Below are 56231 nucleotides of genomic sequence, written 5' to 3'. Positions count from 1 at the left end.
TTCTCCACGTCACCCGGGGTGACCGCCGAGGCGGAGTGCCACTTGCCCTTGATCTCCATCGAGGACGCCTGCTGCGGGGAGACGGCGCCGACGCCCTCGGCCTTCTCGATCGCGTCGAGCGCCGACTTGTCCAGCGCGCCGCCGCCGGCCATCGAGACCATGTAGTCGGCCCTGATGTTGTCCGTGGTCATCTGGTCGACGGCGCGGCCCATCGTGGCGCCGAGCACCGAGATCCCGGTGACCAGGGTGAGACCGATCGCCAGCGCGGAGGCGGTGGCGCCCGTACGGCGCGGGTTGCGCACCGCGTTCTGCCCGGCGAGCTTGCCCGACACCCCGAACAGACGGTGCAGCAGCGGCCGCACCAGCGCGATCACCGGGCGGGACAGCAGCGGGATCAGGACGATGATGCCGACCAGCGCCAGGAAGGCGCCGCCGCCGATGATCATCCGGCCGTCGGAGCCGGCCGCCGCACCGGCGACGATCGCGGTCGCGCCGAGCAGGGTGAGCACACCACCGATGGTGTTCCGCAGCACCAGCGACTTGGTGGTCGCCACCGCGTGCACGCTGCTCATCGCCGCCACCGGCGGGATCTTCGCGGCCCGGCGGGCGGGCAGCCATGCCGCCAGCACCGTGATCAGCACACCGACGCCCAGGGCGGCGGCCACCGCGGTGGGCGAGACGACCAGCGGTCCCGCGGGCACCTTGGCGCCGAAGGTGCTCATCGCCGACCGCAGACCGGTCGCAAGGCCGAGGCCCAGCACGAAGCCGACCACCGAGGCGACGGCCCCGACGACCAGCGCCTCGAGGATCACCGAGCGCTTGACCTGCCGGCGGGAGGCGCCGACGGCACGCAGCAGCGCCAGCTCCTTGGTGCGCTGGGCGACCAGCATGGTGAAGGTGTTGGCGATCAGGAAGACGCCGACGAACAGGGCGATGGCCGCGAACGCGAGCAGCATCGTGTTCATGTTCGACAGACCGCTCTCGATCTGCTTCGCCTGCTCGTCGGCCAGCTCCTTGCCGGTCTGCGCCTCGGAGTCCTCGGGCAGCAGCGGCTTCACGGCCGCGAGGATCTCGGTGTCGGAGGCGCCGGCCTCGGAGGTCACGGTGACGTCCGAGAAGTACCCGGGCCGAAGGTAGAGCTGCTGGGCCACGGCGGTGTCGAAGAGGACCAGGCTGCCGCCCGCGTTGACCGCGCCGTCCTCGGTGGTGAAGACACCGGCGAGGGTGTACTCCTTCACCGGGCCGTTGGTGGCCACCCGTACGGTGTCGCCGACCTGGTACCCGCCCTTGGCGGCGGAGTCCTTGTCGAGGGCGATCTCGCCGTCCTCGCGCGGCCCCTCACCGGTGGTGAAGGTGTACGCGGCGTCCTTGCCGTCCTTGCCGGGGGCGAAGTTCGCGCCGGTGTTGGACCAGCCGTTGCCGATGAGCTTGCCGTCCTGGTCGGCGACGCCGGCGAAGCCGGAGACCCGGCCGGAGGCGGAGGCGACGCCGTCGACGCCCCGGATCTTCTCCAGGGTCTTCTCGTCGATGCCGGCGTCCTTCGTGGCCTCGCTCGGATCGATGTAGGTCGTCACGGCGACCGCGACCTTGTCGTAGCTCTTGGCGGACTGGTTGCGGTAGGCGTTGCCGAGGGTGTCGGTGAAGACCAGGGTGCCGGAGACGAAGGCCACGCCGAGCATCACGGCGAGCACGGTCATCAGCAGCCTGGCCTTGTGCGCGAGCACATTGCGCAGGGCGGTACGGAACATGTGGGTGTCCTGGGAACGGGCACCGGCGTCCTCGCGGGCGGCCCGGCGGGGGCCGGCCGTGGGCCGGGCGGTGACAGGTGAGGTCTTGAGGGGGCGCGCGGGGCAGGGGCGCGTGGCGCGCGGCCGCGGGGGCGTGCCGCGGGAGCGCCCGGGGCGGGCGCGCCGGCCCTGGGCGGGGACGGGCCGGGAGCGGCCCGGAGACGTCAGCTCGTGCGGCCCTTGGCGTCGAAGGCCTTCATCCGGTCGAGGACGCCGTCCGCGGACGGGCTGTGCATCTCGTCGACGATCGCGCCGTCCGCCAGGAAGATCACCCGGTCGGCGTAGGAGGCGGCCACCGGGTCGTGCGTCACCATGACCACGGTCTGGCCGAGCTCGCGCACCGAGTTGCGCAGGAAGCCGAGCACCTCGGCGCCGGACCGCGAGTCGAGGTTTCCGGTCGGCTCGTCACCGAAGATGATCTCCGGCCGGGAGGCGAGGGCGCGGGCGACGGCGACGCGCTGCTGCTGGCCGCCCGAGAGCTGGGTCGGCCGGTGACCGAGCCTGTCACGCAGGCCCACCATGTCGATGACCCGCTCCAGCCACTCCCGGTCGGGCTTACGGCCCGCGATGTCCATGGGCAGCGTGATGTTCTCCATCGCGGTCAGCGTCGGCAGCAGGTTGAACGCCTGGAAGATGAAGCCGATCTTGTCGCGGCGCAGCTGCGTCAGCTGCTTGTCCTTCAGGCTGCCGAGCTCGGTCTCGCCGATGCGCACGGAGCCGGAGCTGAAGGAGTCCAGACCGGCGACGCAGTGCATCAGCGTCGACTTGCCGGAGCCGGACGGGCCCATGATCGCGGTGAACTCGGCCTGCCGGAAGTCGACGCTCACATGGTTCAGCGCGACCACCTGGGTCTCGCCCTGTCCGTACACCTTGGACAGGTCCGTGGCGCGGGCGGCCACTGCGGTGGCGCGGTGAGCGATGGGGGTGGTGGTCACGAGGGGAGCTCCTGTCGGGGGTGTGCCGTGCTGACTCCACCATCCTGTCCGCGCCGGCGCCGGGAATCGTCAGTCCCGGTGCCCGTTCCCGGGGCCCTCTCCGGTCGGACCGGGCGGCCCGCTCCTCCTCCTTGGGTATGACGGCGCCCCTGAGAGAAGAGGGGGGCCACGGAGGGCGCTTTTACGTCATTCCCGGGGGCCCGGGGCAGCGGCCGCAGGCGGTACGAGGGGGGTGGGAACGCACCCCGACCTGGCCTGACGCTCCCTCAGGAGTCAATGGAACAAGACAAGATCGGGCCATCGCCCCGATGGCGAGTCGATCTGCACCGATAGGCTCGGGTGCCAACGCGGAGCCCTCGCGCCACGCCCGGGTGGTGGAATGCAGACACGGCGAGCTTAAACCTCGCTGCCCCTCGGGGCGTGCCGGTTCAAGTCCGGCTCCGGGCACCTCGACGCCCCGTCGCCCGGCACACGGTCACCCTCCGCGGGAGCCCCGTGCCGTGCTCCACTGTCACGATCCCGGAAAGATCCTCCCCGAGCACTAGAGTGTTCGCTTTGCTTCCGCATTACTCTTGACTTCTAGGCCGCGCACGGTGGCCAAGGAGGAGTGAGATGAGGAGCAGCAACCCGGTCTTCTCGCGACGGGGGTTCAGCCGCGACAACGGCTACGCCGGCTTCAACGCGCAGCAGCAGCCGCAGGCCGGGGGCCCCGCCGTAGGAACCAACCCCTACGCACAGGGCGCCGGCAACCCTTACGCGACCAACCCCTACGCCCCGGCGGACACCCAGTACGGCGCCCCCGCGCCCGTCCGCACGGACGCCATGACGATGGACGACGTCGTCACGCGCACCGGCATGACGCTGGGCACCGTGGTCATCGGTGCGGTCCTCGCCTGGGCCGTCCTGCCGGTTTCCCCCAGCAGCTACGGCATCGCCATCGGCTCGGCCCTCGTGGCCTTCGTCCTGGCGATCGTCCAGTCCTTCAAGCGCACTCCGTCCCCCGCGCTGATCCTGAGCTACGCGGCCTTCGAGGGCATCTTCCTCGGCGTGATCAGCGAGATGTACAACAGCCGCTGGGACGGCGCGCCCTTCCAGGCGGTGCTCGGCACCATGGCCGTCACCGGCGCCATGCTGGTCGTGTACAAGCAGCGCTGGATCCGGGTCACCGCGCGGTACGCCCGCATCGGCATGACCATCGCGATCGCCTTCATCGCCGTGATGGCGGTGAACCTGCTGCTCGTGGTCTTCGGCGTCGCCGAGGACGGCGGTCTGCGCAGCTTCGGGCCGCTCGGCGCGATCGTGGGCATCCTGGCCATCCTGATCGGCTGCTTCTTCCTCACCCTGAACTTCAAGGAGATCGAGGACGGCATCACCTACGGCGCGCCGCGCCAGGAGTCCTGGCTGGCCGCCTTCGGCCTGACCGTGACGCTGGTGTGGATCTACCTGGAGATGCTGCGTCTGGTGGCGATCTTCAGCGGCGACGACTAGTCGGCGCGGCGGCCGGGGCCACCGGTCGCACGAAGGGCCCGCAGGCACTGCCTGCGGGCCCTTCCTCGTGTGCGGCACCTGAGGCCACTAGAGCAGCTTGCGCGCGGCCCGCCTCAGGTCGTACTCGTGGATGATCGCTTTCGCATGTCCGTACGCGAGGTTGTGCTCGCCCCGGAGCCAGCTGACCTTCTCCTCGAAATTGAAGAGAGACGGTCCTTCGTCGACGGTGCGGAGCCAGTCGGAGATGTCACGACCGGTGCACTCGGGGATTCGGGAGAGCAGATTTCGGTGGGTCTGTTCGGAGAAGACTTGGGACATCGGCGCCTCCGGACGCATTGCGCGTGTGCTCTTCACGCCACCGTGCCTGAGCGTGCGCGTATTGGCAACAGTCCCGGGAGGGCGCGTAGGGTCGCGGCGTGCTTGATACGACGGGATTCATCGCCGCGGCGGACCGCTTCGCGGACCGTCTGCGGGCCGCGCCGCAGAGCCGGCTCCAGCGGGGCGCGGCGGCGGAGGCACTGGCTCTGGCCAGGGAACTGGCGAAAAGGGCGCAGCGGATCGAGGAGCCCGGGCGGGAGCCGAGGATCATGCCCGACGCGGGGGTGTTCGCGGTCGCGGACCAGTTGATGGTGGCCGCTCACGATCTGGCCGAAGCGCTTCGGCCGGCGCCGGACGCGTCAAGGGAAATGGACGAGGCGACCGCGCTGGTGCGGTCCGCCGCCGACCGCTCGGGGCTGTAGCGACCGGGCGGCGCCCCCGGAACACGGGGGCGGGCAGGCGGGGCGGCCGGGCTCAGTGGGAGGCGATCACACGGTCGGCGAGGATGTACACGCTCTCGTCGCCGCAGGAGAACGTCAGGGCGTACGCGCCCGACACACCGGAACCGCCCAGCAGCACCGGCGCGGTGCCCGCGCGCAGCGCGTCAGCGAGGCGCTCCGCCGTCTCCCGGTGGCCCGGGGTCATGCACAGGGTCGTGCCGTCGGCGAAGACGTACACGTCCAGGGTGCCCAGCGGGCCGGGGCGGACGTCGGCCAGCTCGGTGCCGGTCTCCGCCAGCTCCTCGAGCTTCGACACGGTGCGCTCGTGGTCGGTGACGACAGGCGTCTGGACCGGCACGAAGTCGGGGTGGGAAGGGTGCCGGCGGCGGGCGGCGGCCAGCTCGGGGGAGTCCTCAGCGAACTCGGTGACCTCGGGGAGGTCGGCCATCTCGTCGAACCCGTCGACGCCGTCCAGATCCAGCGACTCCAGGTCCGTCGACTCGAGGCCCATGGACTCCAGGCCCACGAAGTCGGCCTGGCGCGGGACGTAGAACGGCGGGATCTCGTCGCCGATGCCCGACAGGCCGCCGAGCGCGGACGCCGACGCGGAGCCGGAACCGGAGCCGTCACCGGAGTAGCGGGCGGAGGCGTCCGCCGCGTCACGCGCCTCCTGCGCGGCCCAGAAGGCCCGCGCCTCGGCCAGCTCGCGCTCCCGCTCCTCGGCGAGCGCCTCCGCGACGGCCGCGCGTATCTCGGCGGCATCGCTGGTGCGGGCCTGGGGCACGGAGGCGGTACGGGCGGGCCCGGACGCCTCGGCGAGCTCGCTGCGCAGGGCGGCCACCTGCTGACGGAGCCCGTGGGCGGCGTGCAGGGCAGCGGCGCCCACGGCCGTGGCGGCGGCCGTGGTCAGCAGCAGGGCAAGAGACATGGCGCTCACTGACTTACTCCCGGTTTCAATCGGATCCCCCGACTTCTACATCAGCTTGCGATGAACCCGCGCACTCTGTCAGTGCATTACGTCACCAATTGGACAGGACTTTGGGCCCGGCGTTTACCGGCGGATCGGCCCTGACCTGCAAAAAGGGGTCTCCCCCAGGAGATAGGTCACATCCTGGGGGAGATTCAGTCACGAACTGAGATCCACGGTGGGCCCGAGCCCGTGCCCGGACCACCGCTGCGGGCAGGTGCCGCCCTCATACCTCGGGCTCAGTTCAGCCGCTCGCGTTGTCGGTCGCGTTCGCTTCGCCACCGCTGCGGGCAGGTGCCGCCCTCGTACCTCGGGCGACTCCTACCCTCCGCTACGGCTCAGCTCAGCCGCTCGATGACCATCGCCATGCCCTGGCCGCCGCCCACGCACATCGTCTCGAGGCCGAACTGCTTGTCGTGGAACTGGAGGCTGTTGATCAGCGTGCCCGTGATCCGCGCGCCGGTCATGCCGAAGGGGTGGCCGACCGCGATCGCGCCGCCGTTGACGTTGACCTTGTCGAGGTCGAAGCCGAGGTCGCGGTACGACGGGATGACCTGCGCGGCGAACGCCTCGTTGATCTCGACCAGGTCGATGTCCGAGGTGGTCAGGCCGGCGCGCCGCAGCGCCTGCTTCGACGCCTCGACCGGGCCGAGGCCCATGATCTCGGGGGAGAGGCCGGAGACGCCGGTGGAGACGATCCGGGCGAGCGGCGTGAGACCGAGCTCGCGGGCCTTGGTGTCGCTCATGATGACGAGCGCGGCGGCGCCGTCGTTCAGCGGGCAGCAGTTGGCGGCGGTGACCAGACCGTCGGGGCGGAAGACGGGCTTGAGGCCCTGGACGCCCTCGAGGGTGACTCCGGCACGCGGACCGTCGTCCTTGCTGACGACCGTGCCGTCGGGGGTGGTCACCGGGGTGATCTCGCGCTCCCAGAAGCCGTTCTTGATGGCTTCCTCCGCGAGGTTCTGCGAGCGGACGCCGAACTCGTCCATGTCCTCGCGGGTGATGCCCTTGAGGCGGGCGAGGTTCTCCGCGGTCTGCCCCATCGCGATGTACGCGTCCGGCACCAGGCCGTCCTCGCGCGGGTCGTGCCATGTCGAGCCCTCGGTCTCGGCGACGGCGGCCGTGCGGGCCTCAGCCTCGGCGAAGAACGGGTTGTGCGTGTCCGGCAGGCTGTCGGAGTTCCCCTTCACGAAGCGGGACACCATCTCGACACCCGCCGAGATGAAGACGTCGCCCTCGCCGGCCTTGATGGCGTGCAGCGCCATCCGGGAGGTCTGGAGCGAGGAGGAGCAGTAGCGGGTGACGGTGCAGCCGGGGAGGTGGTCCATCCCCATCTGCACGGCCACGATGCGGCCCAGGTTGTTGCCCTGCTCGCCGCCGGGGAGGCCGCAGCCGAGCATCAGGTCGTCGATGTCACGCGGGTCGAGCTCGGGCACCTTGGCGAGCGCGGCCTTGATGATCTCGGCGGTCAGGTCGTCGGGGCGGACGTCCTTGAGCGAGCCCTTGAAGGCCCGGCCGATCGGGGAACGGGCGGCAGAGACGATCACGGCTTCGGGCATCACGGCTCCATGAGGGGAAGACGGAAGGGCTGGTTGGGAAGTTACCCGTACGTACCGCGCGGGTCACTGCACGGATGGTGTGATGCGGGCCTCTTTTCTAAGCGGGCGCTTGCTTATGTCCCCTCCCGGCTTGCCCATCCCCACCCAGGGTGGTCCTGAAACCGATGCTTCGCCCTGATTCCGTCCCCGGCCTTCCCGCCCCGCCGGCCGGCCGTCGCCCAGCCCTGCCGGCAGGCGGCAAGCGCGTACGCCGGGACCTGCCGGCAGGCGCAAGCGCGCGTACCCCAGGACCTGCCGTACCTCGCTGAAGCAGCTCGCGTACGGCAGGTCCTGGTGGCGGCCGGGTCCCCTCAGTGCGTGGGGCCCGCGTGGCCCCTGGCGGGTTCCGCGTGGGTGGTGGCGGGGGACGCGGTCTCCGCGGCAGGAGGCAGGCGACGGCGACGGCGGTGCTTGAGCAGGGCCCAGGGCGCGCGGGCGCCCGTGACCTCCGTGCCCGCCTCGGACGCGGCCGTCGCGGCCGCCCGGGCCACCGGCAGCATGTCCTCGTCCCGGTCCGCGTCCAGCACGTCGGTCTCAGGCCACAGGCCGAGCACCGCGCACAGCGTCGGCAGCATCGCCATGGCCGCCGTCGCGTAGCCCTCGGCCGACGGGTGGTAGCTGTCCACGCCGAACATCTCCCGAGGGTTCGCCGCGAACTCGGGGCCGAGCAGATCGCCCAGCGAGACCGTCCGCCCGCCCTGTTCGACCACCACGATCGTCTGGGCCGCGGCCAGCTGCCGGCTCACACGGCGGGCCATCCAGCGCAGCGGCTGGTAGACCGGCTCGATCGTCCCGAGGTCGGGGCAGGTGCCGACGACCACCTCCGCGCCCGCCGTCCGCAGTCTGCGGACGGCGGCGGCCAGGTAGCGCACGGACTCCGTCGGCGGCATCCGGTGGGTGACGTCGTTGGCGCCGATCATGATCACGCACACGTCCGGGGTCCGTGACCGGTCCGCGAGCAGTTGCGTCACCTGCCGCTCGAGGTCGTCGGACCGTGCCCCCGGCAGCGCGATGTTGCGGACCTCCACCGGCCGCTCCGCCACCGCCGCCAGCCCGGACGCCAGCAGCGCTCCCGGGGTCTGGCCCGCCCTGCGCACACCCTGGCCGGCCGCGGTCGAGTCGCCGAGGACGCCGAGATGCAGCGGGTTCTCCCGGCCGAAGGCCAGCCCGTAGAGACCGTCGCCGCGCGGAGGGATGGGTGCCCGGCCCCCGCCGACCGTGCGTTTGGCCAGCTGGACCTCGGCCAGCACCAGGCCCACCGCCGCCGCCCCGAGCAGCCCGATGCTGCCCCCGCCGTATGCCGCGCCGGCCGCGATGCGCCGCGCCACCCTCGCTCTCGACACAGTCCGTGCCACCTCCTCGCAACCCACCGGGGCCGCAGCCTCGTGTGCTGCGGCCCTCGCAGGCGTCGTCGCCGTACATGAGCTAACTGCCCCGTAGCGACCGTCGCCCAATCCCGCGGCCGCCCGCTTACGCTGGGCGAACCATCACGGAGACCCCGGAGAACATTGTGCGTATCCACAATTCGATGATCAGCCTTGTCGGCGACACCCCGCTGGTGAAGCTGAACAGCGTGACCGCAGGCATTTCGGCGACCGTCCTGGCCAAGGTCGAGTACTTCAACCCCGGCGGGTCGGTGAAGGACCGCATCGCGCTGCGGATGATCGAGGCGGCGGAGGAGAGCGGCGCGCTCCAGCCCGGCGGCACGATCGTCGAGCCGACGAGCGGCAACACCGGCGTCGGACTTGCCATCGTGGCCCAGCAGAAGGGCTACAAGTGCATCTTCGTCTGCCCCGACAAGGTGTCCACGGACAAGATCAATGTGCTGCGCGCCTACGGTGCCGAGGTCGTCGTCTGCCCCACGGCCGTCGACCCCGAGCACCCGGACTCGTACTACAACGTCTCCGACCGGCTGGTGCGTGAGACGCCCGGCGCCTGGAAGCCGGACCAGTACTCCAACCCCAACAACCCGCGCTCCCACTACGAGACCACCGGGCCCGAGCTGTGGGACCAGACGGACGGGCGGATCACGCACTTCGTCGCGGGCGTCGGTACCGGCGGCACGATCTCCGGCACCGGGCGGTACCTGAAGGAGGTCAGCGACGGCAAGGTCAAGATCGTCGGCGCGGACCCCGAGGGTTCCGTCTACTCCGGCGGCTCGGGCCGTCCTTATCTCGTCGAGGGCGTCGGCGAGGACTTCTGGCCCTCCGCGTACGACCGGACCGTGACCGACGAGATCGTCGCCGTGTCCGACAAGGACTCCTTCCAGATGACGCGCCGCCTCGCCAAGGAGGAGGGCCTCCTGGTGGGCGGCTCCTGCGGCATGGCGGTCGTCGCCGCGCTGCGCGTCGCGGAGCGGCTCGGTCCGGACGATGTCGTCGTCGTCCTGCTGCCGGACAGCGGCCGCGGCTACCTGAGCAAGATCTTCAACGACGAGTGGATGGCCGATTACGGCTTCCTGGAGGGCGAGGGCGTCGCGAACGTCGGCGACGTCCTGCGCGACAAGGAGCACGGCGGCATCCCCAGCCTGGTGCACATGCACCCGGAGGAGACCGTCGGCCAGGCCATCGAGGTGCTGCGCGAGTACGGCGTCTCCCAGATGCCGATCGTCAAGCCGGGCGCGGGCCACCCGGACGTGATGGCCGCGGAGGTCATCGGGTCCGTCGTCGAACGTGAGCTGCTGGACGCCCTGTTCACCCAGCGCGCGTCGCTCGGCGACCCGCTGGAGAAGCACATGTCCGCACCGCTGCCGCAGGTCGGCTCCGGCGAACCGGTCGGCGACCTGATGTCGGTGCTCGGGACGGCGGACGCGGCGATCGTGCTGGTCGAGGGCAAGCCCACCGGCGTGGTGAGCCGTCAGGACCTGCTGGCGTTCCTCGCCAAGGGCGCCAAGTAGCAGGCCGGGAAAGGCCTTTGCGGACGACTGTCGCGCAATCGGTACGAGCGCGTCACGTACGCGCAGCACCCGCTTAACACGCGTACGGCACATTGGTGGATGTCGGCGGGGAGACCGGGCAGGTAACCCGGCCGGCACCACTGGCGGCGTCACAGGACTTCCGGAGCGGCTCCCGGACTCCCAGGACGCCCCGGACACGGAACCCGGTCCTGACCCGGCCCGTGTCCCTCGCGGGGACCGCCGTCGTCCCGCCCCCCGGCCCTCGGGCAGGGGGTGCGGCGGTCCCCGCGCACAGTCTTCGCGCCCCGTGCGCAGGCCGCCCGATCGCTGCGGTGCCGTGGCGGTGCCGTGGCGGTGACGGCCGCTCAGCCCTCCCAGTCGGAGCCGGTGCTCCGTGACCCGCGCTGCCACGGCCACCCGTGGGCGGCGTGGGCCACGTTCACCCCGACGATGCCGAGCCAGGTGACGACCAGACCGGGCAGGTCGGCGTTGGCGACGCCGATCGCGGAGAGCGGGATGGCGAGGACCATCGTGATGATGCCGAAGCCGAAACGCTCCCCGAAGCTGTCCGCGGAGCGCTGCCGGCCCGGGCTGCGGGCGGCGCTCGTCCGCTGCTCGGCCAGCTGCCGCCTGACACGGCGGTCGACCGTGGTGTCGAGCCGCTCCTCGACCTTCTCCAGGAAGGATTCGACGAGCGCGGAGTCGTACTCCTCGCCCAGTTCGCGCCGGGCGTGGAGGGTGGCGTCGAGCTCCTTCTTGAGCTCAGGGTCACGGGCTTCCATGGGACCGAAGCTACGGCCGGGCGGGCCACCGGGTCACTGGGGACAGCCCCCCTCTTCACCCCGGGGACAACGGGAGACGGCCGTCGCGCTGTGACACCATGTGCGGTCGGACTGCCGTCGGACGCAGGCCGGTTCGCAGGGGGAGACGACCATGAGCACAGAAAGCACCGCACCGGCCGCCGAGTACGCCCTCGGCGGGCTGCACCACGTCCAGCTGGCCGTCCCGCCGGGGTCGGAGGACCTCTGCCGCCGGTTCTGGGGTGACGTGCTGGGCATGACCGAGCTGGAGAAGCCCCCGGTGCTGGCCGCCCGCGGCGGCTGCTGGTTCCGCGGCGGCGGTCTCGAGGTCCACCTCGGTGTCGAACAGGACTTCGCACCCGCCCGCAAGGCGCACCCCGGCATCCTCGTCCGTTCGCTGCGTGCCCTCGCCGAGCGGCTCGAGGAGTGCGGACACGAGGTGACGTGGGACGGCGAATTCCCCGGACACGACCGCTTCTACGCCCACGACAACGTCGGCAACCGGCTGGAGTTCATGGAGCCGCGGGCCGCGTCCTGAACGGCTCCCGTGTGCCTCGCCTTGCCCGGCTTGCATATCGTCATGCAGAGTTCATGGTGAGTGAATAGGACGACCGATGAGCGGGCCGGACGAGGGGGATGGCATGAGCGACAGCCCTGCCGCACGACTGCAGCAGCTGTTCGAGGGGCACCGGCTCACCCCCACCCAGCGTCGCATCGCGCACTGCATGGTCCGCCGTGCCGCGGACGTGCCGTTCCTGTCGAGCGTGGAGCTCGCGGAGCTGGCCGGCGTCAGTCAGCCGTCCGTCACCCGGTTCGCCGTCGCGCTCGGTTTCGACGGGTATCCCGCGCTGAGAAGGCATCTGCGCGAGGTCGTCCCGCCGGAGACACCCGACGCCGGCGACGCGTACAACGAGTACCAGCAGGCCGTGCAGGCCGAGATAGAGAATCTGCGGCACCTGGCCGCCGTGCTCGCGGAGCCGGCGCCCGTGGAGCGGGCCGGCCGGCTGCTGGCGGCGTCGCGGCCGCTGCCGGTGCTGGGCCTGCGCGCCGCGTCGTCGCAGGCCAGGGGCTTCGCCTACTTCGCGGCCAAGGTGCACCCGGACGTAAGGCTCCTCGACGAGGGCGGTTCGATGCTCCTCGACCGGATCGACGCGGCGCGGCGGGCGGGCGCGAGCGCGCTGCTCTGCTTCGCCCTGCCGCGCCACCCCAAGGAGGTCGTGGAGGCACTGGCGTACGCCCGCTCCGCGGGTCTGACGGTGGTGACGGTCGCCGACTCGGCGTTCGCCCCGGTCGCCGCCCACAGCGACCTGCTGATCCCGGCCGCCGTAGGCACCGGACTGGCCTTCGACACCGCGTGTGCGCCGATGCTGCTCGGGAGGGTCCTGCTGGAGGCCATGTGCGACGGTCTGCCGGACGCGCAGGCGCGCCTGGAGGACTTCGACGTGCAGGCGGCGGAACGCAGTCTGTTCGCGGAGTGAGCCGTACCGGACCGCTTTCCGTCCCTGCCGGACCGCTTTCCGACGCTGTTTCTCAGACGACACTCATGTACGGCCGCTAGCCTCCGCGCCCACGGATCGGATCTGCTGGAGGGAGCACGGACGTGGGGCGCGGGACGCAGTCGCTGGCGCGGGTGGCGGTGGTCGTGAGAGCGGGGGCGGCGCCCCTGTGGTGGCTGGGGGTCCTGGCCGCCGGGACCGGGCTGCTGCTGCCCGGACTCACCGGACGCCGCATCGGGGTTCTGGCCGGGGCGGCGCTGTTCCTCGTCACCGCCGCCGTGGTCGCTCTCGTACGCCGCCGCCGGTACACGCATCTCGCGGACTGCGCGACCCGTGCCGGCCGGCACGACGTCCTCCAGGACCGCCGGGTGACGCTGCGGGTGGTGCGGCGGGCACGGCGCTGGTGGCTGCTGCTCGCCTTCGTGGCCGCCGTGGCGAGTTCCCTGGTGCTGCCCGGCGCGGGCGGTGCGGTGCTCGCCGGTGCGGGAGCCGGCCTGTGGCTCAAGGCCGTGTGGCTGGGGCGGCGCGAACGTGCGGCGGAGACGTTGCTGTGGCTCCGTACGGACCGGCTGGCCGACGGACCGGTCGGCAAGCACGCCAAGGGCTTCCGTACCACCGGCATCGCCGCCGGCGACGCCGCGCCCGGAGGGGCGCGGCGCCGGCGCTGAGGGACGGCTCAGACGTCCAGTTCGGCCTCGATCTTCTTCAGCTGGTGGCGGGCCATCGCCAGGTTCGCGCGGTCCTTGTCCAGCGCCAGGTAGAGGAAGAGACCGTTGGCGCCACGGCCCTTCATCAGGCGGATCAGGTGGTACTGCGTGCCGAGGGTGATGAGGATGTCCTCGATCTCGTCCTTGAGCCCGAGGTGCTCCATCGTGCGCACCTTGGAACGGACCACGTCCGTGTTCCCGGCGGCGGCGACGGTGAGGTCGAATTCCTTGCCGCCGCCGATGGTGCCCAGCGCCATGCCGCTGGTGTAGTCGACGAGTGCGGCGCCGATGGCGCCCTCGATGGTGATGGCTTCCTTCAGCGCTGTTTCGGTGTTGGCCATGGCAGGCGCACTTTCCTTCCGTCGGTTGGTTGTTCCCGCGGTGGTGCGGGTGGAACGGGTGGTGCGGGGGGCTCGTACGGGTGCCGGTTCTTCGGGGGTGGCGGCCATGTGTCAGACGTTCTCCGGTCGTTCGAGGGCGGCGTCCACCAGCGCCCCGATACGGGCGCCGGCACGACGGGCCTCGAGATGGAGCCGGCCCACGTTGATACGTGGCTCGGCCAGGACGGTGAGCACGGCCGACGAGCCGGCCGCGTAGGTGGCGACGTAGCCCGCGTCGCCCCGGACGAGCAGCTCCTTGAAGCCGCCCTGCCCGGTGGCCTCGGTCAGCCGCAGCGCGACACCGAGCGCGGCGGCGGTGAGCGCGGCGACGCTCTCCGCCTCCGCCGTGTCCGCCGCCAGCACCAGGCCGTCGACGCTCGCGGCGAGCCCGCCGGTCAGCTGCGGCACACGTGCGCGCAGCCTCTTGAGTTCACCGAGCACCTCGGTCTCGGCCGTCATGAGCTGTCTCCTCTCGGCGCGCAGCCTCAGGGCGCGCCTCATGACGGTGTGCGCAGGGCCCGGTGGGTCGTGCGGTATGTCACAGGCTTGCCTCCAGAGCGTCGCGGAGCCGGCGTAGCAGGGCGATGTCCGGGTCGACGGCGAAGTCGGCGACCCAGGCGGGCAACGGGGCCGGATCGGGTACCGCAGGGTCCGACGGTGTCTCGACGAGCCCCGCGGCGGCCATCCGCCGTACTTCGAGCAGGGTGTTGAAGGCGGGCCGCCCGACCGCCCGGGCGATCGCGGACGGGGTGCGCACACCGTCGGCGAGCTCCAGCAGCGCCCGCTGCCGGGGGGTGGCCGTCGCGCCGTGGCCGGACGGGCGGCACCGCAGGGGCGCGGTGTCCACCTCGGAGTGCGGCCACACGGAGTCGAGGAGCCCGCGCCGCCGGCGTGCCTCCCGGGCGACCGCCACGGCGGGCACGGGACGTACGGCGCCGATCCAGTGGGCGACGCCGTAGCGGAAGCGGGTCGGCCCGCTGCCGGGCGCCAGGGCGAAGAACGCCGCGTCGTGGAGGGCGCCGAGGTGGCAGATCTCCATCTCCCCGCCGGCGACCTGGCCGCTGTCGACGAGGAAGCGGGCCACCTCGCGGCGGGCGCCGGCCTTTGCCACGGCCTCCTGCCAGCCCTCGGGGGCCAGCCGGCCGCCGGCGGTCAGCAGCACCTCGACGCCGGGTGCGGCCGGGCTCTCCGCGTGCACGACCTGCCCGTCCGCGAGGTAGAGGGCGCCGTGGTCACGGACGAGGACGCCGGTGGCCCGCTCCTCCGCCAGCCTGAGGAGCATGGGGGAGGCGGCCGTGGGCGCTGCGGTCATCCGAGGACCAGCCGCTCTGCGAGGTCCGCGAGGCGCAGCCTGGCGAGCGCCAGGTTCCCGGTGTCCCGGTCGAGCCAGAGATGCAGGAACACACTGCTGTCGAACGTGGTCTCCACGAAGCGCACCACGTGGTACCCGGTGCGCGTGGTGACGATGAGGTCCTCGACGGGTAAGCCCTTGGCGCCGTCAGGTGCCGTTTCCTCCTCGGGCGCGAAGGTCGGGTACTCGGCGGCCATCCTGGCCAGTTCGGCGGTCTCCGCCGCGGTCGCCTCGTGGTCACCGCCGGGGGTCTCCCCGATGCTGCCGAGGGCCAGACCGCTGGTCCAGTCCACGATCGCGGCCCCCCGGGCCCCGGGCACCACCATGGCCTGCAGCAGACACTCGTCGATTCCGGGCACGCGGACTCCCCTCCCCGCCTCGGTGTGCCGCGCACGAACGCGGCAGTGACGGAGAGGTTACGCAACGTGACGCCTGTCGGGGTGACTTCTGGCATTTTCCAGCGGAACATGCGCGTGCCCGATAAAGTCCGCTCTCTCCCTGTCCGTCGCCGCACTGCGCGTCGTGCGAGGCGTTCCAGGACGCGGCGGGGGGCGTCATGACGGCCGGGCCGGTGAACGTCATGACGGTGAGGCGGCGGGCGGAATGTGCTGCCCCGTCAGCGGGCGCGGTGCTCCACCGCGGCGGCGACGTCGTCGAGATCCCTCGCGATCGCCTTGCGGACGGCCCTGGCGCCGAGCTTGCCGAAGACCTTGGCGAGCAGTCCCGTGAAGCCGCCGGACGGCTCGGCGCGGAACGTCAGCCGGACGGTCGTCGTCTCCGGGCCCGCGGTGAGCAGTCTGAACTCGGAGACGTAGTGCGTGCCTTGGGAGTCGGCCTCCACCACATAGCGCTCGGGCGGCTCGCTGGCCGTCACGTACATCTCCTCCGTGGCCTCCTTGCCCAGCATCCGCCGGGTCTCCCGCCACCGGGTGCCCACCCCGAAGTCGCCCTCGCTCAGCACCTCGATCCGCTCCACGCCGCTGAGCGTGGCCTCCCACCCCCGGATGTCGGTCAGGGCCTCCCACACGGGACCGGGCGGGGCGAGGATCAGACGTTCGACGACGACGCTGCTGGTAGCCATGGGTCCATGGAACCACCGGGGTCCGACAGCCGCCCCCGCTGCACGGTCATCGGCCGAGCAGCGCGTCCCGCTCCGCCCCGCCGGCCTCCGCGACGATGGATTCGACGGTCTGGGCGGTCCGCACGGTGGCGAACCGCACCTCACCGTCCGCTCCGGTGCTGAAGCCGTGCACGGCGGTCCTGGGCAGGCTGTTGTAGCCGTAGTGGCTGGAGAAGTAGTAGGCGCCCGTGTCCAGGGCCGCGATCACGTCGCCCGACTCCAGCAGCGGCAGGGCCCGCTTCTCGGCGAGCAGGTCCCCCGCGAAGCACGCCGGCCCCGCGATGTCCTGCTCGACACCGGGCCCCGCCTTGGGCAGCCCTTCGGCGTCGTACGCGGCGATCCGCAGCGGCCAGGACAGCGGGTCGTAGACGGTACGGGTGGCGACCTGGACGCCCGCGTGGGTGACGGCGATGGGCCGGGAACCGGCGGACTTGGCGTACTCGACCCGGGCGAGGACGGTGCCGTGCTTGGCGAGCAGGGAGCGGCCGAACTCGGTGACCAGGCCGTACCGGCCGTCGAGCAGCCCGGGGACGCGTTCCCGCAGCAGCGCGGTGTAGTCGGCGAAGGCGGGGGTGTGCTCCTCGGACGCGAAGTTGACCGGCAGGCCGCCGCCGACGTCGATGGTGTCGATCTGCCGCCGGCCGGCCGCCGCGTTGATCTCCTCGGCGAGCTCGTACACCGCGAGGACGCCCTCCGTCATCCGGGTCAGGGCCATGCCCTGGGAGCCGGAGTGGGTGTGCAGCCGGGTCAGCCAGGGCCGCTCGAGACAGGCGCGGACGACCCGCTCCCGCGCGCCCTCGTCGCGCAGGGTCACGCCGAACTTGGACGTCGGTGTCGCCGTCGACAGGGCGCCGATGGTGCCGCCGCCGACCTGCGCGTTCACCCGCAGGCCCACCGGCGAGGCGGTGGGCCCGGCGGCGACGAGCTCGTCGATGCGGGCCAGTTCCTGCCAGTTGTCGGCGTTGACGGCGATGCCCAGGCCGAGGGCCTCCCGCAGCTCCGCGACCGTCTTGGCCGGGGAGTCGAGCACGATCGAGCCGGCCGGCAGTCCGGCGGCCCGCGCCAGTGCCAGCTCGCCCGGGCTCGCCACCTCCGCGCCCATGCCCTCGGCGTGCAGCAGCGCGAGGACCGGCACCAGCGGAGCGGCCTTGACGGCGAAGGCGTGCAGCACCGGTGCGTCGGTGACGGCGGCGAAGGCGGCCCGCAGCGCCGCCACCGACGAGCGGATACCCGCCACGTCGATCAGAGCGGTCACGGGCTGGTCCTCGGTGAGAAGTCCCTGTTCCACGGCCGCTCGTACGGCCCGGTCCCGGCGGTCGACAGTCATGTGCGCCAGCCAATCACCCGGCGGTTGCCGCCGCAGCTGTTGACTACATCTATTCAGGAAGCGAGTATGTGAATAGAAAATCCACACATCTTCGCGAGGAGGCAACGCCATGTCAGGACCCCGCCCCGTACGGGCACCGCGCGGCAGTGAACTGAGCGCCCTGGGATGGCAGCAGGAAGCCGCGCTGCGGATGCTGCAGAACAACCTCGACCCCGAGGTCGCCGAGCACCCCGACAAGCTCGTCGTCTACGGCGGCACGGGGAAGGCCGCGCGTGACTGGCGTTCCTTCGACGCGATGGTCCGCACGCTGCGGACGCTGAAGCAGGACGAGACGATGCTCGTCCAGTCCGGCCGCCCGGTCGGCGTCATGCAGACCCACGAATGGGCGCCGCGCGTGCTCATCGCCAACTCCAACCTGGTCGGCGACTGGGCGAACTGGGAGGAGTTCCGGCGCCTCGAGCAGCTCGGCCTGACCATGTACGGCCAGATGACCGCCGGTTCCTGGATCTACATCGGCACCCAGGGCATCCTCCAGGGCACGTACGAGACGTTCGCGGCCGTCGCCGCGAAGAAGTTCGGCGGCACCCTCGCCGGGACGATCACGCTGACCGCCGGCCTCGGCGGCATGGGCGGCGCCCAGCCGCTCGCCGTCACCATGAACGACGGCGTCGCGATCTGTATCGACTGCGACCCGCGCGCCATCGAGCGGCGTATCGAGCACCGCTACCTGGACGTCAAGGCCGACTCCCTGGAGCACGCCCTCCAGCTCGCCGTCGAGGCCCGGGACGCCCGCCGCCCGCTGTCCATCGGCCTTCTCGGCAACGCCGCCGACCTGCTGCCGCGCATGCTCGCGGAGGGCGCGCCGATCGACATCGTCACCGACCAGACCTCCGCCCACGACCCGCTGTCCTACCTGCCCGTCGGCGTCGACTTCGACGACATGGCCTCGTACGCGGCGAAGGACCCGGCCGGCTTCACCACCCGTGCCCGGGAGTCGATGGCCACCCACGTCGAGGCCATGGTCGGCTTCATGGACGCGGGCGCCGAGGTCTTCGACTACGGCAACTCGATCAGGGGCGAGGCCCGGCTCGCCGGCTACGACCGGGCGTTCGCCTTCCCCGGCTTCGTGCCCGCGTACATCCGGCCGCTGTTCTGCGAGGGCAAGGGACCGTTCCGCTGGGCGGCGCTCTCCGGCGAGGCGTCCGACATCGCCAAGACCGACAAGGCGATCCTCGACCTGTTCCCCGAGAACGAGTCCCTGCACCGCTGGATCAAGATGGCCGGCGAGCGGGTCCACTTCCAGGGCCTGCCGGCACGCATCTGCTGGCTCGGCTACGGCGAGCGCGACCGGGCGGGCGAGCGGTTCAACGACATGGTCGCGAGCGGCGAGCTGGCCGCCCCGCTGGTGATCGGCCGGGACCACCTCGACTGTGGTTCCGTCGCCTCCCCGTACCGCGAGACCGAGGCGATGCTCGACGGTTCCGACGCGATCGCGGACTGGCCGCTGCTGAACGCGATGGTGAACGTCGCGTCGGGCGCGTCGTGGGTGTCCCTCCACCACGGCGGCGGGGTCGGCATGGGCCGTTCCATCCACGCCGGCCAGGTGTCGGTGGCGGACGGCACGAAGCTGGCGGGCGAGAAGATCCGCCGCGTGCTCACCAACGACCCGGGTATGGGCGTGATCCGCCACGTGGACGCGGGCTACGAGAGCGCCGAGTCGGTCGCCGACGCCAAGGGCGTCCGCGTGCCGATGCGGGAGGACTCGTGACGTCCGAGGACCGCCCCGTCGGTGCCGGGTCGGGCACCGGCACCGGGCCAGGCGCGGAGTCCGGAATCGGGTCCGGCACCGGGTCTGCCGCGGGCTCCGGCTCGGGCACCGGGTCTGCCGCAGGCTCCGGCTCGGGCACCAGGTCTGCCGCAGGCTCCGGCCCCGGGTCGGACGCAGGCATCGCCGCCGGGTCCGGCACCGGCGCCGCGGGGGCGTCGTTCCACGAGATGTGGCGCGAGCTGCGCCCCATCGGCCGCGACGCGTCCACCGGCGGGTATCGCAGGTACGCCTGGACCGGCGCCGACGCCGACTGCCGGTCGTGGTTCAGGGCGCAGGCCGAATCCCGCGGCCTCGCCTACGAGACCGACCGCAACGGCAACCAGTGGGCCTGGCTCGGCGACCCCGCCCAGGGCGACGCCGTCGTCACCGGTTCGCACCTCGACTCCGTACCGGACGGCGGAGCCTTCGACGGCCCCCTCGGCGTGGTGACCTCCTTCGCCGCTCTCGACGAACTCCGCCGCAGGGGAGTGGAGTTCACCCGGCCCCTCGCCGTCACCAACTTCGGTGACGAGGAGGGCGCCCGGTTCGGGCTCGCCTGCGTCGGGTCCCGGCTGAGTGCCGGGCAGCTGACACGGGAGAAGGCGTACGAACTCCGTGACGCGGACGGCATCAGCCTTCCGCGGGCCATGGAGGCGGCCGGGTACGACCCGTCCGCCATCGGCCCGGACCCCGAACGCCTCGCCCGGATCGGCGCGTTCGTGGAACTGCACGTCGAGCAGGGCCGTGCCCTGGACCTGTCCGGCGACGCCGTCGGCATCGCGTCCGCCATCTGGCCGCACGGCCGCTGGCGGTTCGACTTCGCCGGTGAGGCCAACCACGCCGGCACCACCCGGCTCGCCGACCGGCGCGACCCGATGCTGACGTACGCGCAGACCGTTCTCGCCGCGCGCCAGGAGGCGGAACTCGCGGGCGCGGTCGCCACGTTCGGCAAGATCTCCGTCGAGCCGAACGGCGTCAACGCCATCCCGTCCCTGGTGCGCGGCTGGCTGGACTCCCGCGCGCCCGACCAGGCCACCCTCGACACGGTCGTCGCCGCCGTCGAGCGGGCGGCGCAGGAGCGCGCCGAGCGCGACGGCGTGGACCTCACGGTCGTACAGGAGTCGTTCACGCCGGTGATCGAGTTCGAGCACGCCTTGCGCGACGAGCTGAACAAGATCCTCGGGGGCGCCGTCCCCGTGCTCGGCACAGGCGCGGGACACGACGCCGGGATCCTCTCCACGTCCGTCCCGACCGCCATGCTGTTCGTACGCAACCCCACCGGTGTCTCGCACTCCCCGGCCGAGTCGGCGGACGAGGACGACTGCGTGGCCGGGGTTCTCGCACTCGCCGACGTACTGGAGGGCCTGGCGTGCAGGTGACCACGTACTGGCTGGAACACGCCTGGCTCGGCGCCCACGCCGAGCCGGGCGTGGCCCTTGATGTGACGGACGGCCGGATCACCGCCGTACGGCAGGGGGTCGAGACGCCGCCGCCGGGTGCGGAGGTGCTGCGGGGCTTCACGCTTCCCGGTCTGGCGAACGCCCACTCGCACGCCTTCCACCGCGCGCTGCGCGGCACGGTGCAGGTCGGCTCCGGGACCTTCTGGACCTGGCGGGAGGTGATGTACGACGTGGCCGTCCGCCTCACCCCCGACTCGTACTTCACTCTGGCCCGCGCGGTCTACGCCGAGATGGCGCTGGCCGGCATCACCGCGGTCGGTGAGTTCCACTACCTGCACCACGCGCCGGGCGGTGTCCCGTACGCCGATCCCAACGCGATGGGCGAGGCGCTGATCGCGGCGGCCGGCGAGGCCGGGATCCGGATCACCCTGCTCGACACCGCCTACCTGTCCGCCGGTTTCGGGGAGCCCCCCACCAGCCACCAGTTGCGCTTCTCCGACGGCACGGCGGACGCGTGGGCCCAGCGGGCCGACTCGCTGAAGGACGGCGGACATGTACGGATCGGCGCCGCGATCCACTCGGTGCGGGCCGTGCCCGCCGAGCAGCTGCCGACGGTCGCCTCCTGGGCCGCCGCCCGCAACGCGCCCCTGCACGTCCACCTCTCCGAGCAGACGGCGGAGAACGACGCCTGCCTCGCCGCCCACGGCCGCACGCCGACCCGGCTGCTGGCCGACCACGGTGTGCTCGGCGCCCGCACCACCGGCGTCCACAACACCCACCTCACCGACGACGACATCGCGCTGCTCGGCGGCACGACGACCGGCACCTGCATGTGCCCGACGACGGAACGCGACCTCGCGGACGGCATCGGCCCCGCCCCCGCCCTCCAGGCGGCCGCCTCGCCCCTCTCCCTCGGCAGCGACAGCCACGCGGTGATCGACCTGTTCGAGGAGGCCCGTGCCATGGAGCTGAACGAGCGCCTGCGCTCGCGCACTCGGGGCCACTGGACGGCGGCGGCGCTGCTGCGGGCCGCCACCGCCGACGGACACGCCGCACTGGGCTGGCACGAGGCGGGCCGCCTCGAGCCGGGCGCGCTCGCGGACTTCACGACCGTCGCGCTGGACACCGTCAGGACAGCGGGGCCGCCACCGCGTCTGGCAGCTGAGACAGCGGTATTCGCCGCGTCGGCAGCGGATGTGCGCCATACGGTCGTGGGCGGCCGCCATGTCGTACGGGACGGGGTCCATGCCGCCGTCCCCGACGCGGCACGAGCTCTGACGGACGCGATCGCCGCACTGCACGGCTGAAGGAGGCACCCCGCACCATGAACAGCGGCCACGAGACCACGAACAACGCCCCGGCGACGCCCGCCCCCGCGACGACGAACAGCGCCGTCGCGGCGACGGCCACCGTCATCACCAACATCGCCAGCCTGGTCACCAACGACCCCTCCCTCGGTGACGGATCCCCCCTCGGACTGATCCAGGACGCGGCCGTCGTCATCGACGGCGACCGCATCGCCTGGATCGGTGAGAAGAGCAAAGCACCCGCCACTGACAACCGGCTCGACGCCGGCGGCCGGGCGGTCGTCCCCGGCTTCGTCGACTCGCACTCGCACCTGGTCTTCGCCGGTGACCGCACCGCCGAGTTCAACGCCCGGATGTCCGGGCAGGCGTACGCGGCGGGCGGCATCCGGACCACCGTCGCCGCGACCCGCGCGGCGAGTGACGCCCAGTTGGACGCCAACGTCGCCCGCTATCTCGCGGAGGCCCTCCGGCAGGGGACCACCGTCATGGAGACCAAGTCCGGCTACGGGCTCACCGTCGAGGACGAGGCGCGGGCCCTGCGGATCGCCGCCGCGCACACCGACGAGGTCACCTACCTCGGGGCGCACATCGTGTCACCGGACTACGCCGACGACCCGGCGGCCTACGTCGCCCTGGTGACCGGCGAGATGCTCGACGCCTGCGCGCCGTACGCCCGCTGGGTGGACGTCTTCTGCGAGAAGGGCGCGTTCGACGCGGACCAGGCGCGGGCCGTCCTCACCGCGGGCAAGGCCCGGGGACTGACGCCTCGTGTGCACGCCAACCAGCTCACCTACGGTCCCGGCGTCCAGCTCGCCGTCGAGCTGGACGCCGCGTCCGCCGACCACTGCACCCACCTCACCGACGCGGACGTGGACGCGCTGGCCAACAGCGCGACGGTCGCGACGTTGCTGCCCGGCGCCGAGTTCTCGACCCGAGCGGAGTGGCCGGACGCCCGCCGGCTCATCGACGCCGGCGCGACGGTCGCGCTGTCGACGGACTGCAATCCGGGCTCGTCGTTCACCTCGTCGATGGCGTTCTGCGTCGCGCTCGCCGTACGCGACATGGGGATGACGCCCGACGAGGCGCTCTGGTCGGCGACGGCCGGCGGTGCGGCGGCCCTGCGCCGCACGGACGTCGGGCGCCTCGGCGTCGGCGCCCGCGCCGATCTCGTGCTGCTGGACGCGCCGAGCCATGTGCACCTGGCGTACCGTCCGGGCGTTCCGCTGGTGACCGAGGTGTGGCGGGCCGGCCGTCGCGCCGTGTAGGCCGCCGCGACCGGACCGGCCCGCGCGATGCGCGGGCCGGTGCGGCCGGGGCCGGCCGGCTCAGGCTCCGCCGTTCCGGCCGCTCCTGCGGCGTCCTGGTCCGCGGCCCGACACGGACCGCCCGGGCACCGGGAAGGCGAGCGCCGTGGCCCTGCCGATCCTGAGCCTGGGGCCGGGCCGGCTCAGGCTGTCCCGGGCAGCAGGTGCCGCCAGCTGCCCGGGTGTGTCACCAGATAGTCGCGCAGCCCCTGTGCCGGGTGGCCCGTCAGCCGGGGCACCGCGTCGGAGACGGCGGCCATCTCGCCCCGTGCGATCGCCTCGTACGAGCTGACCCAGCCCGTCACCTCCCACTCCTCCGCGCCGTACCCGGCCCTGGAGGCGTACGCCTCGTCGCGGGACTCGAGGTGGTAGCGGACGGTACGGCCGGTGACCTCGCTCAGCGTCTTCGCCGCCTCCGCGAGGGTGAAGGCGTCGGGGCCGGTGAGGTCGTACACGACCCTGTCGTGCGTGCGCGTCCCGTCCAGCAGCACGGCCGCCGCCGCGTCGGCGATGTCGTCGTGGGCGACGGCGGCCACCCGGCCCTGGCCGCCCGGACCGCGCAGCACCCCGTCCGTGCCGGTCATCGCGGGGAACGCGGCCAGATAGAAGTCGTCCCGCAGGAAGGTGTGGCGCACCCCGCAGGAGCGGATGTACTGCTCGGTGTGCCAGTGGTCGCGGGCGAACGTGAACGTCGCGTCCGGCGCCGCGCCGACGAACGACACGTACACGATCCGCTCGACGCCCGCGGCGACCGCCGCGTCCACCGCCGTGCAGTGCGCCTTCACCCGGTCCGGAGCCTCGTGCGCGGAGACCAGGAACAGGGTCTGCGCCCCGTCGAGGGCGCGCCGCATCGCCTCGCCGTCGCCGTAGGAGGCGGGGCGTGCCACGGTCGCGCCCGGCAGTTCGGGCAGCCGGGTGGGATCGCGGCCGATCAGCCGCGTCGCGGCGTCCGCACCGGAGAGCCGGCGCGCCACCCGGCCGCCGACGCGGCCGCTCGCTCCGGTGACTGCGATGACTGGGACCATGACGGTGTCCTCTCCTGCTGGGTTGCGCGGTCCTCTCCTGCCGGGACGCGCGGTCCGGCCGGTGTGCGCACCAGTGTCGCGGGCGCCGGCGGCCCCGTGGTGCGCGACATGCGACAGTGGGCGGATGCGAACCATCGGGCTGATCGGCGGCATGAGCTGGGAATCCAGCGCGGAGTACTACCGGCTTCTCAACGAGCTCGTACGGGACCGGCTCGGCGGGCTCCACTCGGCGCGATGTGTGCTCCACTCCGTCGACTTCGCGGAGATCGAGCAGCTCCAGACGGCCGGTGAGTGGGAGCGTGCCGGGGAGATCCTCGCGGCGGCCGCCCGAGGTCTTGAGGCCGCCGGCGCCGACCTGCTGCTGATCTGCACCAACACCATGCACAAGGTCGCCGGCCAGGTCGAGGCCGCGGTCCGGGTGCCGCTGCTGCACCTGGCGGACGCCACCGCGGACGCCGTCAAGGCCCGTGGTCTCACCCGCGTCGGCCTGCTGGGCACCGCCTTCACGATGGAGCAGGACTTCTACCGCGAACGCCTCGCCGGTCATGGGCTCGAGGTCCTCACCCCGGACGCCGAGGGACGCGCACTGGTCCACCGGGTGATCTACGACGAGTTGTGCCTCGGTGTCGTGCGGGACGAGTCCCGTGCCCGCTACCAGGACGTCATCGGCGAGCTGGTCGGTGCCGGAGCGCAGGGCGTCGTCCTCGGCTGCACCGAGATCGAGCTGCTGATCGGGCCCGGCGACAGCCCTGTGCCCGTGTTCGCGACGACGACACTGCACGCGCGGGCGGCCGTCGAGGCCGCGCTGGCCTGAGCCCGGACGGGCGCCAGGCTGACCGGCCCGGTCCGGGCGACGGACCACGGGGGCGCGCGGGCGAACCGGCACGCGTCAGAAGAAGCGTGACGCTCCCTACCGTGTCGGTATTTCGGCCGGTACCGTCGCTCTCCTGGGGGCGAGCTTGTTGAAAGCTCAAAGGCAAGGCTGGGGGGTCGAGTTGAGCGATGTGCGGATCAGTGTCGTGACGCCGGGGGAGCTGGGCGCGAGCCAGACGGAGGCGTGGCGGGAGATGCGCGCGGGTGCGGAAGCACCCGCGAACCCGTTCATGGAGCCCGAGTTCACCCTCGCGGTCGGCCGGGTGCGTGCCCAGGCGAGAGTGGCCGTGCTGTGGGAGGGCGGGGAACCGGCCGGCTTCTTCCCGTACGAGCGCGGGCCGTTGGGGCGTGGCCGGGCCATCGGTCTCGGTGTGTCCGACTGCCAGGGCGCGGTCCTGCGGCCGGGTCTGGGCCTCGACCCGCGTGAACTGCTGCGGGCGTGCTCGCTGGCGGCCTGGGAGTTCGACAACCTCGAGGCGGGCCAGAAACTGTTCGAGCCGGACGCGGCCGACGCGTTCGGCTCGCCCGTCATCGACGTCGCCGCGGGATACGCCGCCTACGAGGAGCGGCTCCGGGAGCGGTCGCCCAAGTTCCTGCGGACCACGCTCGCGAAGGAGCGCAGGCTCGGCCGGCAGGCGGGCGGCGTGCGGTTCGTCCTGGACGAGCGGGACCCAGGGGTGCTGCGGACGCTGATGTCCTGGAAGTCCGCCCAGTACCGCAGGACCGGCCGCAGGGACCGCTTCTCCCAGCGGTGGATCAGCACCCTGGTGAGGCAGCTGCACGAGTCGAGGGCGGCCGGCTGCCGGGGAACGCTCTCCGTGCTGTACGCCGGTGACCGGCCGGTCGCCGCGCACTTCGGGCTGCGTTCGCGCACCGTGCTGTCCTGCTGGTTCCCGGCGTACGAGCCCGAGTTCGCCAAGTTCTCACCCGGTCTGATCCTGCATCTGAGGATGGCGGAGGCGGCGGCCGGCGAGGGCGTCGCGCTGCTGGACCTCGGCCGTGGGGCCGCCGAGTACAAGGACGCCCTCAAGACCGGCGAGCTGCGCGTCCACGAGGGCGCGACCCTGCGGCCGGGCCCGGGGGCCGCGCTGTACTGGCTCGGCCGCGAACCGGTGCGCCGGGCCCATGGATTCGTCCGCGACCACCCGTGGCTCGCCGCGCGGGCCCGACGGACGCTGAACCGGGTGGGCCGGCTGCGGGGGACCCGCTGACGCCGGACGCGGCCCTCGCGGGCACGGCACGGCGGCGCACCGTACGCACACCAGGGGGACACGCATGCTGAGCAGATCACTACGGCCCGCTCCGCCCGGCCTGCCGCGCCCGCCGGCGCCGATGCGGGTGGCGGAACTGGACCTCGACGGCCCCGACGGGCGGGTCCTCGCCTTCGGTCCGGCCCCGCCGGGGCAGGCCTGCCCACTGCCGGGCACCCCGCTCGCGGAGCCGGCGTCCGGTGCGGCGGGCGACGTCTTCGCGCTGGTCCGGGTGCGGGGCAGGCCCGTCGCCACCGTGGTGTGCCGCGTACCGCCCGGGCGCAGGGCTGTCGACGCGGTGGCCGTGGCAGCCCGCGCGCGGCTCGCCGGCCGGGAGCCCCCGGCCGCGCCGCCGCACGGCGACCTGCCGCGTACCAGCGTCGTCGTCGCCACCCGCGAGGGCGCCGGGCGGCTCGCCCGCGTCCTCGACTCGCTGCTCGCCCAGGACCACCCGGAGTACGAGATCGTCGTCGTCGACAGCGCCCCCGTCACGACCGCCACCCGCGATCTCGTCGAGAACAAGTACGGCGGCCTGCGGACCGTACGCGTCCGGTACGTCGGCGAAACCGTGCCGGGCCTCGCCGTCGCCCACAACAGGGGCGTCGCCGTCGCCGACGGCGCGGTGCTCGCGTTCACGGACGACGACGTGGTCGCGGACCCGCACTGGCTCACGTCGCTCACCGCGCCGTTCGCCGACGATCCGCGGCTCGGCTGCACGACCGGCCTGATCCTGCCCGCCCGGCTGGGCACCCCGGCGCAGATCCTGCTGGAGAGCCACGGCGGCTTCGCCAAGGGGTTCACGCCGCGCACGTACGACCCGCTGCGCCCGCCCGCCGACCAGCCGCTGTTCCCGTTCACCGCGGGCAGCTTCGGGTCCGGGGCCAACATGGCCTTCCGGGCCGCCGTGCTGCGCGGGATGGGCGGCTTCGACCCGGCCACCGGCACGGGCACGCCCGCACGCGGCGGCGACGACCTGTACGCGTTCGTCTCCGTCCTCGCCGCGGGACACCGCCTGCACTACACGCCGCAGGCGCTGGTGTGGCACCACCACCGTGAGACATGGCGGGACCTGACCGGGCAGGCGTACGGGTACGGCGCCGGCCTGACCGCCGCCCTGACCGCCCTGCTGGTCCGCCGCCCGGCGCTGCTGCCCGCACTGCTGCGCAGGCTGCCGGCCGGCCTCGCCCACGCCCGTGCGATCACCGCGTCCCGGGAGGCCGGCGCGGGCGGGGTGCCGGGGACGCACGGGGCCGGGGAGCATCCGTGGCCGCGCCATCTGTCCCGGCTGGAACGCCGGGGGATGCTCGCCGGCCCGCTCGGATACCTGCGGGCACGGCTGCGGCTGCGCGGCTTCGAGCTGCCCGACGTCGAGGCGGGGAGGCGCTGACATGCCGGACGCCGTCCCGGTGCTGCTCTACCACGCCGTCATGGAAGAACCCCCTGCCTGGATCGCCGAATTCACCGTCACCCCGGCGCAGTTCGGGGCGCATCTCGACGCCGTCGCGGCGAGCGGACGCACCCCGGTCACCGTCGGCACACTCGTGGACGCGCTCACCGGCGGCGGGCCACTGCCCCCGCGGCCCGTCGTCCTCACCTTCGACGACGGTTTCGCCGATCTGCCCGGGCCGACCGCGGAAGCGCTCGCCGGCCGCAGCATGCCGGTCACCGCGTATCTCACCACCGGCGCGCTCACGCCCGGCCGGACCAGCCTGCTGCCGCCCGCGCCGATGATGACCCTGTCCCGGGCGCCGCTGCTGGAGCAGTACGGCATGGAAGTGGGCGCGCACACCGTCACCCATCCGCAGCTCGACACCCTGCCGCCCGCCGAACTGGACCGGGAACTGCGCGAGGCGAAGACGGAGTTGGAGGACGTGCTCGGCCACGAGGTGACGCATCTCGCCTATCCGCACGGCTACAACAGCCGAGCCGTCCGCAGGGCGGCGGCCGCGGCGGGCTACGCGTCGGCCGCCGCGGTGCGGCACGCGCTGAGCTCACCGGCCGACGAGGCGTACCGCATCGCCCGCCTCATCGTGCGCCGCACGCACACGGTGGCGGACGTCGAGGCGTGGATGGACGCGGGGGGCGGTGTGCCCGTCGCGCCGTTCCGCGACGGGCTGCCGACCGTGGGCTGGCGGCTGTACCGGCGTGCCCGCGCGGTGGTGCGGGGGCGGCAGTTCGCGGGCTGACCCCGAGGGCCCGGCTCAGCCCCGGGGCACACGCTGGCCGAAGTACGGGTCGGACAGGGCGTGGCGCAGGCCCTGCCACGAGGACTCCCGCGCGAGCGACAGGTCGCAGCCGGGCCCGGGATCGCGGTGGTTCCACTGGAGCGCGGCCCGCACCCCGTCCAGTTCCTTCACCACGCCCGGGACCTCGGCGTACCACTCGGCCTGCGCGCCGGGGCGGGCCGGATCGTCGGCCGTGCCGAATTCGGACAGCATCAGGGGCTTGTCCCGGGAGATGTGTTCCCTGATCCACCGGTGGGACGCGGTCTGCGTCTCCTCGAAGCTCTTCCAGGAGCTCCGGTGGCAGCGGAAGTAGTTGTACTGGTTGTAGCCGATCCAGTCGACGTACGCGTCGCCCGGATACAGCCGAGGGAACAGTGCCGCGTGCCCGGTCCAGCCGGTGACGACCCAGGTCCAGACGACGTTCCGGACGCCCAGTTCCCGGAACCGGTCGTGGATGTGGCGGTAGGCGGCGACGTACTCCTCCGGCGTCCCCGCGGCCGGGGTGCGGGTGTCCATCTCGAGGTCGAACGAGAGGAACACCTTCTTCCCGTACGCCTTGATCCGCCGCGCCTGCACGTCCACGACGCTTCGGTCGAGCCGCCCCGCCGCGATCTGCCGCCAGGTCGGCTGCTGTTCCGGCCGGCCGTTCCACCACTTGCTCTCCCACGACAGCAGCAGCAGACGGTCCCGGCCGACGCGCTGTTCCTGCTCGGTCAGCAGCCGGCCCTCGAGGCCGTCGGTGGACATGTCGTGGTAGGCGTACACGATGTCCAGCCGGCGTCCCAGCCGCTTCTCGTAGGCGAGGACCTTCTCCTCCAGGTCGGTCTTCTCGTGCCGCACGTAGGCGCCGAACCAGGCGCCGCAAGGGGGCACCAGCAGTTCGGTGGCGCGGCACCGGGGACTGTCGGGCGAGGGCGGGGCGCTGTCCCTGGGGCTCGCGAAGGTGAGGGCGAGCACCCCGCAGAGCAGCACCGCGGACACCACCGCCAGCCAGGGCCGGCGGTGGTGCCCCGGCACTGCGGCGGTGCGGGTCACGTGACGGACCCCTTCCGCGGCGGGGAGGCGGAACGGGCGGCCGGCGCCCGGCCGGTGACCTGCGGGCAGCACGCCGCGAGCGTGGTCGCCGCGGCCAGCAGGACCAGGAGCCGCAGTCCGCTGAAGGCGCCGGCGGCGAGCAGCGCGGTCGCGCAGAGGACCGCCGCGCTCACACTCAGGAAGAGCGCCAGCACGAGCTGCTCCAGCCGGTCGGAGTCGCGGGTGAAACCGTCGTGGGCGGCCGCGCCGTAACGGCGCAGGGCGGGCGCGCAGACGCGGACGACGGCGGCGCCGGGGCCCGCGAGGAGGAACGCGACGACGGGCAGTGTGCGCAGCGGCGAGGCGGCGGGCAGCGCGGTGGCGGCCACCGCGCACCAGCCCACCAGCGGCGGCAGCAGCCGGAATGTGAGCGACCCGGGTCTCATGGTGTGCTCCCTGTCGTGGGCCTGAGTGCGTAGACGACGCCGGCGCTGTTGCCGCCGACCCGCTCGAACAAGGGCGAGTCGGCGACGGACCGTTCGATGCGCCGCAGCTCCGCGGCGCTGAGCATGCCGTTCATCTCGGAGCCCGCGATCTGGCCCCTGGTGAGCAGGAAGTACGCCCGGCCCGGCGGTGCCACGCCCGCCATGTCGCGGGCGAGGGTGCCGGCCGGGTCACCGAGGACCTCCCGCACATGGCTTTTGGCGTCCTCGAGGAACCAGTAGTGGCCGATCTCCCCGTACGAGGCGTACGCCAGTGGGTAGTTGCGGTGCGCGGCGACGACGAGCGAGCCGGGCGGAGCGCCGTCGATCACCTGCCGGACGAGCTCGACCTCGTCCGGCGGGAAGTAGCTGAGCCGGTCCTTGCCCGCGTAGGCGGGGACGAACGCGGCGGTGAGCACGAGCAGCGCGGCCCCGGCGAGAGCCGTCCGCCGTCGCCCGCCACGGACCGGTCCCGCGTCCGGGGCGTCCGGGGCGGCGCCTGCCGCCGCCGGGGGCAGCAGGGCCGCCGCCGCGAAGAAGCACGCGCCGGGCAGCATGAACAGCAGCACCCGGAAGATCATCTCGCTGCCGTAGTCGTTCGCGACGAGCATCAGCAGCGGGACGGCGGTGAGCAGCAGCAGGGGCCGGGCCCGGGTCCGCAGCGCCGTCCGCCGCAGCACGCCGAGCGCGGCGAGCAGCAGCACCGCCCCCGACAGCAGCCGGGCCACCCACGACACGGTCACCGGGCCGGTCCCGGTCGGCGTCGACCCGTAGCCCGTCTCCAGATTGCCGCGCACATCGCCGAAGGACCGGAGCATCTCGGGCACCGCCTCGCGCAGGAAGGGCAGCGAGACGGTCAGGTTCCAGGCCAGGAACACCACGGCCAGCACCACAAGCGCGGGCAGCGCCCACGTGCGGCGGTCGCGGATCAGGCACAGCGCGGTGAGCCCCGCCCCCAGCATCACCGGCGTGAGCTGGTGCGAGACGACGACGGCCGCGATCGGCGGAAGCAGCAGGGCCGTCCACAGGAGGCGGCCCCCGGGCCGCCGGCCGTCCTCGGTCCGGCCACCGCGGCGCAGTACGACCGCGATCACACCGAGATACAGGGCGAACGCCAGGGACTGCGGTGAGAAGTAGTCCTGGCCGACCCAGTTGGCGACGTGGAACAGCCAGACGGCCGTCCAGACGAGCCTGCGGTCCTGGGTGAAGGTGCGGTAGACCAGCAGGAGCGGAGCGAGCAGCAGCAGGCTCGAGAACAGCGGCCACCAAGCCATGAAGACCGCCGCGCTCTCCGCGCCCGTGAGCCGTACGAGCCCCGCCTGCGCGGCGAAGAAGCCCGGCCACTGGTCGTAGACGGCCATGTCACCGAGCCGTTCCGCCGTCGTCTCCAGCCGGCCGGCGGACAGCAGATGCTCCACGACCGCGTCGTGCTTCCACGCCCACGCGTACAGCGCGGTCGGGTAGACGAGCGCCTGGGTGGCCCGCTCGAGCAGCAGCAGCCCGAGCACGTACGCCGCCGGCCATCCGCCGCCGCGCGCCGGATCGCGCACGCAGTACCAGAAGCCACCGGTCAGCAGCGCCAGAGCCGCCCAGTACGTGACGGGCAGCGCACCGACCAGCCCGAAGTCGCCGAGCCCGGCCGGATCCGTGCGCAGTACCGAGTGCGCCCACAGGGCGAGCGCGCCCACGAGGGGCAGCGCCGCGCCCCAGGGCACGCGCCGGCGCACGCCGACGGGGTCGGCGGCGGGCGGGCCGGACGTCTCCGCCGCGGGTCCGGCGTCCGAGGTGACGGGCAGGTGCACGCTTTTCCCCCAGGTCATTCGATACGGCGGTGTCGGCGACGGCGCCCGCGCAGCAGGACGAGGACAAGTACCGCGCAGAGCAGGGACAGTTGCAGCGGGAGCAGGACGGCGTCGAGCTGCTCCCGCAGGGCCCGCCCGCCGGAGAGGAGCAGCAGCAGGACGGCCCAGCGGGCGACGCCCGGCATGCGGACGAGCCGCAGGGCCACGAACACGGCCGAAAGACACAGGAGTTGCCCTGCTGCGGTCCGCGGACCGCTCCACGGCGCGGTGTGCAGTGCGGCGAACGTGGCGAGCAGCCCGCCACCGAGGAGCCAGGGTTGCGGCGTCGGCAGGGCGGCGGCCGCGACCTGGACGACGAGGAGCAGCGAGAGACCCGCGAGGCTCAGCGCGGGCAGGGCCCACGGCCAGTCGACGTGGCCGGCGCCCGGCCGGTGCGCCAACGGCGTCCAGAACAGACCCGCGCCGAACCCGAGGAACAGCCACAGCACGGTGACCGCCCACTCCTCGCCGACGCGCGCACGCGCCCGGGCCGCCCGGGCGCGGAGCCCTGGGCGGGGCGGGCGCCCCCCGGCGAGGACCGCACGCAGCCCCGGCACGCACACCAGCGCCATCGCCGTCATCGACAGCAGTACCGCCCAGCCGGCCCCCGCGATCCCTGCCGGGCCCAGCAGCAGCGCCGCGCTGCCGAGGACCAGCAGGCACATGGCGGCCTGGAGCAGGGCCAGCACGCCCGTACGCCCCTGGACCCGCAGGACCCCGATGTACAGCTCCACGGCGACCCGGGGCAGGGCCGCCGCCGCCAGCAGCCGCAGCACGGTGGTGCCGTGGGCCGCGTAGTCCTCGCCGAAGGGGGCGAGGATCTGCGGGGCGAACACGACGAGGACGGCCACGACCGGGACGAGCAGCATCGCCATCCGGCGCAGTGCGCCGCGCACCCCCGCGGCCAGGGTCTGTGGACTGTGCGAGGCGTGCGCCGTCAGCGAGGAGGCCATGTTGATGGCCATGAACTCCATCGTCCCGCCGACGGTGTAGGCGATGTAGAAGAAGCCGTTGTGCGCGGCGTCGAAGCTGACGGCGACCATCACCGGCAGCAGGTTGATCATGGCCAGGGAGAACAGCGATCCCACCGAGTCGCCCGCCAGGAAGCGGCCGATGTCGCGCAGGCTCGGCGGCTCGCGGTCGTGGTCGGCCGCCGCCTGACGCGGGATCAGCCGGCGGAAGACCATCCAGCCGAGGGGCAGGACGGACAGGGCGATCGCCACGGCCCAGGACACGAAGATGCCGAGCACCGGCAGGGCTCCGGCGAACACCACGAGCAGCAGCAGCTTGCCGACGGAGAACACGGTGTTGCCGACCGGCACCCATACGGCTCTGCGCAGACCGGTGAGCACGCCGTCCTGGAGGGTGAGCAGCGCCCAGCCGATACAGGACGCCGTGAAGACGGCTCCGGCGGCGAGGCCTCCGAGCGGCGCGTACGACGGGCCCCACAGGTCCAGCGTGAAGAGGAACGCGACGGACGCCAGGCACACGACGAGCGAGCTGAGCGCGTACGCCCGCCGCACCAGCGGCCCGGTCCCGCGCCCGGCCCGGGGCACGTACCGGACGACCGCGCCGATCATGGTGGTCGCGGTGAGCGAGGAGAGCAGCCGCATCGCCGCGATGGCGGCGGACCCCTGCCCGACGGCCTCCTGGGTGTAATGGCGGGCGGCCACCAGCCAGAATCCGAGTCCCAGCGCGGCGGACACCCCGGTCGAGAGCATGAGCGCGTAGGCGTTGCGGAACAGGGAGTCACCGGAGCCGTGCCCGGGTGCGCCGGTGTGCGCGTCAGGGACGTCCGTCGGCGGGTCCCCGGCCGCCTTCTCGCCGCCCGGCCGGGCCCCGAGGAGCGGCACGGCCGTCGCCGTGTCCGCGCCCTCGCCCGTGCCGGGAGCGTCAGGCACCGGCATCGCCCCGGCGGGGTGGCCGCGGGGCCGCCAGGGAGGGGGCGGCGTGCCCAAGGACATGGGGCGGGACACGGGCCGGCGCCCGGGTGGGGGCGGTCCGAGGCTGCCTGGCCGGACGTGTGCCGGCGCGGTCCAGGACGGCCGCGGCCTGTTCGGCCCGCAGCGGATCGACCGGCAGGGCGTGGCGCGCGAACCACGACGCCCCGGCGGGGGCGGGCGACGGGTCCGTGAAGCGGTCGCCCGCGTACCGGTCGAGCGGCGGGTCGTACAGGTAACCCACGGTGATCCGGTGCCGGGCCAGGGCCGCCGTCGCGGCGGCCCGGTCCTCCACCAGCAGCGGCACCCGGAACAGCGGCTGCGCGGGGCCCGGCCGGGGAGCGGCCCACTCAGTGTCCAAGAGCCGCTGCGTGCCCGCGAGATGGGCCGCGAGCCGCTCGTCGAGTCGCCCGAGCAGCCGCTCCGCGCGCCGTAACCTCAGCGGGCCCGGCACGAGTCGGTAGCTGTGCATGTCCACCCGCGCCCAGGAGTCGAACGCGTCGAGCGACGGGGACCGCCGGAGCGCACGCGCCAGTTCGTCCGGGCGCAGCGCCATCCGGATCTCCGTACGCTCCTCGAGACCGAGGAGCCGCAGCGCCGCGCGTGCCGCTCCGGTCAGCCGCAGGCCCCGCAGCCCGGCCTCCGCGTACGGCCGCAGCCCGTAGGCGAGCTCCGCCGGCAGCCGCCCCGGTGCGAGCAGCGCGTCCCTGGCCTGCGCCATCTCCTTCCGCAGCGCGGGGTCGGCGAGGGCGAGGAAACCGCCCGTGCCGGCGCCGGTGTGCTTGGAGAGGCTGAAGACTGCGGCGTCGCCGAAGCCGCCGACGGGCCGCCCGGCCAGCACGGTGCCGATGGCGTGCGCCGCGTCCTCCAGCAGCGGGATGCCCGACGCGTCGCAGCGTGCGCGCAGTTCGGGGGCCGGGTCCGGGTTCCCGTACAGGTTGGTGGTGAGGACGGCGGAAAGGCCCCGCCACAGGGACTCGGGGACGGCGTCGGTGTCGATGGTGCCGTCGTCCGCCCGCAGCGGCGCCTGCACGGGGCGCAGACCGGCCGCGAGCACCACGAAGAAGATCACGTCGTCGTTGACCGGCGACATCAGTATCCGGCCGCCGGGCCGGCACCAGTGGCGCAGCGCCACATAGAGGCCGAGACGGCATGACGGCACGTACAGGCACTCCCTGCCCAGACGGCGGCGCATCAGCTCTTCGAGCGGTGCGTACGCCTGCGGGCAGCCCTCCCCAAGAGCCATGTGTTTCCCCCCACTTGCCCCTGGGTCAATGTGGACCAATCAGGACTGCCCCGTCAATAACGGGGAAGGGCCCATTCCTTGACGGAATGGGCCCTTCCGAGCGCAGGTGAGGTGGTCCGCTCACTCCTCCAGCGTCAGGCCCTTGCGGAGCCTGCGGAGGGTCCGGGACAGCAGCCTGGACACGTGCATCTGCGAGATGCCGAGCTCTTCACCGATCTCCGACTGCGTCATGTTGGCGACGAAACGCAGGGAGAGGATCTGACGGTCCCGCGGCGGAAGGCTCGCGATCATCGGCCTGAGCGACTCGACGTACTCGATGCCTTCGAGCCCGTGGTCCTCGTAGCCGATGCGGTGGGCGAGGGCGCCCTCGCTGTCGTCCTCCTCCGGCTGGGCGTCCAGCGAGCTCGCGGTGTACGCGTTGCTCGCGGCCATGCCTTCCACGACCTCGTCCCGGCCGATGTCGAGCCGCTGTGCGAGCTCGTCGACGGTGGGGGCGCGGTCGAGCTGCTGGGAGAGCTCGTCACCCGCCTTCGCGAGGTCCAGCCGCAGCTCCTGCAGCCGGCGCGGCACACGCACCGACCAACTGGTGTCGCGGAAGAAGCGCTTGATCTCGCCGATGATGGTCGGCATCGCGAAGGTGGGGAACTCGACGCCGCGGCTGAGTTCGAAGCGGTCGATCGCCTTGATCAGGCCGATCGTGCCGACCTGGATGATGTCCTCCATCGGTTCGCTGCGGGTGCGGAACCGTGAGGCGGCGAACTTGACCAGGGCGAGGTTCAGTTCCACCAGGGTGTTACGGACGTACGCGTACTCGTGCGTGCCCTCCTCGAGGGACGCGAGGCGTGCGAAGAGCGTCTTGGACAGTTCTCGCGCGTCCAGCGCTCCCACCTGTTCGAACGGCGGGATCTCCGGAAGACCCTCGAGGGCTTCGAGGCCCGTGGCCTGTTCGTCGGTGGGGGTGGACAGTGTCGACGGCGCGCTGGGGGTTCGCGATGCGTCGAGCCGGGGTGACATGGTCTCCTCCATCGTTCTCGGCATATGGCTGCCGAAGCCCATACATGCTGCTGCGGTGAGCGGCGCCTCCAAAGCCGGCCGTGTTGGTTGTGTCCCTACTAGCCCTACCCGGTCTGCCACGACGATCGCAAGTGGCATATCTGCATGATGTCCGTATTGTCGGTTAGTTCGGCTACCGGTGTGAGCGTGGAGGGCGTAGGGTTCGACGGACGTCAGCGCTGTCCGTCGACGGTTCTGACGTGATGTACGACACGGTGGCGACACACTGAACGACACGGCGAAAAGGGACGGCATGGACCGCGAGACGGTCGGCAGCGTCAATCGGGGCCGACTTCAGGTCGAGGTTCGGACCGAGGGCCGCAGCGAAATCGTGAAGCCGGTGGGTGAGCTCGATCACCACACGGCGGACCTGCTGCGCGTGCCCTTGGAAGAGGCGATCGAACGGGGTCGCGCACGTCTGGTCATCGACTGCTCGCAGCTCGAGTTCTGTGATTCCACCGGACTCAACGTGCTGCTCGGGGCCCGGCTGAAGGCCGAGGCCGACGGCGGAGGCGTCCACCTGGCCGGGATGCTGCCGGTGGTGGCGAGGGTCTTCGAGATCACCGGGGCCGAGGCGGTCTTCACCGTGCACGACTCCGTCGAGGCGGCCCTGGTCCACTGACGGACCGCACTGTTGCCCGCGTCACGCGGGCCGGATCCGCTCAGTGGGTGTTGTCACGGGCCGGTCGGGCAGGAGAACCCCCGCAGAACGTTGAACGCCCAGCACTCTGCGTACTTGAGACCATGGCGAACTGGTGAATCGGTGAATCGGTGAGGTGAAGCGCTGATGAGCACCACCCGGCAACAGCAGCCGGGCGACGCCGGCCCTGAGCCGGGTGGCGCCGGCGCGGCGCCGGCCGTCCCCGCACCCGGGGTGTCCGGCGGCGCCGTGCGCAGCCTTCCCCTGCGCGCGGCCAGTGGCATCGTTCCCCTCGCCCGGGACTTCACGCGGCAGGCGCTCTACGACTGGGGCTGGCTGCCCGCCGCGACGGCCGACCGCAGGGCCGCCGCGGAGGACGTGCTCCTGGTCGTCTCCGAGCTGGTCACCAATGCCTGTCTGCACGCGGAGGGGCCGGAGGAGCTGCGCGTCGGCTGCGACGGCAAAGTGCTGCGCCTGGAGGTCACCGACCGTGGCGCCGGGCAGCCGGCGCCCCGTACCCCGCACCGGGCCGGGCGGCCCGGCGGGCACGGCATGTTCATCGTCCAGCGGCTCTGCATGGACTGGGGAGTCGTCAGAACGCCCGGCTCCCCGGGCAAGACGGTGTGGGCGGAGCTCGCCGCACCCGCGTGACGCCGCTCCGGATCCGTTGAGAGAGCACGCCGATACGGCGTGCTCTTTGTCTTCCCTCCCCAAGGCCCCGGGCGTACCTTGAGCGCCCGACCTGACGTGTCGTCAGTTGATTGCGGCCGAGGGGACCCGACGTGTCGTACCGGAAACGAACAGCTCTCGCCCTGGCGGCGGCGATGGCGGCCCCGGCGGTGCTGCTGACCGCCCCCGCCGCGCACGCCGCCGTCGTGGACGTCGACTACGAGTGCAGAACCCCGATCGGACCGAAGGGCGCGGTGTCGCCGATCGACATCAAAGCCGTCAGGAACGGCGGCGCGTACACGCTCACGATGTCCTTCCAGAAGGGTGTCTCCTCCAGCCCGGTCGAACTGGGCAAGGGCGCCATGAACCCGAGCGCGGTCATCGAACTGGGCGGCGCGGAGACGGGGGAGGTGCGGGTGTCCGGTCCGCCCAACGCCGCGGCCGTGCCCGCCGAGACCCCGATCAAGATCAACGACCTCTCCGGTACGTACACCCCAAAAAAGAGCGGCAAGGTCACCTTCACGGCCGGGGTGCTGACCATCAAGGCCCTCGGCACGACCACGACCTGCACGCCGAAGAACAGTCCCCGGCCCTCGCTCGAGCTCGACGTCACCGTGGCGGGCGGCGCCAAGGGCGGCGGGCCGTCCGAACTGCCCAGGACCGGCCCCCTGGACTCGGCGACCGCACTCGGCACCCTCGGCGGCACCGTACTGCTGACCGGGGCGGCGGGCGTCCTCTGGCTGACCCGGCGCGGCGGCCGGACCGCGGGCTGACCCGTGCGGGCCGCTCTCGCGCTCGTACTCGCCCTGGCCGCGCCGCCACCCGGCGCCGACTGGGAGCCGGGGCGTGAGTACGTGTACCTGGAGGGCGGCCCCGGCACGGTGCTCGAGGACCGGGTGTCCCTGACCAACCGGGGCACCGAGGCCCTCACGGTGGAGGTGAGGACACCGCCCGCCCCGGTGCCGTGGATCGCTCTCGCCACCGGCGAGGTGACGATCCCGGCCCGCACCCGGGCGGAGATCCCTTTCACGGTGACCGTCCCCGCGAACACGCCCCCGGGCGAACGGACCGCGACGATCACGGCGTCGGCCGGCGGCCGCACGGAGCCGATCCGCGTCCACCTGCGGGTGAGCGGCCCGAAGGTCCCCGCCCTCACCGTCGAGGACGTGTCCTTCTCCGGCGGTCTCGTCCACTACACCGTCGTCAACCGCGGCAACACCCTCCTGTCGCCGCGCGTCTCACTGCGCGCCGACGGCCTCTTCGGTGCTCCGGTGACCCGCCGCGCCCACGAGGTCCGTCCACTGCCGCCGGCGCGACGGATCGCGCTGACCGAGAGATGGGACCCACCGGCGCTGGACCGTGTCGAACTGCGCCTGGACGTCACCGCGGCGGGCGGCGTGCACGCCGACGCGACGGTGACGAAGACCTTCCTTCCCTGGCCGGCCCTGCTGCTGACGCTGTTGCCGCCCGCGTTCTTGTGGGTCCGTCTGCGCCGCCGGCCCAGAAGAGCAGGAGGCTGACGATGCCCTCCGTCCGCCGCGCCCTCGCGGTCGTACTCGCAGCGTTCCTCCTGCTCTCCGCCGTTCCCGCGGCGGTCGCGGCAGACGTGGACGCGTCCCCGCCCCGCGTGGAACTGTCCGCCCCACAGGCAGGCAAGGGCCGGGACATCACCGTCAGCGGCAGCGGCTGGCGGCCCCGTGCCCTCCTCATGCTGCTCGTCTGCGGCAAGGCCACCCCCGCCAAGGGCGTGATCGGCGGTACCAACTCCTGCGCCAACGCGGACGGACGCGCGGTCACCACAGACTCCACCGGGTCGTTCACCAAGAAGGTGCCGGTCGCGGAACCGCCCGTACCCTGCCCCTGCGTCGTCCATGTGGCCACCGTCATGGGGGAACAGCAGGCTGTCGATGCCGTGTTCGTCGTGGCCGGTCATCCCACCGCCCCGCTTCCCGAGCAGACCGGCGGCGGCAGGCTCGCGGTGCTCACGGGCACCAGGCTCGAGGGTGATTCGGGCCTTCTCGTCCTCTTCGGCGCCCCGCCCGCCCGCACCCTCGAGTTCACGGTCGGCAACCTCGGTACGGACCCCGTCCAGGACCCGGTCTTCCAGATCGGCACGGCGCACGGGCTGTTCGCCCCGCAGTGGGAGGAACAGCAGTGGCGCGGGACGGTCAGGCCCGGCGAGAAGGCCCGGATCACGCTGCCGGTGCAGCTCCCGGCCGGGGCGCACGGTGACTACTCGATCTCGGTCAAGTACGGCACGAAGGTTCTCGCCGAGCAGCCTTGGGGCGTGCCCAGGCCATGGGGCGTGACGGTGTTCTGGGTGCTGCTGGCACTGGTCGTGCCGGCCGCCCTGTTCCGTATCGGTATGGCGGTCGTCGACAAGGTCCGGCCGCCGGACCCCCGCCATGCCCGCCCGTCCCGTCGGCGAGGCACCACTGCCACGGCCGCCGCCGACGCCACCGCGAGCGACACGGCGGCGGCGCTGCCGTGGCTCATGCCCGACGCCGCGCCCTCCGCCCCCTCGGGGTCCTCCGGGTCCGGCGCACCGTCCACGACGTCCGCACCTTCCGCACCGTCAGAGAACCGGCCCACGACGAAGGGACATTCGTGAGTACGCAACGGAGGATGAGCGCGGCCGGAGTCGCGCTGATGCTCGGCGGAGCGGGGATGCTGCTGGCCGCGAGCCCGGTACAGGCCGCAGAGGTCTCGTACGCGACGGAGTGCGTTCCGCCGCCCATCTCCGGGCTGCCGCCCGTACAGGGCACCACCAAGGTGCAGATCACCGCGCCCTCGGAGGCGAAGGTCGGCGACGAGGTCGAGGTGGTGTGGAAGACCGTCCAGGCGGCGTCGAAGAACCCGGACGTCCTTGACCTGGAGAAGGACACGGTCAAGCCGACCGGCACGATCACTCTGGGAGGCGCCACGAGCGGCGAGCTCAAGGCGGAGGGCCCGCGCCAGAACCCGCCGATCCCGAAGAACAGCCCGATGGTGCTCCCCGACATGAAGGCCACGCTGAAACTGGAGAAGGCGGGAGAGATCACGCTCACGCCCGGCGCGTACAGCATCAACGTGTCGAAGCCGATCTCGACGGACACCAAGTGCTCGGCGAAGGAGACCGTCCGGCCCGGCGCGACGATCAAGGTGACGGACGGCCAGGGCGGCACCTCCGGTGGTACGAGTTCGGGCGGCACCACCTCCGGTGGCACCAGCTCGGGAGGAACGACCTCAGGAGGAACGACCAACGGCGGCTCCGACTCAGGCGGAACCACCTCCGGGGGCAGCAGCTCCGGCGGAACGACGTCCGGAGGAAGCAGTTCCGGAGGAAGCACCTCCGGCGGCACCGACCCGGGCCCCACCGACTTCGAAGGCAAGGAGATCGAGGTCGCCTACGCCTGCAAGACCCCGATCGGCGACAAGAACGCCGTCTCCCCGGTCCGGATCAACGCCAAGAAGAGCGGCGGCGGTTACGGCCTGACCGTGAAGTTCTCCAAGTCCGTCATGGACAGCCCCGCCGACATCCCGGCGGACTCCGTCAAGCCCTCCATGGAGGTCCGGCTCGGCGGAGCCGACAAGGGCTACGTCCACGTCGAGGGCCCGACCAACAAGGAGCCCGTCAAGTCCGGCGAGCCCATCGAGATCCCGGACCTCACGGGCACGTACAAGCCGGGCGCCACCGGCAAGGCGACGCTCAGCCCCGGCGTGCTGACGGTCAAGGCGCTCGGGACGACCACGACCTGCACCCCGCCGGCCGGCGTCCCGTTCTCCCTGGAGCTGGACACCTCGGCCCAGCCCGGCGGTGCGTCAGGGGGCACCACCACAGGCGGCGGCACAGCCGGCGGCGGAACGGGGTCGTCCGGCGGCAGTTCCGGCGGCCTCGCCCAGACCGGCGCCGAGGACACCGGCGCGCTGCGCGCCCTCGCCCTGGTCGCCGGCACGGTGATCCTGCTCGGTGGTGCGGTGTTCACCTTCACCCCGTGGCAGCGCCTGCGCGGCCTGCGCTGAACCCCGGCTCCCTCCGGCGCGCTTGCCCGGTGAGGGCGATGCGCGAACGGCAGGAGGGCCGGCACGAAGTCTCCTTCGTGCCGGCCCTCCGCCGTTGCGCCGGGCCGGTCGGCGGACCGGCCGGTGGTGCTACTTCACATCGCCCATGAGCGCGCGGATCTTGCGGCCCGCCATCATGAACGTCAGTCCCGCGGCGACCGCGATGACCGCCCACAGCGAGTAGTACAGGGCGTCGCCCAGCGGCTTGTTGAGCTTCGTGGTCCAGCCGTTCAGCGCGTTGCCCGTCGCCGTGGCCAGGAACCACAGACCCATGATCTGGCCGACGAACTGCTTCGGCGCCAGCTTGGTCGACAGCGACAGGCCGACCGGGGACAGGCACATCTCACCGATGGTCTGGACGAGGTAGACGCTCAGCAGCCAGAAGACGGTGACCTTGCCGGTGTCGCTGTTGGCGGCCGCGGCGCCCGCCAGACCCATGATCGCGAAGGAGCCGCCGATGAGGAGCATCGCGAGCGCGAACTTCATCGGGGTGCTGGGCTCACGGTTGCGCTGGGCGAGCTTGACCCACAGCGCGGCGAAGATGGGCGCCAGCACGATGACCATGGCCGGGTTGACCGACTGGTACCACGACGCGGGGAACTCCCAGCCGCCGATCATGCGGTCGGTCTTGCCGTCCGCGAAGAGCGTCAGCAGCGAGCCGGACTGGTCGTAGATCATCCAGAACAGGACGGCCGTGGCGAAGAACCACACGAACGCCTGGATCTTCGGCCTGTCCTGAGCGGTCAGGGCCGGGTTGCGGAACATCGAGATGAAGTAGATGACCGGAACGGCGATGCCGAGCACCGCGAGCACGTTCACGATGTGCTCGACGTCGTACGTGCCGAGCACGATGTCGGCCAGCAGGGCGGCCACGGCGATGCCGGTCCACAGCAGGACCTTGCGCAGGACCGCGCGCTTCTCCTCCGGCGTCGCCGGGGTGCCCGGCTGCTTGCCGATGTCGCCGAGGTGGCGGCCGCCCAGCACGTACTGCACGACGGCCAGGGTCATGCCGATACCGGCGACGGCGAAGCCGAGGTGCCAGTCGACGTTCTCACCGAGGTAGCCGACGACCAGCGGCGCGGCCATGCCGCCGATGTTGATCGCCATGTAGAAGAGCGTGAAGCCGGCGTCGCGGCGGGCGCTGGACTGGCCCTCGTAGAGGCCGCCGACCATCGCCGAGATGTTCGGCTTCAGCAGGCCCGTACCGGCGGCGATGAGCGCGAGGCCGGCGAAGAACGCCGCGTCCGAGGGGATCGCCAGGGTGTAGTGGCCCAGGGCGATGACGATGCCACCGACGAGCACGGCCTTGCGCGCGCCCCAGAGCCGGTCGGCGATCCAGCCACCGGGCATGGCGGCCATGTAGACGACGGCGTTGTAGACGCCGTAGATGGACGCGGCGAGGGCCTCACGGCCGGCCAGCGGCCCGTCGAGGACACCCGCGACCAGGTAGAGGACGAGGATGCCGCGCATCCCGTACCAGGAGAAGCGCTCCCACATCTCCGTCATGAAGAGAGTGGCCATACCGCGGGGGTGGCCGAAGAAGGTCTTCTCGCCGCCAGGAGTGCTGGCCGAGTCCTTCGTCAGGCTGGACGCCATGGTCGATCCTTGCTCGCTCGGGACGCGGCGCTTCGTGAGCGGTACGCGCCCGGTGGGGGGAGGCCGGTACCGGTACGGTCCGGCCCACGCCCGCGAGGACAGGGGCCGGAAACGGTCCGTACCGGGATCCGCGCCCCGGGCGCGTGGTGGCGCCGGGGCCCGGCCAACAGGTCATTCACTGCGTCGGGTCGGGGCTCGAAACGACCGGAACGGTATCGGGCCGACCTTCGGACAGAAAAGAGACCCTTGGTGCGCATGGCAGCCAAAGGTCCCCGAGTTGTACTACGGGCGTCTCGCCACCATACGCCACGACAGTGCGGCATATGGAAGGACTTGAGACATGGATCACAGGTGAACGTGGAACCGTCTGCCCTGAATCGAAGGTCGTAATCAGAATCGCACCCCATGGTCGCAGGCATTGTGGATCAAGCCCCGAGGCCCGTGGCGCGCGGACTACCATCACCCCATGACCCGTGTACTGCTCGCCGAGGACGACGCATCCATCTCGGAACCGCTGGCCCGCGCGCTGCGCCGCGAGGGATACGAGGTGGAGGTACGCGAGGACGGCCCGACCGCGCTCGACGCGGGACTCGCGGGCGGTGTGGACCTGGTGGTGCTCGATCTCGGCCTGCCCGGCATGGACGGCCTGGAGGTCGCCCGCCGGCTGCGTGCGGAGGGCCACACGATCCCGATCCTGGTGCTCACGGCTCGCGCCGACGAGGTGGACACCGTCGTCGGCCTGGACGCGGGCGCCGACGACTACGTCACCAAGCCGTTCCGTCTCGCCGAACTGCTCGCCCGGGTCCGGGCCCTGCTGCGGCGCGGTGCCGCCGAGCCCGCCCCCGCCCCCGCCACCCACGGCGTCCGGATCGACGTCGAGTCGCACCGCGCCTGGATGGGCGACGAGGAACTCCAGCTGACGGCCAAGGAGTTCGACCTGCTCCGGGTCCTGGTCCGGGACGCAGGCCGGGTCGTCACCCGGGACCAGCTGATGCGCGAGGTCTGGGACACCACCTGGTGGTCGTCCACCAAGACCCTCGACATGCACATCTCCTGGCTGCGCAAGAAGCTCGGCGACGACGCCGCGAACCCGCGTTACATCGCCACCGTGCGCGGCGTCGGCTTCCGCTTCGAGAAGTCCTGATACTCAAAGCACCATGCGCCGCCGTCTGATCACCTCCACGCTCGCCGTGGTGCTCGTCGTCATCGCCGTCTTCGGCGTCTCCCTGGTGCTCGTCGAGACGCGCACCATCACCAGCAGTGCCCAGGAGAGCGTCGACTCCGACGCGCTGCGCCTCGTCAGCATCGTGGAGAGCCGGCTGGTGGGCGGCGAGCCCGTCAATCCGGACATCCTCGCCGAGCAGGGCGACATCACCCGCTACGCGCTGATCGACATCCCCGGCCGGGGCCCCATCGAGATCGGCGAGCCGCCTTCCGGAAGCGTCATCCGCGGCACCGCGGAGGGCGAACGGAGCACGACGGTCACCGTCGAGGAGTCCCGCTCCTCCGTGACCCGCGAGGTCGGCCGGTCCCTGATGATCATCGCCGCGGTGGCGCTGCTCGCCGTCGTCGCCGCGGTGCTGCTCGCCGTACGCCAGGCCAACCGCCTCGGCTCTCCGCTCACGGACCTGGCGGAGACCGCGGAGCGTCTCGGCTCCGGCGACCCCCGCCCCCGCCACCGCCGCTACGGGGTGCCCGAGCTGGACCGGGTCGCCGATGTGCTCGACGCCAGCGCCGAGCGGATCGCCCGGATGCTCACCGCGGAACGGCGGCTCGCCGCGGACGCCTCGCACCAGCTCCGTACACCGCTGACAGCGCTGTCGATGCGGCTGGAGGAGATCACGGTCACCGACGACCTCGAGACCGTGAAGGAGGAGGCCAGCATCGCCCTGACGCAGGTGGAGCGCCTCACCGACGTGGTCCAGCGACTGCTCACGAACTCCCGCGATCCGCGCACCGGCTCCGCCGTGGTCTTCGACCTCGACGAGGTGGTCAAGCAGCAGCTCGAGGAGTGGCGCCCGGTCTACCGCAGCGCCGGCCGGGCCATCGTCTGCTCGGGCCGGCAGGGCATGCGCGCCGTCGGCACGCCCGGCGCCGTGGCGCAGGTGCTCGCCGCCCTGATCGAGAACTCGCTGATGCACGGCGGGGGCACCGTCGCGGTGCGCACCAGGGTGACCGGAAACCAGGCGGTGGTCGAGGTGACGGACGAGGGCCCCGGCGTGCCGGCGGACCTCGGGGCGCGGATCTTCGAGCGGACCATCAGCGGCCGCAACTCGACCGGCATCGGCTTGGCCGTCGCCCGGGACCTCGCGGAGGCCGACGGCGGCCGGCTGGAGCTGCTCCAGCAGCACCCGCCGGTCTTCGCGATCTTCCTGAGCAGGGTGGCGAAGAAGCGCAAGGGCGACGACGGACCGACGATCCGATAGCCCCCGGCCCTGACCCCTGCGCCCGCAGGGGTCAGCGGCCGACGCGGTGCCGCACCGGCTCGGGCGCGGGCCGTCGCTGCTCGAGGAACGATTCGGCGCCCGGCACCGCGTCCCGCACGGGCAGCGCCCGGAAGACCCAGCTGCGGTACGACCAGAACCGGAACAGCGTCGCGACACCGATGCCGAGGAACTTGAAGACGTTGCTCTGCAGCGGGGTGTCCCAGCCGAAGCCGTACGTGGCGGTGTACAGAATGCCGTTCTCGATCACCAGGCCCACCGCGCTGAACAGCAGGAACAGCGTCAGTTCCTTGGTCCGCCGGCTCTTGTCACGGTCCCGGTACGTGAAGTAGCGGAACCCCACGTAGTTGAACGCGATGGCGACGACGGTGGCCAATATGGATGCCCGGACCACCGGGACCTCGGTGACGTGCCGTACGAGGTTGAAGACCGCGAGATTGACGAGCAGCCCCGCCCCGCCGACCGCGCCGAATTTGGCGATCTCCCGGATGAGCTGGTGCAGCTGCCCCCGCAGCCTTCCGCCTCGTTCACTCATAGTGAGAGTCCAGCCTCATCAGATCGGCATGTGTGGTCACCGTCATGCTAACCAGCGGCTCAGTGTGGTGCTTGTGGGTCTTGAGGATGATGTGACGCCCGCTACAGAGCCCTGTCGGAACATACGGAAGTCCGGGCCCGCCGACTGGGCGGATACCCTAGGAGAGTGACGTTCCCGGTAGTCGGCATGGTCGGCGGCGGTCAGCTCGCCCGCATGACCCATGAGGCGGGTATCCCCCTCGGCCTGAAGTTCAAGCTCCTCAGTGACACCCCTCAGGACTCAGCGGCCCAGGTGGTGAGCGATGTCGTCATCGGCGACTACCGCGACCTGGACACGCTGCGTGAGTTCGCGCGCGGCTGTGACGTGATCACTTTCGACCACGAGCATGTCCCGATCGAGCACCTGCGGGCCCTCGAGGCGGACGGCGTCGCCGTCCGGCCCGGGCCCGACGCGCTGGTGCACGCCCAGGACAAGGGCGTGATGCGCGCGCGGCTCACGGAGATCGGCGTGCCCTGCCCCCGCCACCGCATCGTGGCCGACCCGGCCGATGTGACGGCCTTCGCCGAGGAGACCGGGGGCTTCCCCGTGATCCTCAAGACCGTGCGCGGCGGGTACGACGGCAAGGGCGTCTGGCTGGTCCGCGCGGAGCGGGACGCAGAGGCCCCGTTCAAGGCGGGCGTGCCGGTCCTCGCGGAGGAGAAGGTCGACTTCCGCCGCGAGCTCGCCGCGAACATCGTCCGCTCCCCGCACGGCCAGGCCGTCGCCTACCCGGTCGTCGAGTCGCAGCAGGTCGACGGGGTCTGCGACACCGTGATCGCGCCCGCGCCGGACCTCGACGCGGAGCTGGCCGGCCAGGCGCAGGAGCTCGCCCTGCGGATCGCGAAGGAGCTCGGTGTCGTCGGCCACCTCGCCGTCGAGCTGTTCGAGACCGCCGACGGACGCATCCTCGTCAACGAGCTCGCCATGCGCCCCCACAACTCCGGCCACTGGACCCAGGACGGCGCGATCACCTCGCAGTTCGCCAACCACGTCCGTGCCGTGCTGGACCTGCCGCTGGGCGATCCCCGTCCCCGTGCCCCGTGGACGGTCATGTGCAATGTCCTGGGCGGTGACTACCCGGACATGTACGCGGCCTATCTGCACTGCATGGCCCGCGACCCCCAGCTCAAGATCCATATGTATGGCAAGGACGTGAAGCCCGGCCGCAAGGTGGGGCACGTCAACACGTACGGCGACGACCTGGCCGACGCACTGGAGCGCGCCCGCCACGCCGCCGGCTACCTGAGAGGGACGATCGCCGAGTGAACAGCAAGAGCCCGGTCGTTGGCATTGTCATGGGGTCCGACTCCGACTGGCCCGTCATGGAGGCGGCGGCGCAGGCGCTCGACGAGTTCGAGATCCGCTACGAGGTCGACGTCGTCTCCGCGCACCGCATGCCGCGCGAGATGATCGCGTACGGCGAGGAGGCGGCCGGCCGCGGACTCAAGGCGATCATCGCCGGGGCGGGGGGAGCGGCACACCTGCCGGGCATGCTGGCCTCGGTCACCCCGCTGCCGGTCATCGGCGTCCCCGTCCCCCTGAAGTACCTCGACGGCATGGACTCGCTGCTGTCCATCGTGCAGATGCCGGCCGGTGTGCCCGTCGCCACCGTCTCGGTCGGCGGCGCGCGGAACGCCGGACTGCTCGCCGCCCGCATCCTGGCCACGCAGGACGCCGAACTGCTGGCCCGTATGCGGGAGTTCCAGCAGGAGCTCAACGACCAGGCCACCGACAAGGGCAAGCGGCTGCGGGCCAAGGTCGCGGGCGCGGAGTCCTTCGGCTTCGGAAAGTAGGACGCGGGGAAGCAACAGGCAATGGACACCCCCACGGAACTCCTCCAGCGGGCCCGCGAACTGCTCGCCGCCCACCCCGTCGTCGACGGTCACAACGACCTTCCCTGGGCGCTGCGGGAACACGTCCGCTACGACCTCGACCGCCTGGACATCGCGGCCGACCAGCGGGGCCGGCTCCACACCGACATCCCCCGGCTGCGCGCCGGCGGGGTCGGCGCGCAGTTCTGGTCCGTCTACGTGCGCAGCGACATGGCGGGCGACACGGCCGTCAGCGCGACCCTGGAGCAGATCGACGTCGTCGACCAGCTCCTCGAGCGCTACCCCGCGGACCTCGCCCGCGCGCTGAGCGCCGAGGACATGGAGATCGCCCGCGACGAGGGCAGGATCGCCTCGCTCATGGGCGCCGAGGGTGGCCACTCCATCAACAACTCGCTCGCGACGTTGCGCGCGCTCTACGCGCTGGGCGTGCGCTACATGACGCTCACGCACAACGACAACATCGCCTGGGCCGACTCCGCGACCGACGAACCCGCTGTCGGCGGCCTGTCGGCCTTCGGCCACGAGGTCGTGCGCGAGATGAACCGCCTCGGCATGCTCGTGGACCTCTCCCACGTCGCGGAGACGACGATGCGCCACGCGCTCGCCACGTCCGTCGCGCCGGTGATCTTCTCCCACTCGTCGGCGCGCGCCGTGTGCGACCACCCCCGCAACATCCCCGACGAGGTGCTGGCCCTGCTGGCGGCCAACGGGGGCGTGGCGATGGCGACGTTCGTACCGAAGTTCATCCTGCCCGCCGCCGTCGAGTGGACCCGGGCGGCCGACGAGAACATGCGGGCGCACGGGCTGCACCACCTGGACACCACGCCCCGGGCGATGAAGATCCACGAGGCGTTCGAGGCGGCGAACCCGCGGCCGGTGGCGACCGCCGCCACGGTCGCCGACCACCTCGACCACATGCGCGACGTCGCCGGCATCGACCACATCGGCATCGGCGGCGACTTCGACGGCACGGCCTTCACGCCGGCCGGCCTGGACGACGTCGCCGGCTACCCGAACCTGGTCGCGGAGCTGCTGCGCCGCGGCTGGTCGGACGCCGATCTGGCGAAGCTCACCTGGCAGAACGCCGTCCGCGTGCTGCGGGCGGCCGAGGACGTGGCCGCCGACCTGCAGGCGACCCGCGGCCCGTCGATCGCGACGATCACCGAGCTCGACGCGCTCTGAGCGGTGCGGGGTGCGCGGCCGCGGGCCGCGTACCCCGAACGCACCACTCGCCGCGACCCCTTACCGCTCCCGTGCCACGGTTGGCGTAACGGCATACGGCCGGCGACCCCGGAGCAGCACATGGCAGATCTGCACGACTCCTCGTCCCTCACCACCGTCGAGTCCGTCGGTCTGGAGGACCTCGACGAGCTGAACGATCTCGACGGCATCGACGGCATCGACGTTCTCGGAGAACCGGGAGCAGCGGCGTCGGCGCCGCCGGACCACGGCCCGTCCCCCGGGCCGCCCGGCGATCCGCTCGTACGCGCCGCGGAACTCCTGCGCACCCACCCCGTGATCGACGGGTACAGCGGTCTGGCCCCGGTGCTCCGGAGCATGCACTGGTACGACCTCGAGGCCGGCGAGAGCCTGCTGGAGACCGATGTGCCCCGGCTGCGGAGCGGCGGTGTGGGCGCCCAGTTCTGGTCCCTCCAGGAACCTTCCGGCAGCGCCGGGAGCCCCTCCCTCGGCGCCACGATGGAACTGATCGACGTGGTACGGGCCACGGTGTCCGAATGCCCGGAGGGCCTGCGTCTCGCGCTCGGCGCCGACGAACTCGTCGACTCCCGTAACTGCGGCCGGGTCGCCGCCTTCCTCGGTCCGATGGCCGGTGAGGCCCTCGGCGACTCGCTCGCCGTGCTGCGCGCCGTGTACGCGCTCGGCGTCCGCAGCGTCACTCTCGCCGGCGCCCGCTGGACGCAGGGCGGCCTGACGCCGTTCGGTCACGAGATGGTCCGTGAGATGAACCGGCTCGGTGTCCTCGTCGACCTCTCCGGCTGCACGGCCGACACGATGCGGCGCACGCTGAGGATCACCAGGGCACCCGTCGTCTTCTCGCACCAGGCAGAGCCGCTGCCCGACGACGTGCTGCACGCGCTGCGCGGCAACCACGGGGTGTGCATGGTGCCGTGCACCGCGGGGACGCTGCCCGCGACCGCGGATCTGCTCGAACACGTCCGGGAGACCGCCGGGCCCGAGGCCGTCGCGATCAGCGGCGCGTACGACACGGGCCTGCCGCACGCGGCCGGCCTGAACGACATCTCCTGCCTGCCCAGGCTGATCGCGGAACTGCTCGAGCGGGGCTGGCCCGAACCGGAGGTCATGGGCCTGACGTGGTCGAACATGGCCCGGGTGCTGCGTGGCGCCGAGTTCGCCGCCCGCGCGGCCCAGCCGCGCCGGGCCCCCTCACGGGCGGCGATCGGCGCGCTGGACCTCTGACCCCCGCGCGGCTCAGCAGGCGCAGAGGCAGAACGGATGCCCCGCCGGGTCGGCGTACACCCGGAACGACCGCTTGCGGTCCTCCGCGTCGAGCGTGGTGGCGCCGAGCGCGAGCACCCGCTTCTCGGCGGCGTCCATGTCCTCGACCATCACGTCGATGTGGAACTGCTGCGAGTCCTTGGCGGACGGCCACTTCGGCGGTACGTGCCCGGGGGCGGCCTGGAACGCGAGCTGCGCGCCGTCGGCCCCCTTGAGGTCCACCCATCCGTCGCCGTCGTCCTCGACCGTCCCGCCGACGAGCTCGGCGTAGAAGCGGGCGAGGGCGACGGGATCCGGACAGTCCAGTACGACGGCTCCGACCTTGCCGATGCTCATGCTTCCTCCTCGGTGGTTACCGCTACACGCCTTCAACCGGTAACGGTTACCGCATGCTCCCGCATAACGGGTAACGTCGCAAGCATGAATGAAAGGGCGCCCGCACCCGGCGGCCTCGCGCTGATCGAAGCGCTGGTGAACACGCTGGACATCGAGACCGGCGCCGACCGCCTCGACACGCCGGACGGCCGTGCCCGGTTCGACCTCGCCCCGGACGACCTGCCCGCCGCGCGCGAGCTCCGCGAGGCGCTGCGCGCCGCCTGCCTGGCCCACGCCGGCCACGGCGCCGTCGGCCCGAGCGCCCTCGACGCCCTCCTCGCCGGCGCCCCGCTGCGCGTGGCGATCTCCCCGTCGGGTGAGGCCGCCCTGTGCCCCACGGGTCCGCCGACCCTCCTCACCCGCGTCGCGGAGGCCATCGCCGCCGCCACGGCCGACAACACCTGGCTCCGGCTCAAGGCCTGCGAGGCGGAGGACTGCCGGTGGGCCTACTACGACCGCAGCCCGGCGTGCCGCAGCCGCTGGTGTTCGATGTCCGTCTGCGGCGCCCGCGCCAAGATGCGCAGCTACCGCGCCCGCCGGGCCGACTCCGTCTGAAGCCGCGTCGCGATCCCCGGCATCCGCTGCTCCGGGTACGCGCCTTCGGCCTGCCGCCCGCGCGCACGGTCAGGGGTCCGGTCCGGGGCTCCCGTCAGGGAGTTCCGGCGGACGTGCGGGTCACGCCCGCGGGCGGCCCATCGCCCGGTACGTCCAGCCCGCCTCGCGCCACGCCACCGGGTCCAGGGCGTTGCGGCCGTCGAGGATGATCGGAGAGGTCACGACCTCCGCCAGCTCCGCCGGGTCCAGCTCGCGGAACTCGCGCCACTCCGTGAGGTGCAGCACCACGTCCGCGCCGCGCACCGCCTCGCGCGCCGTGTCCGCGTAACCCAGCGTCGGGAACAGGCGGCGGGCGTTGTCCATGCCCTTGGGGTCGTAGACGGTGACCTGTCCGCCCTGGAGGTGGATCTGGCCGGCGACGTTCAGCGCCGGCGAGTCACGGACGTCGTCCGAGTCCGGCTTGAACGTGGCGCCGAGCACCGCGACCCGCTTGCCGAGGAAGGACGTGCCGCCGACCGTCTCACGTGCCAGTTCCACCATGTGGCCACGGCGGCGCATGTTGATCGAGTCGACCTCGCGCAGGAACGTCAGCGCCTGGTCCGCGCCCAGCTCACCGGCGCGCGCCATGAAGGCGCGGATGTCCTTCGGCAGGCAGCCGCCGCCGAAACCGACACCGGCCCGCAGGAACTTCTTGCCGATCCGCTCGTCGTAGCCGATCGCCTCCGCCAGCTTGACCACGTCGCCGCCGGCCGCTTCGCAGACCTCGGCCATCGCGTTGATGAAGGAGATCTTCGTCGCGAGGAACGAGTTCGCCGCGGTCTTCACCAGCTCCGCCGTCGGGAAGTCGGTCACCACGAACGGCGAGCCTTCGCCGACCGGCGTCGCGTACACCTCCCGCAGCAGCTTCTCCGCGCTCTCGCTCTCCACGCCGACCACGATCCGGTCCGGGTGCAGCGTGTCGTCGACGGCGAAGCCCTCACGCAGGAACTCCGGGTTCCACGCGAGCTCCACGTCCGGGCCCGCCGGCGCCTTCTCCGCGAGCAGCCGGCCGAGTCGTTCCGCGGAGCCGACCGGCACGGTCGACTTGCCGACGACGAGCGCCGGGCGCTTCAGGTGCGGCGCCAGTGAGGCGAAGGCGGAGTCGACGTAGCTCATGTCGCACGCGTACTCACCGTGCTTCTGCGGGGTGTTCACACACACGAAGTGGACGTCGCCGAACTCACCGGCCTCCTCGTAGGAGGTCGTGAAGCGCAGCCGCCCGCTGGAGCCCTCGATCCCGGCGACGTGCCGCCGCAGCAGCTCCTCGAGACCGGGCTCGTACATCGGCACCCGGCCGGCGGAGAGCATGTCGATCTTCTCCGGGACCACGTCCAGTCCGAGGACCTCGAAGCCCAGTTCCGCCATGGCCGCGGCGTGGGTGGCGCCGAGGTATCCGGTGCCGATCACGGTGATCTTGAGGGCCATGGGGTGCTCCAGTACTGACGCGGGCAAGGGCGGTGCGGGGCCGAGCATATCCGGGGGCGTGGGGCACCCCCCAAAGCGCTCTTCGCGGGCTGTGGCCGAGCTGTCACCAAGCTCACGTATGCCTGCCGGGGGAGCGGCGTCTAAAATTGGAATACTTAACGGTAGTTAACACCTTGGGGAGTGAGAGTCTTGGCAGGATCGGCCGACTTCGATCTGTATCGCCCGTCGGAGGAGCACGACATGCTCCGTGAGACGGTCCGCTCCCTCGCCGAGGCGAAGATCGCGCCGTTCGCCGCCGCGGTGGACGAGGAGGCCCGCTTCCCGCAGGAGGCCCTCGACGCGCTCGTCGCCTCCGACCTCCAGGCCGTGCACGTCCCGGAGAGCTACGGCGGCGCCGGCGCCGACGCGCTCGCCACGGTCATCGTGATCGAGGAGGTGGCCCGTGTCTGCGCCTCCTCCTCCCTCATCCCGGCCGTGAACAAGCTCGGTTCGCTCCCGGTGATCCTCTCCGGCTCCGAGGAGCTGAAGAAGAAGTACCTGGGCCCGCTCGCCAAGGGCGACGCGATGTTCTCGTACTGCCTCTCCGAGCCCGACGCGGGTTCCGACGCGGCAGGCATGAAGACGAAGGCGGTCCGCGACGGCGACTTCTACGTCCTCAACGGCGTGAAGCGCTGGATCACCAACGCCGGCGTCTCCGAGTACTACACGGTGATGGCGGTCACCGACCCGGAGAAGCGCTCCAAGGGCATCTCGGCCTTCGTCGTCGAGAAGGGCGACGAGGGCGTCTCCTTCGGTGCCCCGGAGAAGAAGCTCGGCATCAAGGGCTCGCCGACCCGCGAGGTCTACCTCGACAACGTCCGCATCCCCGCCGACCGCATGATCGGCGCGGAGGGCACGGGCTTCGCCACGGCGATGAAGACCCTGGACCACACCCGCATCACCATCGCGGCCCAGGCGCTCGGCATCGCGCAGGGCGCCCTCGACTACGCCAAGGGCTACGTCAAGGAGCGCAAGCAGTTCGGCAAGCCGATCGCCGAGTTCCAGGGCGTTCAGTTCATGCTCGCGGACATGGCCATGAAGATCGAGGCCGCCCGCCAGCTGACGTACGCGGCCGCCGCGAAGTCCGAGCGCGGCGACGCCGACCTCACCTTCCAGGGTGCGGCGGCCAAGTGCTTCGCCTCCGATGTGGCCATGGAGGTCACCACGGACGCGGTCCAGCTCCTCGGCGGTTACGGCTACACCCGTGACTACCCGGTCGAGCGCATGATGCGCGACGCCAAGATCACGCAGATCTACGAGGGCACCAACCAGGTCCAGCGGATCGTGATGGCCCGCAACCTGCCGTAAGGCAAGCTGCTCTGCGAACGACGAACGCCCCCGCCGGGACCGGCGGGGGCGTTCGTCATCCGTGGCCCTCGCTGTCCGGGGCTGTCAGGAACATGGTGTCCCGTGGCCGCGCCACCACGACGGGCCCTGGAGGCATCGCCTCCAGGGCCCTCGGGATCACCGCTGTGAGTGGTCCGGCCTCGTGAGCGTGAACCGGGCCATGTTCTCCTCGTTCTCCTCGGCGGCCCGCCGCTGGAAGCCGGCCTTCTCCAGTACGCGGACCGAGGGCGGGTTGGACAGTTCCACGTTGGCGGACACGGTGTGGACCTCGGGCACGGCGAGGGCGAACTCGGCCAGCGACCTGGTGGCCTCCGGGGCATAGCCCCGGCCGCGGCGAGAGGCCACGATGCCGTACCCGATCTCGAGAACGCCCTCACTGGGCGGCCAGAACAGGCCGATCGAGCCCACCACCAAGCCACTCTCGCGCTCGATGATCAGACGGTGGCCGTATGCGCCGAGCCAGACGGGGTGCTGGTCGAAGAGGCCCGCGACCACGCGGTCGCCTTCGGCGGGAAAGTCGTCTGCCCAGTGCGTGGAGTGGGCGTCGTCGAGGACTGCGGCGGCTTCGCTCGTGGTCCAGGACCGAAGGATCAGGCGCTCGGTGACCACGTCGGCGTGGGCGGGTGAAGAAGTGGAAGACACGTGTCTCTCCTGGTCGTCGGAACGACCCGGCCGCGCTGCTGTCGCGCGGGCCGGATGAGGGCATGCTGATGAGGGCCGACGGCAGCCATATTCATCAACCTCCCCATCCCGAGAGCGCGCGTCTGTCGCGCCGGCGTGACGGTAGTCGCTGCTCCTCAGCCGGGGCAACGCATTTTCCGGGCCGCCCGCCGGACATGCCGGCCGCTGAAGGCCGCGGCTGCTGCCCAGGAGCACCGACCCGTGCGGCCGGTGGCGGATCGCCGGGTCGACGCGGCCGCAGCCCCGAGCGCACCCCACCCGTGCGGCTCGCCGCTCCCGGCGAAGAACGTGGTGGCACCGAAGGTCGTGCACGGGACCCGCCGGAATGATCCACTCCGCTGCGGTTTACGCTGCGCTGCCGCCACCGGGCGGCCGGGGGATTCGCACGTATGGGGTGGGAGAAGAACATGGGCGCTTCCGACAGACGGATCGCGTCGCTGCTGCGGCAGATCGCCACGCAGGACGTCGTCGTGCTGCGACAGGAGATGGCCGTCGCCAAGCGGGTGGCCGCGCAGGCGCACGTCGTCGAGCAGTACGGCTTCGAGTACGGGGAGGCCCGGCGCGAGGGCCACAACAAGCAGGTCCTGGCCGTGTACCTGTACCGCGACCCGAGGCCCGAGGCGCGTGCCCGCGAGGCGGCGACGATCGCGGCCTACCCGGACGCCGGGATGGGCGGGCCCGTGCCCGGGCTGCGGCCCGGCACGCTGAGCCCGGTCCCCGAGGCCGAGGCGGCGGTCGCCCTGCTGAAGGACCGCATCGGGTACGACGTGATGGCGAAGGCCGCCGACAAGGGTCAGAAACGGTTCGCCTACGCGATGACCGGCGTCGCCGCCGCCGTCTTCCTGCTCATGGGCAAGTGGGTGGAGGGCATGGCCGTGGGCGCCGTCCTCGCCGCCTTCCTGGTCGGCGCGTTCCGGCTGAGCGACGTCCGGCGGCAGCGCGTCGCCGACCGTCTGACGGCCGGCGGTTTCACCGCCGTCACCGACGAGCACGGCCGCAGGCGCTTCCTGCGGCCGGGGCAGCAACTCCCGGGGCACGCCAACCCGTTCGCGTAGCGACCGGGACGCCGGAAGGGGCCCGTACCGCGCCGAGCGCCGTCGCGCGCCCGACCGGGGGCCG

The 56231-nt window shown here is 72.2% G+C and carries 54 protein-coding genes and 1 tRNA gene (1 of these 55 running past the window's edge); 30 read left to right on the top strand and 25 right to left on the bottom strand.

From position 1 onward, the window contains the following. Both AB0K36_RS11925 and AB0K36_RS11920 read right to left on the bottom strand, forming a co-directional pair. Nucleotides 1-1748, bottom strand: partial view of an ABC transporter permease gene (locus tag AB0K36_RS11925; protein WP_364591844.1) — the 5' portion only. The gene continues 790 nt to the left of window position 1, outside the view; 1748 of the gene's 2538 nt are visible here — the first part of the coding sequence; its start codon is at nt 1746-1748; its stop codon lies beyond the left edge, outside the window. A gap of 203 nt (nt 1749-1951) precedes the next feature. Further along, nucleotides 1952-2722, bottom strand: coding sequence for an ABC transporter ATP-binding protein (locus AB0K36_RS11920; RefSeq protein ID WP_189469290.1), 771 nt, complete (start codon nt 2720-2722; stop codon nt 1952-1954). Nucleotides 2723-3087: 365 nt separating this feature from the next. On the opposite strand from AB0K36_RS11920, the gene AB0K36_RS11915 reads away from it, so the two are divergent. Both AB0K36_RS11915 and AB0K36_RS11910 read left to right on the top strand, forming a co-directional pair. Beyond that, nucleotides 3088-3169, top strand: a tRNA-Leu gene (locus AB0K36_RS11915). 165 nt (nt 3170-3334) lie between these two features. Then, complete coding sequence (locus AB0K36_RS11910) at nt 3335-4210, top strand: Bax inhibitor-1/YccA family protein (RefSeq protein ID WP_364591841.1); 876 nt, start codon at nt 3335-3337, stop codon at nt 4208-4210. Nucleotides 4211-4297: 87 nt separating this feature from the next. On the opposite strand, the gene AB0K36_RS11905 is transcribed toward AB0K36_RS11910, so the two are convergent. Then, the gene (locus AB0K36_RS11905; protein ID WP_189469493.1) at nt 4298-4528 is read right to left on the bottom strand and encodes a DUF4287 domain-containing protein; all 231 of its coding nucleotides are present in this window, start codon (nt 4526-4528) and stop codon (nt 4298-4300) included. 98 nt (nt 4529-4626) lie between these two features. Between AB0K36_RS11905 and AB0K36_RS11900 the strand changes: the two genes are divergently transcribed. Next, nucleotides 4627-4950, top strand: a complete 324-nt coding sequence (locus tag AB0K36_RS11900) for a hypothetical protein (RefSeq protein WP_364591838.1) — start codon at nt 4627-4629, stop codon at nt 4948-4950. A gap of 52 nt (nt 4951-5002) precedes the next feature. Here the strand turns inward: AB0K36_RS11900 and AB0K36_RS11895 are convergent, their stop codons facing one another. The 3 genes from AB0K36_RS11895 to AB0K36_RS11885 all read right to left on the bottom strand — a co-directional run bounded on the left by AB0K36_RS11895 (nt 5003) and on the right by AB0K36_RS11885 (nt 8861). Continuing rightward, nucleotides 5003-5896, bottom strand: a complete 894-nt coding sequence (locus AB0K36_RS11895) for a hypothetical protein (protein WP_364592059.1) — start codon at nt 5894-5896, stop codon at nt 5003-5005. A 377-nt stretch (nt 5897-6273) separates the two neighbouring features. Beyond that, complete coding sequence (locus AB0K36_RS11890; RefSeq protein ID WP_364591835.1) at nt 6274-7494, bottom strand: acetyl-CoA C-acetyltransferase; 1221 nt, start codon at nt 7492-7494, stop codon at nt 6274-6276. Nucleotides 7495-7844: 350 nt separating this feature from the next. Continuing rightward, nucleotides 7845-8861 carry an SGNH/GDSL hydrolase family protein gene (locus tag AB0K36_RS11885; protein WP_364592056.1) on the bottom strand — a complete coding sequence of 339 codons (1017 nt, stop codon included), beginning with the start codon at nt 8859-8861 and terminating at the stop codon, nt 7845-7847. A gap of 182 nt (nt 8862-9043) precedes the next feature. On the opposite strand from AB0K36_RS11885, the gene AB0K36_RS11880 reads away from it, so the two are divergent. Then, nucleotides 9044-10429, top strand: a complete 1386-nt coding sequence (locus AB0K36_RS11880; protein WP_364591832.1) for a cystathionine beta-synthase — start codon at nt 9044-9046, stop codon at nt 10427-10429. A gap of 365 nt (nt 10430-10794) precedes the next feature. On the opposite strand, the gene AB0K36_RS11875 is transcribed toward AB0K36_RS11880, so the two are convergent. After that, nucleotides 10795-11211, bottom strand: coding sequence for a hypothetical protein (locus AB0K36_RS11875; RefSeq protein ID WP_364591829.1), 417 nt, complete (start codon nt 11209-11211; stop codon nt 10795-10797). Nucleotides 11212-11362: 151 nt separating this feature from the next. On the opposite strand from AB0K36_RS11875, the gene AB0K36_RS11870 reads away from it, so the two are divergent. From AB0K36_RS11870 to AB0K36_RS11860, 3 genes are all read left to right on the top strand, one after another. Further along, complete coding sequence (locus AB0K36_RS11870) at nt 11363-11767, top strand: VOC family protein (protein ID WP_364591826.1); 405 nt, start codon at nt 11363-11365, stop codon at nt 11765-11767. A 103-nt stretch (nt 11768-11870) separates the two neighbouring features. Continuing rightward, the gene (locus AB0K36_RS11865; RefSeq protein WP_364591823.1) at nt 11871-12707 is read left to right on the top strand and encodes a MurR/RpiR family transcriptional regulator; all 837 of its coding nucleotides are present in this window, start codon (nt 11871-11873) and stop codon (nt 12705-12707) included. 122 nt (nt 12708-12829) lie between these two features. After that, the gene (locus AB0K36_RS11860) at nt 12830-13393 is read left to right on the top strand and encodes a hypothetical protein (RefSeq protein WP_364591820.1); all 564 of its coding nucleotides are present in this window, start codon (nt 12830-12832) and stop codon (nt 13391-13393) included. Between the two features lie 8 nt (nt 13394-13401). Here AB0K36_RS11860 and AB0K36_RS11855 read toward each other — a convergent pair whose 3' ends face one another. From AB0K36_RS11855 to AB0K36_RS11830, 6 genes are all read right to left on the bottom strand, one after another. Beyond that, nucleotides 13402-13773, bottom strand: coding sequence for a hypothetical protein (locus AB0K36_RS11855; RefSeq protein WP_364591817.1), 372 nt, complete (start codon nt 13771-13773; stop codon nt 13402-13404). Between the two features lie 111 nt (nt 13774-13884). Continuing rightward, nucleotides 13885-14271: a roadblock/LC7 domain-containing protein gene (locus AB0K36_RS11850; protein ID WP_229835008.1), complete on the bottom strand. Its 387-nt coding sequence runs from the start codon at nt 14269-14271 to the stop codon at nt 13885-13887. 79 nt (nt 14272-14350) lie between these two features. Then, entirely contained in the window at nt 14351-15124 is a 774-nt protein-coding gene (locus AB0K36_RS11845; RefSeq protein ID WP_364591814.1) for a transcriptional regulator, read from the bottom strand. Further along, complete coding sequence (locus AB0K36_RS11840) at nt 15121-15522, bottom strand: hypothetical protein (protein WP_364591811.1); 402 nt, start codon at nt 15520-15522, stop codon at nt 15121-15123. Before AB0K36_RS11840 ends, AB0K36_RS11845 begins: the two co-directional genes overlap by 4 nt. Before the next feature lie 257 nt (nt 15523-15779). Further along, nucleotides 15780-16244: an SRPBCC family protein gene (locus AB0K36_RS11835; protein ID WP_364591808.1), complete on the bottom strand. Its 465-nt coding sequence runs from the start codon at nt 16242-16244 to the stop codon at nt 15780-15782. 46 nt (nt 16245-16290) lie between these two features. Continuing rightward, complete coding sequence (locus AB0K36_RS11830; protein ID WP_364591805.1) at nt 16291-17610, bottom strand: type III PLP-dependent enzyme domain-containing protein; 1320 nt, start codon at nt 17608-17610, stop codon at nt 16291-16293. Between the two features lie 109 nt (nt 17611-17719). Here AB0K36_RS11830 and hutU point away from each other — a divergent pair, with 109 nt between their 5' ends. The 4 genes from hutU to hutI all read left to right on the top strand — a co-directional run bounded on the left by hutU (nt 17720) and on the right by hutI (nt 23389). Further along, nucleotides 17720-19378, top strand: coding sequence for a urocanate hydratase (hutU, locus tag AB0K36_RS11825; RefSeq protein WP_364591802.1), 1659 nt, complete (start codon nt 17720-17722; stop codon nt 19376-19378). Nucleotides 19379-19605: 227 nt separating this feature from the next. Continuing rightward, the gene (locus AB0K36_RS11820; protein WP_364592053.1) at nt 19606-20796 is read left to right on the top strand and encodes an allantoate amidohydrolase; all 1191 of its coding nucleotides are present in this window, start codon (nt 19606-19608) and stop codon (nt 20794-20796) included. Next, nucleotides 20787-22124, top strand: a complete 1338-nt coding sequence (locus AB0K36_RS11815) for a formimidoylglutamate deiminase (protein WP_364591799.1) — start codon at nt 20787-20789, stop codon at nt 22122-22124. The genes AB0K36_RS11820 and AB0K36_RS11815 overlap by 10 nt, the downstream gene beginning before the upstream one ends. Nucleotides 22125-22141: 17 nt before the next feature. Continuing rightward, the gene (gene hutI / locus AB0K36_RS11810; protein ID WP_364591796.1) at nt 22142-23389 is read left to right on the top strand and encodes an imidazolonepropionase; all 1248 of its coding nucleotides are present in this window, start codon (nt 22142-22144) and stop codon (nt 23387-23389) included. Between the two features lie 182 nt (nt 23390-23571). Here hutI and AB0K36_RS11805 read toward each other — a convergent pair whose 3' ends face one another. After that, nucleotides 23572-24453 carry an NmrA family NAD(P)-binding protein gene (locus tag AB0K36_RS11805; protein WP_364591793.1) on the bottom strand — a complete coding sequence of 294 codons (882 nt, stop codon included), beginning with the start codon at nt 24451-24453 and terminating at the stop codon, nt 23572-23574. 124 nt (nt 24454-24577) lie between these two features. Here AB0K36_RS11805 and AB0K36_RS11800 point away from each other — a divergent pair, with 124 nt between their 5' ends. The 4 genes from AB0K36_RS11800 (at nt 24578) to AB0K36_RS11785 (ending at nt 28762) form a co-directional block, all read left to right on the top strand. Next, nucleotides 24578-25267 (top strand): aspartate/glutamate racemase family protein, encoded by a 690-nt coding sequence (locus AB0K36_RS11800; protein WP_364591790.1) that lies wholly within the window; start codon nt 24578-24580, stop codon nt 25265-25267. Between the two features lie 190 nt (nt 25268-25457). Continuing rightward, nucleotides 25458-26537: a GNAT family N-acetyltransferase gene (locus AB0K36_RS11795; protein ID WP_364592050.1), complete on the top strand. Its 1080-nt coding sequence runs from the start codon at nt 25458-25460 to the stop codon at nt 26535-26537. A gap of 121 nt (nt 26538-26658) precedes the next feature. Next, nucleotides 26659-27963, top strand: a complete 1305-nt coding sequence (locus AB0K36_RS11790) for a glycosyltransferase family 2 protein (protein WP_435877848.1) — start codon at nt 26659-26661, stop codon at nt 27961-27963. A gap of 1 nt (nt 27964) precedes the next feature. After that, nucleotides 27965-28762: a polysaccharide deacetylase family protein gene (locus AB0K36_RS11785; protein ID WP_364591784.1), complete on the top strand. Its 798-nt coding sequence runs from the start codon at nt 27965-27967 to the stop codon at nt 28760-28762. A gap of 15 nt (nt 28763-28777) precedes the next feature. Here AB0K36_RS11785 and AB0K36_RS11780 read toward each other — a convergent pair whose 3' ends face one another. The 6 genes from AB0K36_RS11780 to AB0K36_RS11755 form a co-directional block, all read right to left on the bottom strand. Continuing rightward, on the bottom strand, nt 28778-29836 hold the full coding sequence (locus AB0K36_RS11780) for a glycosyl hydrolase (protein WP_364591781.1): 1059 nt from the start codon (nt 29834-29836) through the stop codon (nt 28778-28780). Next, a complete protein-coding gene (locus AB0K36_RS11775; RefSeq protein ID WP_364591778.1) occupies nt 29833-30261 on the bottom strand; it encodes a hypothetical protein in 429 nt (142 codons plus the stop codon). The genes AB0K36_RS11780 and AB0K36_RS11775 overlap by 4 nt, the downstream gene beginning before the upstream one ends. Further along, nucleotides 30258-32099, bottom strand: a complete 1842-nt coding sequence (locus tag AB0K36_RS11770) for a glycosyltransferase (protein ID WP_364591775.1) — start codon at nt 32097-32099, stop codon at nt 30258-30260. The genes AB0K36_RS11775 and AB0K36_RS11770 overlap by 4 nt, the downstream gene beginning before the upstream one ends. Before the next feature lie 14 nt (nt 32100-32113). After that, entirely contained in the window at nt 32114-34039 is a 1926-nt protein-coding gene (locus AB0K36_RS11765; RefSeq protein ID WP_364591772.1) for a lipopolysaccharide biosynthesis protein, read from the bottom strand. After that, entirely contained in the window at nt 34032-35324 is a 1293-nt protein-coding gene (locus AB0K36_RS11760; protein ID WP_435877845.1) for a DegT/DnrJ/EryC1/StrS family aminotransferase, read from the bottom strand. The genes AB0K36_RS11765 and AB0K36_RS11760 overlap by 8 nt, the downstream gene beginning before the upstream one ends. A gap of 120 nt (nt 35325-35444) precedes the next feature. After that, nucleotides 35445-36338, bottom strand: coding sequence for an RNA polymerase sigma factor SigF (locus AB0K36_RS11755; protein ID WP_364592044.1), 894 nt, complete (start codon nt 36336-36338; stop codon nt 35445-35447). A 292-nt stretch (nt 36339-36630) separates the two neighbouring features. On the opposite strand from AB0K36_RS11755, the gene AB0K36_RS11750 reads away from it, so the two are divergent. The 6 genes from AB0K36_RS11750 to AB0K36_RS11725 all read left to right on the top strand — a co-directional run bounded on the left by AB0K36_RS11750 (nt 36631) and on the right by AB0K36_RS11725 (nt 41688). Further along, nucleotides 36631-36999 carry an STAS domain-containing protein gene (locus AB0K36_RS11750; protein WP_189469508.1) on the top strand — a complete coding sequence of 123 codons (369 nt, stop codon included), beginning with the start codon at nt 36631-36633 and terminating at the stop codon, nt 36997-36999. A gap of 165 nt (nt 37000-37164) precedes the next feature. After that, a complete protein-coding gene (locus AB0K36_RS11745; protein WP_364591769.1) occupies nt 37165-37668 on the top strand; it encodes an ATP-binding protein in 504 nt (167 codons plus the stop codon). A 131-nt stretch (nt 37669-37799) separates the two neighbouring features. Further along, nucleotides 37800-38459, top strand: a complete 660-nt coding sequence (locus tag AB0K36_RS11740) for a peptidase (protein ID WP_364591766.1) — start codon at nt 37800-37802, stop codon at nt 38457-38459. 3 nt (nt 38460-38462) lie between these two features. Next, entirely contained in the window at nt 38463-39206 is a 744-nt protein-coding gene (locus AB0K36_RS11735) for a COG1470 family protein (RefSeq protein WP_364591763.1), read from the top strand. A 2-nt stretch (nt 39207-39208) separates the two neighbouring features. Further along, complete coding sequence (locus AB0K36_RS11730; RefSeq protein ID WP_364591760.1) at nt 39209-40297, top strand: hypothetical protein; 1089 nt, start codon at nt 39209-39211, stop codon at nt 40295-40297. A 14-nt stretch (nt 40298-40311) separates the two neighbouring features. Then, nucleotides 40312-41688, top strand: a complete 1377-nt coding sequence (locus AB0K36_RS11725; protein WP_364591757.1) for a hypothetical protein — start codon at nt 40312-40314, stop codon at nt 41686-41688. Between the two features lie 129 nt (nt 41689-41817). Here the strand turns inward: AB0K36_RS11725 and AB0K36_RS11720 are convergent, their stop codons facing one another. After that, nucleotides 41818-43323, bottom strand: a complete 1506-nt coding sequence (locus AB0K36_RS11720; protein ID WP_364591754.1) for a peptide MFS transporter — start codon at nt 43321-43323, stop codon at nt 41818-41820. 466 nt (nt 43324-43789) lie between these two features. Here AB0K36_RS11720 and AB0K36_RS11715 point away from each other — a divergent pair, with 466 nt between their 5' ends. Continuing rightward, a complete protein-coding gene (locus tag AB0K36_RS11715; RefSeq protein WP_005316778.1) occupies nt 43790-44467 on the top strand; it encodes a response regulator transcription factor in 678 nt (225 codons plus the stop codon). Between the two features lie 13 nt (nt 44468-44480). Beyond that, on the top strand, nt 44481-45749 hold the full coding sequence (locus tag AB0K36_RS11710) for a sensor histidine kinase (protein ID WP_364591751.1): 1269 nt from the start codon (nt 44481-44483) through the stop codon (nt 45747-45749). A gap of 31 nt (nt 45750-45780) precedes the next feature. Here the strand turns inward: AB0K36_RS11710 and AB0K36_RS11705 are convergent, their stop codons facing one another. Further along, nucleotides 45781-46302: a GtrA family protein gene (locus tag AB0K36_RS11705; protein ID WP_364591748.1), complete on the bottom strand. Its 522-nt coding sequence runs from the start codon at nt 46300-46302 to the stop codon at nt 45781-45783. Nucleotides 46303-46467: 165 nt separating this feature from the next. Between AB0K36_RS11705 and AB0K36_RS11700 the strand changes: the two genes are divergently transcribed. The 4 genes from AB0K36_RS11700 to AB0K36_RS11685 all read left to right on the top strand — a co-directional run bounded on the left by AB0K36_RS11700 (nt 46468) and on the right by AB0K36_RS11685 (nt 50612). Beyond that, complete coding sequence (locus tag AB0K36_RS11700) at nt 46468-47607, top strand: 5-(carboxyamino)imidazole ribonucleotide synthase (RefSeq protein ID WP_364591745.1); 1140 nt, start codon at nt 46468-46470, stop codon at nt 47605-47607. 29 nt (nt 47608-47636) lie between these two features. Then, nucleotides 47637-48134 carry a 5-(carboxyamino)imidazole ribonucleotide mutase gene (gene purE, locus AB0K36_RS11695; protein WP_364592041.1) on the top strand — a complete coding sequence of 166 codons (498 nt, stop codon included), beginning with the start codon at nt 47637-47639 and terminating at the stop codon, nt 48132-48134. Between the two features lie 21 nt (nt 48135-48155). Then, on the top strand, nt 48156-49355 hold the full coding sequence (locus AB0K36_RS11690; protein ID WP_364591742.1) for a dipeptidase: 1200 nt from the start codon (nt 48156-48158) through the stop codon (nt 49353-49355). 129 nt (nt 49356-49484) lie between these two features. Further along, the gene (locus tag AB0K36_RS11685; protein ID WP_435877847.1) at nt 49485-50612 is read left to right on the top strand and encodes a membrane dipeptidase; all 1128 of its coding nucleotides are present in this window, start codon (nt 49485-49487) and stop codon (nt 50610-50612) included. Between the two features lie 12 nt (nt 50613-50624). Here AB0K36_RS11685 and AB0K36_RS11680 read toward each other — a convergent pair whose 3' ends face one another. Next, complete coding sequence (locus AB0K36_RS11680; protein ID WP_364591736.1) at nt 50625-50987, bottom strand: VOC family protein; 363 nt, start codon at nt 50985-50987, stop codon at nt 50625-50627. A gap of 84 nt (nt 50988-51071) precedes the next feature. Here AB0K36_RS11680 and AB0K36_RS11675 point away from each other — a divergent pair, with 84 nt between their 5' ends. Next, complete coding sequence (locus AB0K36_RS11675) at nt 51072-51581, top strand: CGNR zinc finger domain-containing protein (RefSeq protein ID WP_364591733.1); 510 nt, start codon at nt 51072-51074, stop codon at nt 51579-51581. Nucleotides 51582-51701: 120 nt separating this feature from the next. Here the strand turns inward: AB0K36_RS11675 and AB0K36_RS11670 are convergent, their stop codons facing one another. Continuing rightward, nucleotides 51702-53045, bottom strand: coding sequence for a UDP-glucose dehydrogenase family protein (locus AB0K36_RS11670; RefSeq protein WP_364591730.1), 1344 nt, complete (start codon nt 53043-53045; stop codon nt 51702-51704). 189 nt (nt 53046-53234) lie between these two features. On the opposite strand from AB0K36_RS11670, the gene AB0K36_RS11665 reads away from it, so the two are divergent. Then, nucleotides 53235-54392 carry an acyl-CoA dehydrogenase gene (locus AB0K36_RS11665; RefSeq protein ID WP_005316796.1) on the top strand — a complete coding sequence of 386 codons (1158 nt, stop codon included), beginning with the start codon at nt 53235-53237 and terminating at the stop codon, nt 54390-54392. Between the two features lie 156 nt (nt 54393-54548). Here the strand turns inward: AB0K36_RS11665 and AB0K36_RS11660 are convergent, their stop codons facing one another. Further along, nucleotides 54549-55073 (bottom strand): GNAT family N-acetyltransferase, encoded by a 525-nt coding sequence (locus AB0K36_RS11660; RefSeq protein WP_364591727.1) that lies wholly within the window; start codon nt 55071-55073, stop codon nt 54549-54551. 446 nt (nt 55074-55519) lie between these two features. Here AB0K36_RS11660 and AB0K36_RS11655 point away from each other — a divergent pair, with 446 nt between their 5' ends. Then, a complete protein-coding gene (locus AB0K36_RS11655; RefSeq protein ID WP_364591724.1) occupies nt 55520-56167 on the top strand; it encodes a hypothetical protein in 648 nt (215 codons plus the stop codon). Nucleotides 56168-56231: the final 64 nt, after the last annotated feature.

Source organism: Streptomyces kurssanovii (assembly GCF_040677245.1).
Lineage (GTDB): Bacteria > Actinomycetota > Actinomycetes > Streptomycetales > Streptomycetaceae > Streptomyces > Streptomyces kurssanovii.
Note: the sequence above shows the minus strand (reverse complement) of the source record. Positions and strands in the feature narration are given on the sequence as shown.

Coding starts and splice junctions, on each gene's coding strand:
- AB0K36_RS11675 (WP_364591733.1), top strand. CDS start 51,072: ATGAATGAAAGGGCGCCCGCACCCGGCGGCCTCGCGCTGATCGAAGCG.
- AB0K36_RS11785 (WP_364591784.1), top strand. CDS start 27,965: ATGCCGGACGCCGTCCCGGTGCTGCTCTACCACGCCGTCATGGAAGAA.
- AB0K36_RS11760 (WP_435877845.1), bottom strand. CDS start 35,324: ATGGCTCTTGGGGAGGGCTGCCCGCAGGCGTACGCACCGCTCGAAGAG.
- hutU (WP_364591802.1), top strand. CDS start 17,720: ATGTCAGGACCCCGCCCCGTACGGGCACCGCGCGGCAGTGAACTGAGC.
- AB0K36_RS11905 (WP_189469493.1), bottom strand. CDS start 4,528: ATGTCCCAAGTCTTCTCCGAACAGACCCACCGAAATCTGCTCTCCCGA.
- AB0K36_RS11775 (WP_364591778.1), bottom strand. CDS start 30,261: ATGAGACCCGGGTCGCTCACATTCCGGCTGCTGCCGCCGCTGGTGGGC.
- AB0K36_RS11730 (WP_364591760.1), top strand. CDS start 39,209: ATGCCCTCCGTCCGCCGCGCCCTCGCGGTCGTACTCGCAGCGTTCCTC.
- AB0K36_RS11745 (WP_364591769.1), top strand. CDS start 37,165: ATGAGCACCACCCGGCAACAGCAGCCGGGCGACGCCGGCCCTGAGCCG.
- AB0K36_RS11855 (WP_364591817.1), bottom strand. CDS start 13,773: ATGGCCAACACCGAAACAGCGCTGAAGGAAGCCATCACCATCGAGGGC.
- AB0K36_RS11655 (WP_364591724.1), top strand. CDS start 55,520: ATGGGCGCTTCCGACAGACGGATCGCGTCGCTGCTGCGGCAGATCGCC.
- AB0K36_RS11715 (WP_005316778.1), top strand. CDS start 43,790: ATGACCCGTGTACTGCTCGCCGAGGACGACGCATCCATCTCGGAACCG.
- AB0K36_RS11710 (WP_364591751.1), top strand. CDS start 44,481: ATGCGCCGCCGTCTGATCACCTCCACGCTCGCCGTGGTGCTCGTCGTC.
- AB0K36_RS11705 (WP_364591748.1), bottom strand. CDS start 46,302: ATGAGTGAACGAGGCGGAAGGCTGCGGGGGCAGCTGCACCAGCTCATC.
- AB0K36_RS11800 (WP_364591790.1), top strand. CDS start 24,578: ATGCGAACCATCGGGCTGATCGGCGGCATGAGCTGGGAATCCAGCGCG.
- AB0K36_RS11890 (WP_364591835.1), bottom strand. CDS start 7,494: ATGCCCGAAGCCGTGATCGTCTCTGCCGCCCGTTCCCCGATCGGCCGG.
- AB0K36_RS11690 (WP_364591742.1), top strand. CDS start 48,156: ATGGACACCCCCACGGAACTCCTCCAGCGGGCCCGCGAACTGCTCGCC.
- AB0K36_RS11870 (WP_364591826.1), top strand. CDS start 11,363: ATGAGCACAGAAAGCACCGCACCGGCCGCCGAGTACGCCCTCGGCGGG.
- AB0K36_RS11720 (WP_364591754.1), bottom strand. CDS start 43,323: ATGGCGTCCAGCCTGACGAAGGACTCGGCCAGCACTCCTGGCGGCGAG.
- AB0K36_RS11850 (WP_229835008.1), bottom strand. CDS start 14,271: ATGACGGCCGAGACCGAGGTGCTCGGTGAACTCAAGAGGCTGCGCGCA.
- AB0K36_RS11725 (WP_364591757.1), top strand. CDS start 40,312: ATGAGCGCGGCCGGAGTCGCGCTGATGCTCGGCGGAGCGGGGATGCTG.
- AB0K36_RS11895 (WP_364592059.1), bottom strand. CDS start 5,896: ATGTCTCTTGCCCTGCTGCTGACCACGGCCGCCGCCACGGCCGTGGGC.
- AB0K36_RS11670 (WP_364591730.1), bottom strand. CDS start 53,045: ATGGCCCTCAAGATCACCGTGATCGGCACCGGATACCTCGGCGCCACC.
- hutI (WP_364591796.1), top strand. CDS start 22,142: ATGAACAGCGGCCACGAGACCACGAACAACGCCCCGGCGACGCCCGCC.
- AB0K36_RS11845 (WP_364591814.1), bottom strand. CDS start 15,124: ATGACCGCAGCGCCCACGGCCGCCTCCCCCATGCTCCTCAGGCTGGCG.
- purE (WP_364592041.1), top strand. CDS start 47,637: ATGGGGTCCGACTCCGACTGGCCCGTCATGGAGGCGGCGGCGCAGGCG.
- AB0K36_RS11820 (WP_364592053.1), top strand. CDS start 19,606: ATGTGGCGCGAGCTGCGCCCCATCGGCCGCGACGCGTCCACCGGCGGG.
- AB0K36_RS11750 (WP_189469508.1), top strand. CDS start 36,631: ATGGACCGCGAGACGGTCGGCAGCGTCAATCGGGGCCGACTTCAGGTC.
- AB0K36_RS11790 (WP_435877848.1), top strand. CDS start 26,659: ATGCGGGTGGCGGAACTGGACCTCGACGGCCCCGACGGGCGGGTCCTC.
- AB0K36_RS11830 (WP_364591805.1), bottom strand. CDS start 17,610: ATGACTGTCGACCGCCGGGACCGGGCCGTACGAGCGGCCGTGGAACAG.
- AB0K36_RS11680 (WP_364591736.1), bottom strand. CDS start 50,987: ATGAGCATCGGCAAGGTCGGAGCCGTCGTACTGGACTGTCCGGATCCC.
- AB0K36_RS11835 (WP_364591808.1), bottom strand. CDS start 16,244: ATGGCTACCAGCAGCGTCGTCGTCGAACGTCTGATCCTCGCCCCGCCC.
- AB0K36_RS11805 (WP_364591793.1), bottom strand. CDS start 24,453: ATGGTCCCAGTCATCGCAGTCACCGGAGCGAGCGGCCGCGTCGGCGGC.
- AB0K36_RS11875 (WP_364591829.1), bottom strand. CDS start 11,211: ATGGAAGCCCGTGACCCTGAGCTCAAGAAGGAGCTCGACGCCACCCTC.
- AB0K36_RS11865 (WP_364591823.1), top strand. CDS start 11,871: ATGAGCGACAGCCCTGCCGCACGACTGCAGCAGCTGTTCGAGGGGCAC.
- AB0K36_RS11755 (WP_364592044.1), bottom strand. CDS start 36,338: ATGTCACCCCGGCTCGACGCATCGCGAACCCCCAGCGCGCCGTCGACA.
- AB0K36_RS11910 (WP_364591841.1), top strand. CDS start 3,335: ATGAGGAGCAGCAACCCGGTCTTCTCGCGACGGGGGTTCAGCCGCGAC.